This window comes from Kitasatospora sp. NPDC022785, from assembly GCF_055561295.1.
Genome location: NZ_JBVHHB010000036.1, coordinates 1 through 55,964, shown reverse-complemented (window position 1 = coordinate 55,964; position 55,964 = coordinate 1). Strand labels below are relative to the sequence as shown.

Sequence of the window (55,964 nt, the reverse complement as noted above, 5' to 3'; positions counted from 1 at the left end):
TGGGGCCGCAGCGGGGTTCCGCCCGGGCGGCCGAAGACCAGGCCTTCGAGCCGGGCGTCGGGGTGGGCGGCCGTCTGGATCGCGGCCTGGCGGTGGAGGGCTGCCATGACCCTGGGGGAGAGGCTGATCCAGGCGCGGCTGGCCTCGGTCTTGGGCTCGCGGAGGTGGATCTTGCCGTTGTTGATGGCGGCGAGGGTCCAGCGGACGAACAGTTTGCGGTCCAGGAGGTGGACGTCTGACCAGTGCAGGGCGAGGACCTCACCGCGGCGCATGCCGGTGCCGAGCATGACCTCGAACAGATCGGTCAGCTGGTCCGCGTACTGCTCCGCACTGTGCTGCAGGAAGGTCGCGGCCTGCTCGGGGGTCCAGCAGGTGCGCTCGGTTGCGCGGGGCTTGGGCGGCACGGAGTGCTTGGCGGGGTTGTAGCGCAGGCGCCAGGAGCGCACGGCGGCGTTGAGTGCGTTGCGAAGGGTGGACACGGCCCGGTAGACGGTGACGCGCCCGCGCTGGGCCTCCAGCTGCGCGGTGACCCAGGCGTCGATGTGTTCCGGGCGCAGGTCGAGGAGCCGGAGGTGGCCGAATGCGGGGACGAGGTCGCGCTCGACGCACGCGGTGTAGCCGGCGTACGTGTTCGGCGCGAGGTGCGGCTTTCTCGTGGCGAGCCATTCGCGCAGGTAGCTCGCGACGGTGCTGCGACGGTTCTCGTAGACCCCGCGCAGCTCACCGTCCAGCACCGCGGCCATCTCGCGGGCCGCCTCGGCCCGGCTGGTGAAGCCGCCCCGTCGACGGGTCCTTCGTCTCCCGTCTTCCGGGGCGAGGTCGACGCAGTACGTCCACGACCCGTGACCCGCCTCCCCCAGCAGCCGCACGCACCACGGACCCAGCTGGTTGCCGTGCCCGTCCGTACACCCGCACCGCCGGTAGACCCGACCCCGCCGCGCACGCTGTCCCATGAGCTTTCCCTTCTCCCGATCGGGTGATCTGGGACCAAGAGCCGCTGCCCGGTCGGGCGTGGCGGCAGAGCGTGAGAGGCGGTGCGCGAAGTAGTCACAACCACACGGCGACGACACGCTCAAGACGACACACCGCCCGGAAGATCACTATGCGCAACCGGTGGGTAAGCGACCATGATCCGCCCGCAGGACCGGGCCCCGCGGGCCGGCTGACGGCATCGACGCAGGGGCAGTCGGGCAGGTACGACGCCGCTTTCTGAAGGGCCGACAGGTTTCGATCACGGGCAGTAACTGTGGCGGGGCGCTCGGCCTGGGGACCACTTTGGGACCACACCCGATGAGCGCCTATGGGCGCCCATGGTCCGAAACGGACACTTCTGCACGAAGTAAACACTGAGCAACTGTCAGCTCGCTGCGTCGCCGTTTCCGTCGGGAAGTCCCAACTCATCTGTACCCCATGGTAGTTGAGCAACGAATAAGCCGAGGCCTTGAGGCCTCGGCTGCCGACAATAGTTGAACCCCTTGACTGGGGGTCAAGGGGTCGCAGGTTCAAATCCTGTCGTCCCGACAGTGATGTCGGAAGGCCGTTGGCCGGGAGAAATCCCAGGCCAGCGGCCTTTTTGTTGATGGCCCGACAGGTGGTGGGCGGCTGCGGTGCCGCCGCTTTGCGATCTTGCTGGGGACCAGCTGGGGACCGCAGCCATCGGCCGAGGGCCCGCCGCAAACCGGTGCGGCGGGCGGCGCGTTCGTACCTACACGAGGTCGCCGGCCTGCCAGCCCGGGGGGACCTTGGGCAGCCCGATCAGGGCGTCGATGTTCAGGTGCTCGGTGAGCAGGGCTTTGAGGTTGCGGCCGTCGATGAGGCGGAGGCGGCCGTTGCGGTGGGCGAAGTCGTAGCTGTCCTTGCCGAACCACGAGGTGGTGACGACGATGCCGTAGCCGGCGTCCTTGTCCTGCATGACGCCCGACATGGCGCGGACGGTGTTCACCGGGACCACGTTCTTGGAGCGTTTGGCCTGGATGGCGAAGATGGTGGATCCGGTTGGGTCGGCCAATGTCGCGACGGCGTCCACACCGTCGTCGCGGGAGCCCTGGGTGCGCCAGGTCTCGTAGCCCATGGCTTCGAAGAGTTCGCGGACCAGGCGTTCGAAGTCGTAGGGGTTCATACGGAGCAGGTCGGGCCGGCTGTCGAGGGTGGCTACCACGGCCGTGTCGGTGATGATGCGGTAGCGGGACAGGTCCGCCTCGACGATGGGTGTGACCGGTTCAAGGTCGTGGGGGTGCTTGGAGACGGTGGCGCCGAGCCGGTGGAGGCACTGCTGCGGGTCGAGACGCGGTTCGTCCAGGACCAGTTCGGCGAAGTCCTTGCGTTGGGCGACGACGCTGACGACGCACGCCCGGACGGCCTGGCCGGTCGTCGGATCCGTGGCGTTGACGCGGCCGTTGAGGATGATGGTCTCCACGAATGCTGCCGGTGTGGCGGTGAACGCCTCGTCCAGTGCCCGGAGGGCCAGGCGGGCCACCAGCCGGGCGTAGGCCTCGTGGACTTCGGCCTGCTTGGCGGGTTGGGGGACGACCTCGGCCCGCTGGGCGACGTAGCGGTAGGAGGCCACCGCGGGGACGATCTCGTGGTTCGGAAGCTCGACGTCGACCAGGAGTTGCTGGGCCTCGGGGGTGTAGACCGCACGGGATGCCGTTCGGCACCCAGGGGGCACGGGGGACCGCTGCAGCAGGTCTTCGACCATCTCTGCGACGCCCTGGGGACCCTCGTGGATGAACGCCTGCTCGACGTGGGGATGCCACAGCTCAAGGCCCTCGGGTCGTAGGAGCAGGACCGTCTCCAGTTCCTCGCGGCGCAGGTTGCACTCGGCGGTGCCCGCTTCGGCCATGGCTTTGAGCCGGGCCGTCTCCGCTTGCCGGGCTTGCCGCTGGGCCTCCTTCTCGGCTTGGGCGTCCTCGCGCTTCCTTGCTTCCTCCGCCCGGCGGCGGGCCGCCTGGCGCTTGGCCAACTCGGCCTCCACGCGGGCGGCTTCCTTGGCGCGGGCGGCCTCCTCACGTTGGAGGTGCTTCTCGCCGGCAGCCAGGAGCCGGGCGTGTTCGACGACGGGGTCCACCCTTCCGTTTCCTGGGACGGGGCTGAGCCGCCGGCGCGGAGGCCTGACCGTTCGTCGGCTGCTGCGTCCCGCGCTGCGCCTCCGCGGCTCGTGCCTGCTGCTTCAGGCGGTACGCCTCGGCGAGGATTTCCGCCACAGTCCTTCGGCGTGCCACCCAGTCCACCCCCTGGTCCATGACAGCGCGAACCCGCGTGGGGTCCGTGCTGCCTGCGCGATATGACAGCAGCCCTACCCGGATGGGGCCGCCGGAAATCTGCTGTGCGGTCGGAGCGGGGTCGGAGCAAGCGGTGGGTGGCATTGTGCTGGCACCGTCGAGGAGATGGAGCGCTCATTCGGGTGGGAGGGGAGCGGGGTTGCCGTCGCGCGTCACTACCTCGCGGTTGCACAGGTCGAGTACGGCGTCCAGCGGCACGGTGATGCCAGAGGCTCGAAGGCTGCCGTGGATGTTGCGTGCCGTCTGCTCGCGGTACAGAAACCGGACCCAGGGTTCCGCACCTTGCTCGTTGTCTGTCACAAGTCCACTTCTACAACAGCGTGGTTGACGATGACAGGCTCGCTGCCGTAGGTAGATGGTCAGCGGCGAGACCCCGGAGGCTGCCCGTTACGGCCGTCTACTGGACGAGACGTAGATGACGAACGGGCGCCTCGGTCGCTGCCGCCTGCGAGGTAGTCCGGTCTGCTGACAGGTGCCTGCTGAGGGTTCGGCCAGCGTTCTCGATGGAGCTCTTGTCCGGGTGGAGGTAGCGCTGGGTGGTGGTGATGTGGCCGTGGCCGGCGATCTTCTGGAGGACGTGGATGGGGACGCCGGCGTCGGCGAGCCAGGTGAGGCCGGTGTGCCTGAGGTCGTGCCGGCGCAGGTACTCGTAGCCGAGGCTGACGACGACTTCGTCCCAGTGGGTGGCGTCGCGGAGGATGGCGGTGGTGATGCGTCCGCCGCGTGGTCCGGTGAAGAGGCGGGCCATGGGGTTGTTTCCGACCACGTTCATGCGCCAGTTCACGAGGTCGCGGATCTCTTCGATGATGGGGACGGTGCGCCGCCGCTTTCCCTTGGTGCCCTTGTCGATGAGGCCGCCGGGGCCGGTGGTGGTCTGGCGGCACAGATCCCAGGTCCAGTCGAAGCGGTTGATGTCCTTGACGTGCACGCCCGAGACCTCGCCGATGCGGGCGGCGGTGCAGGCGGCGAAGCGGACGATGTCGCCCCAGCCGCGGTAGTGGTTGTGGGAGCGTTCGACGAGGGCGTTGGCGAGTTCGTCGAGGGTTCCCCAGTCGGCGAGGGCGAGGGAGCGGGGGTCGTCGAGTTCGTCCTCGGCTTTCTTGTAGAGGCGCTGCCAGCCGCTCATCCGTGAGGGGTTGAAGTCGATGAGGCCGTCGCGGACGGCTTGCTCCATGATGCGGACGAGCGGGGCGAGACTGTTCTTGACGGAGGAGATGCTGAGCCCGTCGGCGATCCACGAGTGGAGCGCCCGGTCGGTGATGCCGTTGGTGATGCTGGTGACGGGTATGTGGCCGAGGACCGGGGTGACGCGCAGCTTCCAGCCGGCGGCGTAGGGGTCGAGGGTGGTGGTCTCCAGGCCGCGCATCGCCAGGTCCCAGTTCTCGTCGCCGTACTCGGCGAGGGTCATGGTGAGGGTTGCGGGGGTGATACCGCGTGCTGCTGCCCCGTTGCATGCGGGCGATCCAGGCCTCGGCTTCGGTCTCCGTGGGGACGGAGGAGGAAGCCGACTTGCGACCGCCGCCGTTGGGTTCCGTCCACCGCACGCGGGCGCGGTAGCGGAACTCCGGGCGGCGGTCAGGGCGGTGCTCGATGTCGGTGGTGAGCTTGACACCCATGGGGATGAGCTGGGTGGGGTCGGACATTCAGGCTGCCTCGGATGGGTCGGTGCGCTTCTGGGTGAGCCACACCTGGGTGTCGGGGATGCTGTAGAGGTAGAGCCGGGGCGCGATCTGGACGAAGGGCGGTCCCTGCGGGGGAGTGGCAGAGCGCCAGCGCCGCAGGGTCGAGGGGTCGACCTTCAACAGTGCGGCGAGTTCCTCGGTTGAGTACCAGCCGCTGTGCAGGAGGTCGAACTCCGTTGCCGGATCGGCCTGGTGCGCAGGGTCGGGGGCGACGGCCGGGGTCGGAACCGAGAGCCGGCTTACGGCGGGAACGCGGGGTCGGGCGTACATGGTCTCCCTCTGGCGGGGTGGTGGAGCCGCTTGGGCTCGGCCGGGCACGCCTACAGTCACCTGTCCGCCTGGACGGGCGGAACAGGGTTGGCGTGCTGAACGGGGCAGACCGTACGTACGTGGCGTTCTTCGAAGCGCGTCGAGATCCAGCGGGCGTGCCGGGTGGAAGGCGACCTCACGTCTGTGATCGCTGAAGAACGCCCACTGCCGGCTGGGGTCTGCGCAGGTCACACCTGGGCGGCGGGTCACGTCTCGGCGTTGGCCATGGTGCAAGCCGCAGATGGCGTTCTTGCCTGATGGGTCGCGGCCGGAGGGCCGATGAGCGGTCCGGAGTACCCCAAGAAGAGACGGCAGGCGAGGAGGCGCGGCTACGTTCCGTGATCGATGTAAGAGGCCCAGGGCTGTTGGCGCCCTACGTTGAGCCGAGGCTAACTCAAGAGCTGCGGACTTTTAAGTAGGTTCAGGGTTCGAGCTCCTGGCGGCCCGCCCTCATGAGAGCCAGGTCAGACCCCAACTGACCTGGCTCTTTTCGTTTTTGACACTGAGTCGATGCCCGTTGCTGACCCGAAATGATGCCCGAAATGCCCGTCTGTGAGGGCAACGCGGGGATAACGCGGGGACAGCGCCCCCGTGCCGCCCTCACGGACCCCCTTTCCACCCACGTCCACAGCCGTCCAGCGGAGTCTTTTCCAGTCCTTGAAAACCACGGACCGTGTCCTCCGACGGCTGACTAAGGCTGGCGCCTACTGCGGCTGGTGGGGCGCGAGACTCTGCCGCGGGTGGCGGGAGTCCGGGTGGTGTCCGGATGGTCGAAGAGGGTGACGGACTCGGAGCCGGCCGGGTGAACGACCGGTGTTGTTCGCGCTGGAAGGCGAGGACTGGGTATCAGACTGCTCGGCATGGTGAAGGCGCAAGCCCCGAATGCCACCGTCGCGGTCTGGCACTGGTACTCGATCGATCAGGCCCGCGCTGCCACGCTGTTCTCCCGGAAATGCGGGGAGCTGGAGCAGAATCCAGCGCCGCCGAGCGAGGATGAGAAGCGCCGTGGGCTCCAGTGGTCTGCGGCGGAGGCGGAAGAGCACAAGTCCTACGCGGTGGCTTCGATTCTCGCCTCGGTCGCGTTCCTGGAAGCCTCGCTCAACGAGCTGCTAGGCTCCGCCTCCCACGACAACCTGCACGTCGGAGGCGGCAAGGGTGGTCTCTCGCCGGAGGAACGGTACGCCCTCACCTTCTTGATGAAGGCGTTCGGGAAGCGGGTCTCACTTCTGGACCGGATCGAACTCGTGCTTGATCTACTTCGTCGCGAGCCCTTCGACGCCGGCGCCAAGCCGTACCAGGACGCTCGGCTGGTCGTCCATCTGCGAAACGAGCTGGTGCATTACCGGCCGGAATGGCGAGCGGGGGCCGGGGCCTCGGAGGAGGCACTCAAGGGTACCGCCAAGGGCCTGTCCGGCCGGAGGTTCACGGAGAACCCGTTCACCAGCAAGGGCAACCCGTTCTTCCCGGACCGATGTCTTGGGCACGGCTGCGCGGTATGGGCGTGGACCTCGATACTTGCCTTCGCGGACATGTTCTTCAAGCGCGTCGGAGTGACACCGATCTACGACGACATGCGAGAGCAGTTGAAGCCCTAAGAGCGGCTGGCCATCAAGTTCATCAAGGCTGCCATCGATTGCTCGGGCCACAGCTCTTGGTGGAGTGCTAGACCACTGCCCAGAGCCCACTTGGCCGGAGGAACAGCTCACGATTGGGTATCCGGTTTGATCTCCTCAAGCCGCTCGAATAGCGCTGCTGCGAGTCTCCCGCGCGCTAACACGAGCAGTTCCAGTTGCCGCCTGGCATCGGCGCGAAGGTCTTCAGGAACAGGGGGGTCAGCGTAAACACAGCGCCACAAGCAAGAAGTAGCGTCTCCTAGAGCCTCTCCCAGGTCCGTGAGATCGATGCTTGCCGCCCCCTCACGGCGAAGGGAATCCCGCATTCCCACTTGGGTAAAAAGAGACGCCCCCCGAGCGTGCGCATGCCAGATCCCGTCGCGGAGTCCTTCGTCGAAAGCTCTGTTCACAGCGGACTTTCTATCCCGAACAGCCTCCCTGAGACGATCTACGTCGACCACGCGGCCAGCCTCCAGATCGAACAGGGTTTCCTCTAGTAGCTGCTGCCACTCTCGGGTAGTAGCTCGGATCTGGATCATGCGACCGGTTTCGGCGTCGGCCCGCGCCTGATCGCTGCGGGCGGCAAGAGTTCGCTCCTCGCGCCGCCGGACTAGCAAAGGACCCCATACGGCAGCGCTCCCACCGATCAGAGCCCCAACCGCCGCACCCGCGAGTCCGTAGAAGGCGCCACTGTCCGCCATATGCTCACCGTGCCAGCAGGAGAGGTAAGCCGCAGCACGAGATCTCCTTATAGCATCTGAGGGCCGTCGGGTGAATGCATTGAGAAAAGGGCACTACAGAGCCAGCTGGTTCAAGTATTTGGCGTGGCTTTGCCAGGACTGGATGATACGGAGCCGGTGCTCCGAGAGTGCGTCTGTCAGCGTCGGCGAGATAGGGCTATACAGTGCGATCGCTGCATCCATGTGCCGCAGGGCCTTACCAAGAAGCTCGTCGTAGAGCTGGCTGAATCCAAGCTCCTTGAGCACTGCAGCTTTACCTGCGGTCGTTGTCACGCTAGTTACTGTGTCCAGACCTGCTCGGTCCATGGCGCACTGGATGGGCAGGGTGAAGCGATTGCGATCGATATCCTCTTCCCAATCCAAGATGTCGTCGGTAATGAACCATGCGAGCGCGGCCTCATCGATCCCTGTGGCGGCGTCAGCATACAGATCAGCGCGTCCGGCGAGGTGGACAACTCGGTGAATAATTCCCTTAAGCACGGCGCACTTGTGCGCGACAAGGAGATCGTCTTCGTAGGGATGCAGATTCCCCACATGACAGATTTCCTCGTAATACATCGCATTGTAGGTCTGGGCTTCGGTTTCGAGAAACGCTCGTCTCCCGGCGGGCTTCCAGCTTGGCGGATGAATCTCTGTCAGAGTTAGGATGTAGAGATCGCGAAAGATCTCCGCGGGATAGAGGTCGGCCAATTGGAAATGCCGACCCGCTCCATGGCTGTCCAAGACGTCATCCATGATCGCGTTGTGAAGTGCACCCGCGATGCAGGCCTTTGCAATGGGGGCGAGATCTTCCGGGCCATTGATGCCCAGATCAAAGGCCAAGCCAAGGGATGACGTTTCGGTAACCGGGCGCATTTTCGTGCCGTAGTTATCGAGAATTTTCTGCATGCGAGATACGATTGGCTCTGGAAGACTGGCTACATCATCGCGCAATGATGAAAGTGCCAGCCGACTCGCCGACTCAATGACAGTTGTCGCGCTAGTTGCAGACATCGCCACTCCCTTCAGCTGCCGTCCCAGCCCAGTGCGGTCGCCATGAGCGTCCGCTGGTCGCGTCGGAGCATGTCGTAGAGAACGCCTGGGGCCACATCGTTGACGCGGGAGTAGTCCAAGGAGGGGGCATCGGCCGCAGCCTCGGCGGCCTGAGCGCCTTCCGTGGTTGCGGGAGTCGCGACGGTGAGAGTCATGAAGGCCCCTTGTTGATAGTAGTCAAGGCGTCACTATATGTGATGAGCCTAGGTGGGGATCCGTGACTCGCGCACCTTTTCTGCTGCTCTCGCCGAACCTGTGTGTATGCGGACGCCTCAGTCGTCGGCGTCTCGCGCACCTTTCAGCGGTACCTGCGCGCGCGGCACGGCGCCACCTGGCGTGCCAGGCTGGTGCTGCTCCTGCTGTGGGTATCCGAATGACGCGATGACCGAGAAGTTAGGCGAGAGGGCGACTGAGGCCTTGCCCTCCTCCAGATGGGCCGCACCGCGCCGTCGCGGTGAGCCTTTCGGTGCGGCAGGACCAGCGCCTCATGACAGGGGCGCGGACTACCCTCGATCACATGTCGCCCCCCAAGCGCCACCACTTCGTCCCTCGGTCCTACCTGGCACGCTTCGGCCTTGATGACCAGGTCCGGGTCAGGCGGCGCGGCAGCACGGACCCCTACATGGCCAACGTCATCAACGTCGCCGTCCAGGGAGGCTTCTACACCACCGCCTCGTCGGACGGCACCACTTCCACCTTCGCCGAGGAGAAGCTCTCTCACCTGGACGATGCTGGCGTCCAGATCATGCGCGAGATCGACCGCACCGGTCGACTGCCGGATCCGGGGAGCGACGATCGGGAGGTGCTGTGCCTCTATCTCGCTGTCCAGTTCAACCGCACGCCGGAGAAGCGCACCGTGGTGCTCTTTCCCAAGGCCGTGAAGGCGTACGCAAAAGACCGGCCTCTGGATCACGCCCTGGTCGCGGAGTATCTGGAGCGCGAGCACCTCGGCTTCGCTCCGCAGCCCGCTGAGGTTGAAGGCGCATTGGGATGGCTCCACGGGCTGCTCGGCGTGTACGGAGTCCCCTCCCAGAACGATGCGATCTCCGCAACGTTGGGGACGGTCGCCGAGCTTGCGCCGCACTTCCGTGGCAGGCACTGGCAGTTGGAGATCTCCCACAACGCCGACTTCCTGACCTCAGACGCCCCTCTCGTCCTGTGGAAGCCGAACTCCAGGGAGGACGCCTACAAGGGCTTCGGGCTCCTGGATGCGCATCAGATCAGGTTCCCTCTGGACCCGCGCAAGCAACTGGTCCTCACCCGCGGTACTGGCACATCGGTGGCAGATGTCAGCCCGAGGCGGGTTGAACGGTGTAATGCCGACCTGGCCGACACCTGCGAGCAGGTCATCGTCGGACACCCCCCCCGGCCTATCTGGCAGGACCAGGTGGAGCTCAGGGAACGCGGGCCAAGACTGCGCTTCAACCAAGCACCGGGCGTCCGAGTCGGCCCGGACGGCCGCCGCGAGCCGATGGGCGACATAAGCCACCACTGGACCAGCCGCCGCTGATGCGGGCTCCGGGCGCCGCCTTCCCTCCGCTCGGATAGGCATCGGTTGGGCCGGCCCGAATACGGCGAGTTCCCAATACGTGACGGTTACCAGCTACTCGGCCAGACCTGGTTCCAGACGATGTCCGACCGCTTGAGCACACCTGACGGTGGCGTGTAGCAACTCCCGGCCGGCCCCCGCTAGGCGCGGGGTCCCCAGAGGCCCGGAGCGTGCGCGCCGCGCGCTCCGGAACCTCGCGTGCCACGCTTGCCCTGTGGCAGACCGGCACCCGCCGCCGGGCGGCGCCCTGTCGAGGAGCCGAGATGGACGGCACTGAACGCCCGTTGCCCGGAAGATTCTTTTCCGAGCGGGAAATCAATACGAAGTTCGGCATCGACTCTGCAGACGCCCTGTGGAGATGGATAGCAGAGGGGGCACGAACCCCGTATCCCAAGGGGAGGAAGGCGCCCGCAGCGTACTCCGGGTTGGTCTTCTATCGCGGTCAGCCAAGCGCCGACTATCCGCTCACCTCTAGCCTCTACCGAACTCTTTGGGCAAACCAACCAAAGGTGTCCGAGAAACTAATGCAAGACGCCGAGCGGCAGCTTCTGACCGTCATGCGACATATGGAGGGGCTGGGGCGGCTGATGACCGACGGAGAGCTCTTGGCTGTCCTCCAGCACCACGGCATCCCCACCCGGCTCATCGATGTGTCAGACAGACCCCTTGAAGCCCTGTTTTTCGCGGTCGACCGTGCCGAGGATACAGACGGCCGTCTCTTCGTAATCGAGCTCCCTTCCAGGAGTGATGACGAGCCCGACACCATCGACCTTAGGGGCCAGCCGGAGCTGGAGTGGAAGGGCACCGCAGTCGGCGAACACCACGCCCGGTCCCACTGGACGGAGCGCGTCGCCGTGGTCAACCCGCAGGACCTTGACCCCAGAATGCGCGCCCAACGCGGCCGGTTCCTCGTGGGCGGCCTGAGCGCCAGCTACCCCGGGCGAAATATGCGATTTGAAGGGAAAAGGCTCGCCGCCGAGGAATTGCACGAGGTCACCAACCTCAACATCTTCTTCCCGAAAGGAAGTGTCCTTGGTAAAAACTGGCCCGCAACGGCATGGACCGTGCGGATCGAAGCGGGGTGGAAACGTAAGCTGCGCGACCTCCTGGGAACCCAAGAGGACAAAATCACCATGGATACCATGTATCCGCCAATCGGTGAGGTGCGCAGATTGGCGCTGCGAGAAATAGGAAGAGTGGCCAGGACATTACATGTAACGGCGGATGGCCGGCCTGCACGCCACGCCTAACCGTGTGCAGGCCGGTCCTGCCAGGTGCGGTGGTTGTCAGGCCGCGTCAGCTGGGTCCGAGGCTCCGCCGTGGTCATGTCCGGCTGGCGGCTCCAACTGCAGCCGCAGCGCTTCCGCTTGCTGGAGGGCCTGCGCGAGCGCACCCTTCACCGCGTCTCGGTCCGTGCCGCGGACGACGACCTCGACCGGACCTCGTAGGCCGAGCCGCGTTTCCACGGAGCTCAGCGCGGACTGGTCGGTAAACAGGTCCCGCTCGAACTCCCATGCGGGTCCGCCGCAGAGCGGCAGTTGGTATAGCAGCGCTCCGCTCAGCCGGTCGATGCCGGCCGCGACGGAGAAGACGACCTCGTGTCGAGGTATCCGCTCCCACAGCCGTCCCGTGCCCGACCAGGCGGAGGCCTCGTCGGGCATCTCCGCCCGGCGTGCCTGGAACCCGGAGCCGCGGTTGTCCACGAGCGCGTTCCACTCGGTCACGAGGGCTTGCGCGTCATCCTTCTTGACCATGGCGACCTCGAGGTCGCCGAGGCCTACGACGAATACCTTCTGGGCGCTGGTCTTGCGGGTTTTCATCGGGACGAGGGCGGAGGCCTTCTCCGCACTCTCGCGGTTCGGGGACGGCAGGACGGAGGTGTAGGTGGTGGGGCGTCGAGATCGACTTCCCCCCGGCTCTCGACGAGGTCTTCGGCGTCACCAACAACAAGCAGGCCGCGAACGTCTTCTCCAGCCTCGCCCACTTCAACTGGCGTGAGGAAGCAGCGGGACTGTCCTGGGAGGAGTACCGGGAGGAACTGCGTGACGAGGGCGATCGGCGTCTTCCGCTGATCGAGATCGTCTACCACATCCGCGAGAAGCTACTTGGCCGCCTGCGGACCGAGCTCGCTCACCAGACCGAGGGCACCCGCTCCAGCCGCAAGCGGCACGAGACCGTCGAGGTCCAGGCCGAGGTGGCGGTCCAGCGCCGGCGCACTGAGACCCGGCCGAGCCTGACCGACCAGCTCGCCGAGGAGACCCCTGAAGAGGTAAGCAAGCAGATCCAGTACGAGAGCCTGGTCCAGACGCACCACTACAGCCCGGCCGACGCCCAGCGCATCATCGAGGAGACGATGTCGCAGGGCAAGCACGTCCGCCTGCTCACCAGCCGCAACCCCGACTCGCCGGCCTTCTTCAACGTCGAGTACATCCCCGGCATGCTGCAGGTCGCCCTCAACATGGACCACCCGGTCTACAGCGACCTGATTTCCGTCCTCGACGGGGACATCGACGGCGCGAGCCGCGAGGAACTCGCGGCTCGCCTCACCGCCGCAGCCAACGCCTTCAAGCTCATCCTGATCTCCTGGGCGCGGTTCGAGGACGAGCAGCCCGAGAAGCCCCGCGAGCGCGCGAAGCGGATGCGCCAGGACTGGGGCCGCCTCGCCAGCGAGTTCCTCGGCGCCAGCGACGCCGACGACGAGGACGACGACGAGTGACGGTCGATCACGTCTGGCGCCAAATCGAGCAGCTTCTCGCCACCGCCACCGGCCGCGTCCTCCTGGTCGCCCCCTTCATCAAGAAGGAGGTCTTCCAGGCAGCACTCGACGCCGTGCCCGCGGAGGTCGAGGAGATCACCTGCATTACCCGCTGGTCCGTACCCGAGATCGCAGCTGGCGTGTCCGACCCTGAGATCGCCGAGCTGGCACAGCAGGACGGACGCACTACCGTCCGGCTCTGCCACAACCTCCACGCGAAGCTGTACGTAGCCGACGACCGGTGCCTCGTCGGGTCTGCCAATCTAACCGGCAAGGCCACCGGCCGCGTACCGGCGGCGAACGTCGAACTCCTCGTCGAGGTCAGCACGGCCCACCCGGAAGTTCAGCGCGTACTTGCCGCGCTCGACGCCACTTCGGTGCCTGGGACGGTCGAGCTGGCCGAGCAGATGTGCGAGCAGGCGGCCCTCATGCGGGACGACGAAGATAGCCCACGTGTGGTCGTGCACGGCCTGGACGAGCAGTCGGCGCGGTGGCTGCCGGAGACTCGCAACCCTGAACGGCTCTACCGGGTCTACAACGGGCGTCATCGCCACATCGGGAGTGACGTGCTGGCTGGCGTGCTCCGAGATCTAGCGCACCTCGACATCGGCCCTGGCCTCGACGAGCAGGCGTTCGGCGCGGAAGTCCTTGCCCGTCTCCGCGCCATGCCCGAACTCCACGCGCTGACGGTGGCAGGACGGATGAATCTCTCTGACGCGCAGGATGCACTGCTTGCCGCGGGCGAGCTCACGAGTGAGCAGGCGCAACGAGCAGTCGAGACGCTGGCTGGCTGGCTGGCTTCACTACTTCGACGATGTGCACTTCGTGCCGACCGGCCCCTGGGAGATACGGCAAGGAAGGGAACTCACTTAGCTCCTCACCATGGTGCGGCCGCCAGCGGGACAGGCACGTCGGCTTCAGTTTGTGCTCAGCCGTCCAGCTGCTCAGGGCCGGTGCTGTGCCTTGGGCGCGCCGCCGCAGTACGCCCAAGGGCAGGGTGTCGCGTGCCGGGAGCGTTGGAGGGGCTGTTCCCTTCATGCTGCTTCCTGGCCCGGTTGGTGTGAGTCGCATACGCAACGCCTCGGCGTCCCGGAGCGCCCGGGCGAACGCGCCGTTCACAGTGTCGCTGTCGGGTGCCGCGAATGATGACCTCCACTGGGCCGCACGGGCCGGGCCGGGCATCGACGGAGATCCGGACCGCTTGATCGGTGAAGATGCCTCCTCGAACTCCCAGATTGGCATCGTGGTGAGCGGTAGTTGGTCAGGACCGCGCCGGCCTTCTGGTCGATGGCCGCCGCGACCACGCGCGCCACTTCAGGAACCACCGGCCCAACCAGGGGCGCGGCCGGCTCGCCCCGAACGACGACTCACTGTCATCCCTTGCCACGAGCCCGGACCAAAACCCCAGCTCAGCCCCGGTGAGGGTTTTCGCGAGCACTACGACCAAGACCGGAAGGCGGCAGAAGGTGCGGTGAGCGCCAAAGTGTGCTGGCCTGGATAAGAGACCAGTTCGCTTCTCGGGGCTCCTGAAATCAAGAAGATTCCGTGTTTACAAGATGCGTGCTGAGGTGAAGTGAAATGTCGACGCAATCGGATCCGGGGGATGAGGAGTTCGTTCGCCAGATGGCTAGTGCCGTCGGGAATTCGATGCAGCAGCTAGCGGATGCTATCAATGCGTTCGTTGGGGCGCCAAGTGATCAATCGGCATTGCGAGTTCTTCAAGAATGCCCTGAACTTCAAAGTGGTGTGGCCTGTCAAATGATCAGGGGAAGTATCGAGGATGCCCGTAATCAGGGATACGCCAAAGAGGCAGACAGCATGACTAGGCGACTGGCCCTGCTGGAGAGCCATCAATAGTTAGCGCCCGAGATGGATTGAGCGCCCGCAGAATATGTTCCGGTCGATGGGTAGTGGCTCTTCGTAACTCGCGCGGCGCCAACCAAGATGCATGCTCATGCCGCCGCAGGCGACATGCGACGAGATTATCCGGTATCGCGGGAGGAATTATGGCTAGGGCGGGAGTGGATGACGCCTATATCACCTTTGGTGAAGGGCTGTCAGAAGATCAGAAAGATTCGCTCCGGGACGCATTGTCATCCATCGGCCTTCAGGCCCCTTCGCAGTCACGTCCTACGCTCCGTGACCCGATGTTGCTTGTTCTTCTTGTGGTCTTACCGGCACTTAATGCTTTTCTGGGTAGCCTAGGCGAAGATGCCTACCGAGTGCTTCGGAGTGCGCTCGAGAAGATATTCCACGCATCAAGCGCAAAGCGCCGCGAAGTGATATTTCAGGACGGATCTACAGGTGCGCAAATTGTTCTCGAGCAAGGTCTTCCCGAGGAGGCTTACGAGCAATTACGCAATCTGGATCTGTCGGGGTTGCAGTCCGGAACTCTATGGTTCTTCGATCGCGACACGGGTCGCTGGACTGCTCAAGCAAGGGGTGGCGGAACGGGTGCGAATCCTGGTGATCATGAGGTATGGAATCCCTGATCGCCAGGCCAGAAGGCCGTGCCTGCCAGATTCATCTGTCCGTGCGAACAGGATCACATCCACGGTCCGGTGAATCACTCACAGACGGATAAACGACCACCTCCGCAGGGGGTGCGGAGGATCTCAAGCGCACCCTCGCTGGGTGTTTCGCCTCTCAAAGCACCGGTTGGTGCTGCAGGCGGCTCAGCCGCCCCGCCCGCGCAGCTACTGAGGCTGTGGCGACGGAGTGACGCCAGTGCCGGACGGCAAGCCTGAATTGCGCACATTGTCAAGAGTTGTGGACGATGAGAGTCGTTGAGGCGGCGGCGCAGTTGACGGGGGCGTGTTCGGTCAGTCGTAAATCTCGAGATGCAGGATGGTGGCCCAGTCGCTGGTGACCAGCAGCAAGTCGCGCCACCATATGTAGCCCGTCGGGCCGTAGACGTCGGCGCAGGCTCGGACGGGCCCCAGATGTGCTTCGATGAGGTCGGCGACGCCATCGGCGAGTTCGCCTGCCTGCCGGATGTCAACGGGCATGCGCAAGTTGGCGTCTGGCCACTTCTTGGCGGGCTGCATGTACCCGTCGGTCACCTCTCGGCGGAGGATGTCCCGCCAGGCGTGCGGTGACTCGAACGGGTGGACCGCCGTTCCTACCTGGTGTCCGCTGGCCCCCGCGTCGTACACGGCTTGAGCGAGACCCTCCATCCAGTCATGACCGGGTGCCGTCCCAGCCACTGGGACTACATGGAGCAGCTCTATGGACGACACATGGTTGCAGTCGTCGAGCAGCTCCTCGAGCGGTTCAGCTGCGGCTTCCACCGCGTCGGGAGCGTCGAGTGGGTTCAGCACGGGCGTCTGGGTCCTCTGTGCGGTTCTGCGGTTCTGCGGTTCGGCCTCAGCTTTGCTCAGTGTGTCAGCTGAGCACGTTCATGCTGCGAGGTTTTTGGGCGTTCGACGAGCTGACCGCGTTCGAAGCGGGCCCCGGCGCGGACCAGCGGGACGAGGTGGGCGCCGGTGATCGCGCGCCAGCGGGCCAGGCGGACTCGACGAGCTTGAACACCATCGCGAGGGCGGCGGCCGGACTGCCGACGCCGGCAACAAGGTGGTGGGAAGAAAGCAGACCATCGTCACCGACATCCTCGGCCTCCTGCTGGCGGTGCTGGTCAGGGCCGGCGTCCAGGGCGGCACCGCCGGACAGCACAACTGCTGACCTGCGGTCGCCGCCGATTACCCCACCGTGGGTCGTCGAGCGCAGTATCAGCCAGCCGGCTGCCGCTGGGGTTCCGTGGTGAGAATTGCCAGCCCGGCCCAGTATCCGGGGGTCCAGCCAAGCTCTACGTCGGATCCCTCGCGCTGGGCGTTGCGCCACGCCTCTGCGATGTATGTCCGTTGGGCATTGCGCAGGGCATGGACGGGTGGCAGGCCGGCCGCCAACTGCTGGTAGTAGGTGGCGAGAATGATTCCAGTGGCCTTGTCGGGGACTGGATAGAGTGCGGTCGCCAGCGAGGCTGCGCCGCGGGTAAGGGCTACGGTGGACAATCCGATGGGCTCCTCGCCCGGACCGGATGACACTCGCATTGACCAGCAGGCCCCGAGCACAAGGTAAGGAGGAAGGCGAAGACCGAGCAGCCGCGCGGCGGACAGCTTGTATGGCGGATCGCGCCGGAGCTCCAGACCGTGCGCCAGTCCGAGCTCGGAATCTCCGTGTACGGACAGAACTCCGAGCTGATAGCGGTCGCCCGTGCGCAACTTAGCCACCAGTCGTTCAGGGTCGATCTCCTCCTCCAATCGGTCCGCATAGTCGTGCACGAGCTGGGCGCGTTCGGCTGTCACGGATACTCCAGCCATGTAGGCCAGAGCTCGCGCATTCCTACTATCTTCCGGTTGCTTGTCGAGCGGCAGGGTGTCAGGTAGCATCCGCAACGCAGGCAGCAAAGTGAGAGCGGCGAGGTCCAGCAGATAACTCCCGCCAACATCGAGTGCAGCGAACGGTACCCCCCATAGCTCGCCACTAGGCACGATCAGCAAGGTCGGCGAATCTTCTTCCCTGTTCGAGCGGGGATCGCTTAATCGTCTCCGCAACTCGGCCGGCAGCAGCTGGTCGCCCAGTTCGCGGCGCCAGCGGTGCTCGGTGTCATCCAGAAGGTTCCAGCCAGCGAAGTACGCGTCGTTCGCGTTGGTCAGGTCGGTCAGCCACCCGACCTGCTCCGTGGTCAGTATGTTCTCCTCGATGACTGGCACCTCGGAGGGATCGGGAGGCACCCACACTGAGTACAGCAATCGGCTGCCTGGCACTTGGTCGTGTGGGAACAGCCTCAGCAGCAGGGCGTGGACGTCCCCGTGTAGACGTGCACGTAGATGGTCGACGGCGACCGGCTCGACCGCGAAAGCCTGTTGGAATGCGCTGCCAACCAGCGTGGCCAATTCCTTGTGTAGCTGAGCGATCCGCTCGTCGAGCTCGTCGTGTGTCCTTCTTCTCGCGTCCTGCAGCCCTTGGTCAATGGTCCGCTGGTCCGGGATAGGCTGCAGATCGAGCAATGTCGATTTGCTGGCGTGTGCCTCTTCCAGTTGGGTCAGGAGAGCCTGGACCGGTTCTGGCAACTCACGGTGAGTGTCGTGGGAATGCAGAAGTTCCGATAGCGCCTCACCCCTGCCGATTTCTGCCAGCTCCAGCGCTGCCCATCCGTCGTGCAAGTCAGCTGCTAGCGATAGACCTATCTGGTCCCAGTCTGCAGATTCGGCGAGGATACGGACTCGGTCGGCCGCACTGGCTACGCACTGCCGCACTCCTTCCCGTGCACGTACCGCTGCCAGGATGTGATCTAGTGCTGCTGGCCAATCCTCCCGAGATCCAGCCACTAGCACATTTGACAGCAGCACGTGTGCCTTTGCTGCGCCTTTCTCATCCCTCGCCCGTTCGGCTAGATCGAGCGCCTTCTGAGCGTTCTCGCGTGCTCCAGACAAATCATTACCCAAGCGTGCGAGGTCACCCAGCATCAGGTGCGCCTTTCCCTGCTCAGGTACATCGCCAGCCTTCTCAGCCAATACCAGAGCGTCTTGAAGGTGGCGCTGGGCCTCGGGAACGTTGTTCCTCGCGTAGTACAGCTCGGCAAGTATGTGGTGGGCGTTCCCCTGTCCTACTCGGTGCTCGATAGCTTCGGCCAGCTGCAATGCCTGTACCGCATGCTCCTGCGCTGCCGCGAGATCTCCCCGGACGCGGGCTTCTTCGCCCAGTACCGCATGATCGTGGCATTGTTCAAAGACGTCTTCGGCAGCTTCGGCTAGCTTCAACGCCAGCTGCACATGTTCTCGGCCCTGAGCGAGGTTCGCCGGCTCGCGCCCAGCCAGCTCACCCAGCATGGCGTGAGCACGGCTTTGCGCGAGCACATCGCCAGCGGCTTCAGCGAGAGCCAACGCCTGCTCTGCATGATGCCGCGCCCGGGCGAGATCGCCCCACTCATGCCATGCCAGCTGCGCCAGCAGGTCGTGTGCGCTGGTTTGTGCGGCACGACTGCCACTGGCCTCGGCCAGCTCCAGCGCCAGATCGGCAAGGCGTTGTCCCTCCGCAAGATCTCCCCGGTCCCGCGCCAGACCCCCCGCGACGCGATGCGCGTAGCTCAGGAAGCTGTGTAACTCCTCAGGCTCTAGCTCCTCGGTGGCCGCCTCGGCCAGGCTCAACGCCCGTGTGGCAAGCCGTTGCCCCTCGGATGGGTCGCCCCGATCCCGTGCCAACTGGGCCGCGAAGAGGTACGAATCTCCTTGCCCGAGCACGTCGTTCGCAAGCTCAGTCCGATCAATCGACCGCCGCGCATGCTGCTGGGCTTGGTGGAGATCGCCGCGCCGTCGCGCAAGGTCAGCAAGCAGCAATTCCGCCGCGCCCTGGGCTATCGGGTTCTTTGCCAAAGTCTGTGCCTGCTCCGCGTGCTCCTTTGCCTCCGCCATGTGTCCCTGGTCAGCGGCGAGCGTTCCCATGAACCAGTGCGCACCACTTTGCTGATCTACGTCCTCGAGCAGGGGAAGCGCGTTCCCCCAGTGCTGCTGTGCCTGCGCCAGGTCGCCCCGGGCCCTGGCGAGGTTAGCCAGCAATATTTCCGCTTGCGTCTGCGCTTGGGGCTCCCCAGCGGCCTCGGCGAAGTGACGCATCCGGTCCACGTGGAGTCGGGCCTGCTCATAGTCCCCTAGCTGCATGGCCAACCCACCCACTAGCATGTGGGTTTGGCTCCGGAGCACGAGATCAGGTTCCGTCTCCTGGTCGAGCAATGCAAGAGCGGAAGTTGCGGCTTGCATCCCGATGTCAAGGCTGCGAGCGGCAACTGTCAGCTCAATCGAGAACTCGACCAGCGCCCGCGCCCGCTCTATAAGCGACCCAGAGCTTTCGCTGAGTAGCCGCTCCAGCCGGGCTCTATCGGCTGTGAGTTCGATATCCACGCCTTCTGCAAACCCTGAATTCGCCATTTCATCGCTCCATGCAAGCCTTTGGCCTATCGCGCCCCGTGGGCGCATCAGGCCGAAGCGATCGACCAGTGCTGCCGCAGTGATCTTCTCTTGGGCATCACCGCTGACTGTGGGAGGTCGGATTATCCTCCTCAATAGCAACTCGCGAAACGAAACGCTCGTATGTGCTCCGTCGGTTGCCTACGAGCCTCGGCGCTGGCCTCACTACCGGAACTTTGTCAGTTGATGAACCTGCAGGTGAGCAGTGGTGGCTCTAACGCGATCCCATAAATGTCAGCGTGTCGCCGGCAAGTACATCACGTAGAGATATCCCGACCACGCGAGGGAGCGAGTTTTTGGCATTCTGGACTGGATCTTCGGCCCACTTTACAAGATCTTGCTGCACTGCTGGATATCGATCGACCAATACTTTGATGATAGTCTGCACCGTCCAGGTGTCCATCTCGCGGTCGGCGAGAACTAATATCTTGCATAGCTCGTCAGTTGACAGGGATGCGTAGTCGTCGCCCACTGAAATCACCTATAAGCTAGAGAAGTGTTTCTTGCGCTTCCTTTAGAGTCGCTTCTTTCCGTCAACCCATAACCATCGTAGAGGTCGCAATGAGCAGTTCGGTGATGCAGCAGGAGGCGTTGCGCATCCTCTGGCGCGGGCGTGCATGCACATAGCCGCAGCCCTAATCGAAGCGAGGCCCATTAATCCCGCGGCAGATAATTCGGAAGGTCGGTAGGTTGCACCCATTCAACGGGAGGCTCTAGTTGACTGGCCTGCACCCAGGATTCTCGTCCGATCTCATCGACCACAAGAACTTCCTGGCCACTGTGGCTGTCCTTGGCCTTCAGTATGGTTACTGTGCGGCGCATTGTGCCGTCCACCAGCGTTGCTTTCGCATTGGGGCGCAGCTTCACTTTGGCAACTTCCCTTCGCGAGCTGATAACGAGAGGCGCCAATCTTCGAATATGCAAGGGGAGGGCTTCGCGTCGTCCGCGCATGACTCTAGCCTCACGCTCTTGCTTATGAGGTACAGAATTCCCCACGGCGAGGAGTGACGAGAGCGCGTTCCTCGATTCCTAGGTTACGCGCATGGGTAGAGCTTCGCACCTGCATACCCGTCAGCCAATATCGCTACACAGTGCAGCTTTACTTCCGAAGCGTAACGAAAGCGCGATGCCTTGCGCGAAGGGGCCTTGATCCGGATGTTGGACACGGGCTATGCGGCGTCGGTCAGCGAAGTTGATGTCGTGTTGAGCCTTCTCTCGTAGGCGACGGGGCTGCGGTGTCCGAGCCGGGAGCGGCGTCGGACGGTGTTGTAGCGGTGTGCCCAACGTCCCCGCGAGCAGCCGATATGTCGGTCACCACCCCGATCGCCGTCAATCCGGGTGGCATGGCCTGCGGCGCCAACCCCGGTTCGGCCGTCAGCCCCGATTACCGGGCGCCGTTCCGCTTCACCGGCACCCTCCACAGCGTCACCGTCTACCTGTCCGGCGGATCGTCGACGCCGAGAGCGCTGTCTATCCTTACAGACCCTCGCGCTGGTGGCCGCCCCTGCCGGGGCGACCAACAGCGGGCCGGTCAACGCCGGACCGGAGACCGTTGCGCAGGTGTTCCGCCTCCTGGCCTGGCGGGGTACCAGCTGTCTGCGTCAGGCCTGGGTGAAGAGGTCGTGGATCCAGTTGGCGAGGGCTTCGGCGTCGTGGTTGATGGTGGCGAAGTGGACGCCCAGTGTCTTCTGCGGCTCGGTGTCCGGCACGGTCACGGCGTCCTCGGTGTCCTCGCCGTACCGCTTGTACTCGACCTCGATCCCGTGCTTCTTGTTGGTGACGTTGAGCTCGTTCACGAGGTCGTCGGTGCCCTTGAACGGGAACGGCAGCGAGGCTTTGACACGCTGGTCGTTGTCAGCCTGGCGATGCGTACCGGGACCGTGATCTCCACGTCCGGGTTCATGGCATCGAGCTGCCGGTCGAATTTGATCTGGTGCGGGTTGGGCAGGTTGGGGTAAGTGCCCCGGAACTGGTCGTTGCCCTTGATGCTGCCCCAGGAGTTGTCCGCGCTCAGCTCGGCCCGGGAGCGGTCCCGGACGTGCGGCCAGATCAGCAGCGCCTCGTCGGAGAGGACCCGGGCAGGGTCGATCTCTGGGTCTCCGCCGACCGCGCCGGCCAGAACAGCGGCGTGAACGCGAAGCCCTCGCCCACGTCCTGGGCGAGCTCACCGAGCCATGCTTCAACTGCATGTTGTGCTCCTGAGTGCCAGTGTGCTCAATGGAGCCTCTGGCTGGCTTCATGTGGCACTTGATAGTCGCTCTGAGCACATTCCTTCGGTCCCTAAAGAGGTCCCTCCTGTAGATCGCCTGGCAGGTCAGCGCCCGCTACGCTGGGGACAGGCGAGGGACCACACGCGGCGAACCGCTGTTCGCGGACTGCTTTCCATCGCACGGACGCCGCGCTCCGTCCAGCGCCTGACGTGCAGAAAGGTGAATGGTCGCGCGACTGGGGGTCAAGGGGTCGCAGGGTCAGATTCCTTCGGGCCGACTTGCCCTTCGCAAGCCGTAGGCCGACTCCGCAGTGATACGGAAACGGCGGTTTGATGTTCCGTTGGCTGCTGGTCGCAGCGTGGTCGCCGAGCCATGTCGGCCACGGTGTGGTCAGGGTTCATGGGGCCAGGGCGTTGAGCGCGGCCAGGCCGGTTGGCCGCCGAGGATGGTTTGGTCCACGTACATGCCGGTGGCGGCCCATCGGGTGCGGTTGCGGTGGCGGAGCGGAGGGGATGCTCTGCTTCTGCCGCATCGCGCGGCTGCAATTCAGCTCGACACGGCCGGAGCTGCTTTTGGTGGGCGGCAATCAGCTCTGGTTTTCTGGCCGCTCTGCTCCGGCGCTGGCTGTCGTGGACGCGATCGGCTCGATGGGATGCGGGGCTGCTTCGAGTTGAATCCACACATCAGTCACTTGATCCTTCACGTGGCTACCCGGCTTGAGCGGCGCTACCGCACCTCGCGGGGTGATTCAGCATCCTGCGCCGGCGCGCTCCCGTCGTGGAGGGGCTCCCGTGCTGCTGCGACGGATCTGCTGGAAGCGATCTCCTGGCGTCCTTTACCACGCGGTGACGGTGCGACCAAAGCGACTCTCTTCATCGATATTCATGTTCCGCGAACCTCGGTTTGGTCATGTAGGAGGAGCCGTGCCGGAGCAGTTCATGAGTGCCAAAGAGACCGCGATGTATCTGAACATGTCCCTCGCCTGGGTCTACCGCGATGCTCCGCGCCTTGGGCTTGTGCCCTACAAGTTCGGGTGTGGCAGGAACGCAAAGTTGCAGTTCAAGGTGTCGGAGGTCCAGGCCTGGGTGAAGCAACAGAGGCTGCGGGCGGCGTAGATGTCTCGGGTGCGGGGGCCAGCCCAAACGGGGCTGGACCCCCGCGTGTTCAGGCGGCCAGCCCGAGGTCGAGGGCCTCTGCAGCGCGGCTGATGGAGCCGGGCATGAGGTGGCGGTAATACTTGAATGTGATCTTGACGTCGCGGTGGCCCATCCACTCCGCGACGTCGGTGATGGGTATGCCGTTGCTGAGGCAGTTCGATGCGAAGAAGTGGCGCAGGCCGTAGAGGACCATGCCCTCGGGGATGTCGACCTCCCCGGAGGCCTTCAGCCTCCGCCACTGCCCGCTGATGATGTGATGCGGCATGGCGAGCATGATGTCCTTGGGATTGCGCAGCAGGTAGCCGTCCACAGTGCCGTAAGTGTCTGCGTACCACTCGATGGCGTGCTTGGTACGCGCCGGCAGCGGCACGTCGCGGTACTCACCTGCCTTGCGGTGCTTCAGGCGTGCGTAGCTCTTGGTGGCCTGGTTGACCTGCTCGCCCACGCGGTAGATGTCGTCGGCGACGATGTTGTTGACGTTGACGGCGTATGCCTCGCCGTTCCGCAGACCGCAACCGCTCATGAGTTCCGCGACCAGGCGGAAGACGTCGTCGCCGGCAGTCCGGATCTCGTGCAGCTGGGGGAGGGAAGGAATCACCGCGCGCTCCGCGTCGTACTGAGGGGGCTGTACTCCCTCCAGTGGGCTGTCCTCGTAGAGGCCGAGCCGGTGTGCGTCCAGCAGGATCGTCTTCAGCCGGATGAACGCGTTGGTCTGAGCGGCCAGGCCGACGCCGTTCCGTTCCATGTCCGTGATGAACGCTTCCACGACCTTGTGGTCGAAGGTGGCCATGCGGCGGCTGCCGAAGGCCGGCAGGAGGTGGTTCCTGAGGATGGAGTCGGTGTTCCGCAGCGAGGTCGGGCTCTGGTGGCGCTGGCTCTTCAGCCACTCGGCGGTGTAGGCCGAGAACTGCATGCCGCCGTACTTCCTGATGCGCTCCGCCTTGTGCAGGCTCATCGGGGAGGTCTTGCGGGCGTGGTAGACCTCGGCGAGCCGGGCCTTCGCCAGATCCTGGTTGGCGAAGCCCGACTCCTCGGTCTGCTGCCCCGACGCGTTGCGGTACCTGATCTTGTATTCGTGCGGGCATTTGCTCCACCGGGATTCCGGATGCTCGCACTCCTTGAAGAACCTGGCCATCCCGCGGATGAGACTTGTGCTTGCCATGATGGCTGACCCCCGGAGTCTTGCTGACCTTTTGCTGACTCCGGATGGTGGATCATGTCCCTGAGCTGGGGAGAAACGTCGACCTCGTGATAACAAGCAGAACTACAGCCGACTGCAGAGGGCGAAGAAGACCTGGGACGAGAAGAACGTGTTCCACCACGCCCAGTCGATCACCCTGCCGTCCTGACCGCACATGCAGAGCCATGTCGACCATCCGGAAAGCAGATATCGGGGCGAATGGTGTGAGTAAAGGGGCTGGCGCAGGATGCTACCCCGAGCGCGGCGGGCTCGGCCGTACCTCCTCACAGCGCCGGTTTCCCGAGGACCTTCTACGAGACGGCGGACTCCGTCAGCGGCGCGTTATGGGCAAGGGAAGCCGGCTGGAGCCGTGTGGTCGCCCGCTGTCTCATCTTGTGGAGGCTGCTTCATCGCACGACCTCTCCTCGTGAGGTTCAACCTGCACGAGGGCGCTTGACGTGCGATCAGGCACGCGGAGCGCCACCGTCCGCCGCCAGGCGCGTGAGCCACTCACGCAGCAGGCGCTGCTCCGCGTCGCTGAGGACGTCGGAGTCGGCGGGGAGGGCGGCGCGCAGCGCGCGGGCCGCCGCGGCGGCGCCGGTCTCCTCGGCGGGGAGTGTTGGTTCGGTGCGGGTGATGGCGGAGACCATGGCCTCGCGGAGGGCGGTCAGCAGTGCCGGATTACGGCGTTCTGCCGGGGTGGAGTGCCAGGTGGTGACCGCGCCCCGGCCGGTGGCCTGGATGATCTGGGCGGCCAGTTCCTCGTCGACCCGCAGCCACCCCCCGGCTGCCAGACGGCGCACCCGGCCGTGGAGGATCTCCAGGCCCGCGCGGTGCGCCATGTCCGCGCCCCGGCTGGTGGCCCGGTTCATCACCGCGAACAGCTCGGGGCGGGAGACCCCGAACTCGACCACCACGTCCCAGCCGCGACGCAGCTCCTCCACCGGGTCCTGCGGGGCGGGGTCGAGCTGTGCGCGCTTTCTCTCCAGGAACTGCGCGTAGCCCTGCTCGGCGACGGCCTCAAGGAGCCCCTCCTTGTCGCCGAAGAGGCGGTAGATCGCCGGCGGCTGCATTCCGGCCGCGGCGGCGACCGCGCGGGTGCTCACCGCGTCAGGGCCGCCGTTCTCCAGCAGTTCGACGGCTGCCTCGAGGATGCGGCGCCGAGGGTTGTCGGTTGAGTCGCGTGTAGCCATGAACCGATGATACCGAGGATCTGTTTCCATCGGAATTTCCAGTGTTACTGTTGGAGTGATTCCACTGGAAGCATCGTCGGGAGAAGCCAATGATCATCGTTACCGGAGCCACCGGAAAGCTCGGCCGCCGCACCGTCGAGCGCCTCCTGGAGCGCGTCCCCGCCGACCGCGTCGGCGTCAGCGTCCGCGACCCCGGCAAGGCCCAGGACCTCGCCGACCGCGGCGTCCGTGTCCGACAGGGCAGCTTCGACGACTCCGACTCGCTCATGCACGCCTTCGAAGGGGCCGAGCAGCTGCTCCTCGTCTCCCTCGACCGCACGGGCGAGGAGTGCGTCAGCGGCCACCGTGCCGCCATCGACGCCGCCGTGAAGGCCAACGTCGGCCGCATCCTCTACACCAGCCAGATGGGCGCTGCCCACGACTCCCGCTTCCAGGCCTGCCGGGACCACGCCAGGACCGAGGACCTGCTGCGCGCCACCGGCCTGCCCTGGACCGCGCTGCGCAACGGCTTCTACGCGGCCAGCGCCCTGCAGTTCCTGGAGTCCGCCCGCCACACCGGCGATATCGCCCTTCCCGCCGACGGCCCTGTCGCCTGGACCGGCCACGACGACCTCGCCGAGGCCACCGCGGCGATCATCCTCGACGAGGGCCGCTTCGACGGGCCCACCCCGCCGCTCACCGGCCCGGCTGCGCTCGACTTCGACACCGTCGCCGAGATCGCTTCGCAGACCACCGGACGGCCCTTCACCCGCACCGTCGTCCCCGACGACGCCTTCCGCGAGCAGGTCCTGGCGCACGGCGCCCCGGCCCCGGTCGCCGACCTGATACTGAGCATCTTCGACGCGGCGCGGGATGGCGAGTTCACCACGCTCGACTCGACGTTGGCCGAGCTGATCGGGCGGGAGCCCACCACCTTCCGCACCCAGTTGGAGCGTGCCTGGGCCGAATAGTGACTCTGATGATCCGTCTGCATTCGAATCCAGGATCGGGGCGACCTGCCGAGCAGTAGGGTCCTGTGACGAAGGGTTATGGTCGTCATGACTGTGCGGATCATCAGGGGCCCGGGAGGCGAAACCTCCCTGCCGGCGGGTACAGGTACCAGCAGTGGTCCTCGGGTACGGGGACGGCGGGGAAGGCGGCACCGCACGAGGCAGGCGGTGCCGCCTTCGTCATCCGGCCGCACCGGTGGACATCCGGTGCCGTGGCCGCGGCACGAGCCGGAAGGCTCAGTAGGAGTCGGTGAGCGAGAAGATGTGCAGTGCGGTGTTGTCAGGCAGCGTGATGGACCCCAGGGTCTTGCCGGCCGGCACCGCGACGGAGGCGTAGGAGACCAGGTACTTGGTCCCGAACTGGTCGGGACCGAGCGGGGAGTTGCGGTGGGTGGTGGTGATGGCGGTGCTGTCACCGAAGGCGGTCGGGTGGGCGGTGAGCCAGTTCGGGAAGCCGAGGGTCGCCTGGCTGCTGGTGCCGTCGGTGTAGTTCAGGGTCAGCGTGCCGGAGACGTCGCCGCCGCTGGAGGCGCCGAGGAAGCCGAGCTTCTTCCCGCTGGTCGGGTACTCGATGGTCTGGCCGCGCGCCACGATGCTGTCGAAGGTGCCGGATCCGCCGCCCGGCCAGGTGAAGTTCTGTCCGCCCGCCGGCACCGTGGAGCCCCGCGTCACACCGGCGGCCGCCAGTGCGTCGGAGGAGAAGCTGTCACCGGCCGGTCGAACGAGCCCGCGGTGGCGGCGTCGTCGTCGCTGATCGCGGTGGAGTTGAGTGCCGTCCTCCAGCCGGAGTAGGTGGCCGTGGCGTCCGGGTGCAGCCGGTAGAGGACCACGCTGGTCGCGGGGACGGTGGCCGAGATGGTGCCGGTGCTCGGGGTGACGGCCTTGGTCCACAGGTCCTTGAGCGTGAAGCTCGACGCCGAGGTGCCCACGTCGTCACCGGTGGTGCTGATGGTCTGCGGGGTGGCCGACTTGTTCAGCAGCGCGACCGCGATGTCGCCGCCCGCGAGCGGCTTGGCATAGACCGCGGTGGTGGCGTCCTCGGCGACGGGCACGGCCTGGACTCCGGGCGGTCCTGGTCGATCGCGATGACGTCGGTGTTGCCGGCGTCGGCGACGACCTGCGGGGTGAACGCGGCGGCGCCGGGCATCTTGATGTTCAGCGGCGCGGAGTACATCGCCCACATGCTCAGCTGGCCCTGCTGCTGGGGCACCGTCATCGAGCTCTGGCCGATGGCGAGCTGGTCCACGTCGTTGTAGTGGCCGGCGCGGGCGAACTGCGCGGTGTTGTCGGCCTGTTCGAGGCTGGTGAGCATGGCGGACCAGCTGTTGCCGCCGATGTCGGCGGCCATCCGCCACTCCTGGGAGGACAGTGCCACGCCGGCCATGACCTTCCGGAACACCGCGCTGTCGGTGCTGGCGTTGTCCCAGTTGAAGTACGCGGGGGCCGAGCAGTTGAGGGTCATGTGCGTGCCGTGGGCGGCGTTGGCCGCGGCGATGGCCCGGGCAGCCTGCTTGTACGCGTCGATGCCATGTCCGCGTCGGCGTCCGTGGTGAGCAGGAGCCCGGAGGTGGACGTCCGGTGGTGCGGGTGGCAGTAGTCCATCTTGATGTAGTCGACGCCCATGCTCGCGAAGTAGTCCGCGTCCTGGGCGAAGTGGCCGAAGCTGCCGGACCCGCCGTCGCAGGTGAGGTCGCCGCCGTCCTCGTAGATGCCGAACTTCAGGCCCTTGCTGTGGACGTAGTCGATGGTCGCCTTGATGCCCTGCGGGTACTTGCTGGGCGGGCTGATGAGGTTGCCGGCCGCGTCGCGGCCGCCCTGGCCCGCGGGAACGACCTGGGTGCCGTCCCAGTCCTGGCCGTTGGCCTTGATCATCCAGTCGTCGTCGACGGCGATGATGTTCCAGCCCTTGGCGGCGAGTCCGTTGGCCACGACCGCGTCGGTGTCGGCGCGGACCAGCGCGTCGTTGGTCTGCCGCCAGCTGCCGGGGCGGATGATCATCGTCGGGGTGGCCTGGAGGGTGTGGTCGGCGATGTTGCCCGGCAGCGACTCGGCTGCGGCGGGGCGCGCGGACGGGCTCGCCGCGCGGTCAGGGGGTGAGGGCATCACCGGTCGGGTTCTGCCAGTTCCGCGCCGGCGCGGCGCAGCCGCGGCGCGACGGGCATCCTCGTCGGGGGCGCGGTGCTCCCTTCGCCGTCGCCGCTTCGGCTGCCTGTGCCGTGGGCACACTCGGGAGTCCAGCGGCTGTGCCCGGAGCACGGTTCCGGCTGTGGTGCCCTGTTTATGGTGCCTCGCATTCACACCGCGTCCGACGGTGTGCCTGTCGGTACCAGTGCCAGGAGGGCAGCCGATGAGCGCAGTCTCAGTACAGTCCGGAGTCACCGGAGTCCCGGATGGGGACGCCGGCGCCCAGCCCGTGGGCGCCTACTTCGAACGCATGCCGTTCGGGCGGGCCCACGTGATGATCGCCCTCGCCCTGTTCATGGCCTTCGTCATCGAATCGTGGGAACAGCTCGCACTGGTCTACGTCTCGTCCGACCTGGGCGACGCCTTCCAGATCGACGCCGGCCGGATCGGCTGGCTGCTGTCGGCCGTGGCCCTCGGCATGATTCCCGGCTCCCTGGTCTGGGGGCCGGTCGCCGACCGGATCGGGCGGCGGGCCGTGTGCCTGTGGAGCCTCGGCTCGTACGGCCTGGTGGCCCTGGCGAGCGCGTTCTCGCCGAACTTCGCCACGCTGATGGCCGGCCGGGTGCTCTCCGGGATCGCGCTGGCCGGGATCTACACGATCACCTTCCCCTACTTCATGGAGCTGCTGCCGGCCCGGGTGCGTGGGCGGGCGGCTGTGTACCTGTCGATCGGGTGGCCGATCGGGGTGCTCGCCGCCGTGGGGGTCACCCAGGCGCTGTCGGGGACCGGCTGGCACGTGGTGGCCGTCGCCAGCGCGCTGGCGGGCCTGTGGGTGTTCGCGATCCGGGCCTGGGTGCCCGAGTCGCCGTACTGGCTGGCGGGCCGGGGCCGGCACGCCGAAGCCCGGGAGGTCCTGCTCGGCCTCGGGGCCGAGGTCCCGGAGGGCACCGTGTTCGCCGTCGTAGAGCCCGAGCGGGCCGGCAACCCCCTGGCGCTGCTGCGGGGTCGGCTGCTGCGGATCACCATCCTCATGCTGGTCGTGAACTTCGCCTTCAACTGGGGTTACTGGGGTCTGCAGACCTGGCTGCCCACGCTGCTGCAGGAGAAGGGGCTGAGCATGTCCAGCAGCCTCGGCTTCGTGGCACTGAGCGCGCTGTTCATGATCCCGGGCTACGTCTCGGCGTCGTACCTGACCGGTCGCTTCGGCCGCAAGAAGGTCTTCCTGCCGTACGTGGCGGCCTCCGCGGTCAGCGGGGTGCTGTTCGCCTACTCCAGCACGCTGGCCGAGCTGTACGTCGCCAACTTCGCCCTGTCGTTCTTCAGCCTCGGGGCGTGGGGCGTCTGGAACACCTGGAACGGCGAGTTCTACCCGACCGCGCTGCGTGGCACCGGCTACTCCTGGGCGACCGCGGCCCAGCTGATCTCCACCTCGGTCGCACCGTCGGTGGTCGGCTACCTGCTGGCCCGGGCGACCGGGTTCTCGTCCACGGTGCTGTTCATCACCGCGTTCCTGGTCGTGGCACTGGTCGTGGCCGTGCCGCTGCCGGAGACCGAGGGCCGGGATCTGGAGTGACATACCAGGACAGACGGTGACAGGATGGTGCGGGTGAGGCTGGGAGTGGACGTGGGGCGTGCCACCACCGTCGCCGTGCTGGTCGAGCCGGGCGGGTACACCGTGGCACGCACGGTGGTGGACAGCGTTCCCGGCCTCGGGGGATGCCTGCGCGCGGTGCTCGCCGCACTGCCCGAGGAACGGACCGGTGAGGTCGACGCCGTCGGCCTCACCACCGATCTGGAACGCGGCCAGCTGCGGCTTCGGCCGGTCGCCGTCCTGCGGATCTCCCCACCCTGCCATCCGGCCCTCGGGCCGCTCGCGGGCTGGCCCGAAGGGGCCGCCCGCGCCATCGGCCCACTCAGCCGGGTCGTACGCGGCGGCTCGGCGCTGACCGGGCGGCCGCTCGCCCCGCTCGACCGGGCGGGTGTCACCGACTTCGCGCGGCGCGCCGCCACCGAGGGCGTCGCCGCCTTCGCCGTCGCGGCGGCCGGAGCGCTCACCCGGCCCGACCCGGAACTCGCCGCCGCCGAGGCTATCGCGGAGGCCGTGCCCGGGGCGGAGATCACCCTGTCGCACGAGACCGGCCGATCGGGACTGAGGGAACGCGAGAACACCTCCGTCCTCAACGCCGCCCTGCAGCCGTGGGCCGTGCGCGTGACCGACACGGCCGAACGCGCCCTGCGAGCCGGCGGCGTCCGGGCGCCGCTGCACCTGGCCCGCAACACCGGCGGACTGGTCTCCGCCGGGTACTTCCGCCGCTACCCGATCCTCGCCACCGCCTCCACCACCGCGAGCGCCGCGCGGGGCGCCGCGCTCGCGGCCGGAGCGGAGCGCGCCGTGGTCGTGGACGCCGGTGCGGCGGAATTCCGGTGCGTGAGCGTCACCGACGGCGAGGTGGAACGCTCCGACGCCGGCCCCGGCCTCGGCGGCGTCGACCTGGACCTGGACCGGATCCGCGCCGACGTCCTCCCCAGTGGTGACCTGGCGCAGGCCGGTGCCGAGCAGGCCGCCGCCCTGGTGGCCAGGGTCCAGCAGAGGGCCCCCGGCGGTGTGCTGCTCGCGGCGGGCGGCGGCCCCCGGCTCGTACCGGTCCGCACCCCGGATCCGGCGGCCGCGATCGCCGCCGCCGCGTACGGAGCCGCCCGCTGCGAGATCGTCGCCGAGGTCGACCAGGTCGCCGTCGCCGGCGGCAGCGCCGAACTCGATCGCCTCCTCGGCCTCGCCGGCGACCAGGCCCTGGCCAGGGCCGTCGCGGCCGGCGCCGCCCCGGACACCGTCCGTATCGCCTTCACCACGCACACCCCGGTCTCGTACCTGCCGGAGGGGGTGCACCGCATCCGCGCCCGCGCCCTCGGCAGCCCCACGGGACGCCCGTCATGAGCGGCCGTCTGCGGTGCCTGCCGGGTCGGCGCCCATGACATCCGAGGCGAGGACCCTGCTCGACGCCGCGCGGCTGGAGGATCTCGCGAAGGGGGCGCTGGTGCTCGCCGCCGGTGCCGAGTACTCCTCGCACCGGGCGAGCCTCGACTGGGCGAGGGCCGCGATCGGAGAGCACGGACCGGTGCCGCTGATCGGAGCCGGGGCGCTCGGTGCCGGACGGATGTGCGTGACCGTCAGCCTGCTCGGATCCTCGGCGGCGCTCGCCGAGTACCTGCCCACCGGAGAGGAGCCGCGCCGCGCCGTACGGGCGCTGGAGCGGCGCCTGGGCCGGACGGCGGACGCCGTCGTCGCGCTCAACACCGCGGCTGAGAACGCCCTGCTCTCCGTCGTCACGGCGACGTCGTGCGGGCTTCCGCTCGTGGACGGGGACGGCTGCGGACGGGTGCTCCCGCTGCTGGAGCAGACGACGTTCACGATCGCCGGGATCGATGTCGCACCGGTCGCCCTGGCCACGCCCGCCGGCGATGTGGTCGTCCTGGACGCGGCCGGCAGCCGCGTGGAGGAGCTGGTACGGCCGCTGGTCCTCGCGGCCGGGGGCTGGGCCGTCGCCGCCTGCTACGCCATGGACGGCGAGCGGCTGGCCGCGACCGTGGTCCCGGGCACCGTGAGCCGGGCCCTGGCGGCTGGGCGGCCGTCCCGGGGCGACCCGTTCGCTCCGTGGCAGCCGCGGCCCCGCAGGCTGGCCATAGGGCGGATCACCGCCGTCGAGCACCCCGCATCGCCGGGACCGGACACCGCTTCGGGCGGGCCGCTGCCGTCCCGGCCGACCAGCGTGGTCGTCTCCGAGACCGAGGGCCTGCACCGCCGGTTCCGGCTGGAGGCGCACAACGAGGTGCTGCTGGTCCTCGCCGACGGCGCACCTGTCGCGGCCGCGCCCGACCAGATCCTGATGCTGTCGGCGGCCGACCAGCGCGTGCTGGACGTCGAACGTGCCGCGCCCGGCATCGAGGTGGAGATCGTCGTGATCCCCGCAGCGCCCGCCTGGCACTCCCCGCAGGGCCGCCGGCTGGCCGCCGCCGGCGGCCTCATCCTGCTGGACCCCCTTCCGGACGGGGCCACCGAAGGACCGGAGGAGACCCCGTGGTGAGACGCCCCGACCTGCCCGCGCCCATGACCGTCGCGGAGTTGGTGCAGTACGGCCCGCTGCCCGGCATCCGCATCTTCGGCGCGGCGGGAAGCGGCGGCGAGGTCCTGGACGTGCGCATCGTCGACCGGCGGGAAGCACTCGACGACCTGCGCCCGCACACGGCCGTCGTCCTCACCGACACCCTCGCCCGGACCGGATGGGTCGTGGAGATGGCCCTGCGCAAGGCATGGGAGCACGCGGCCGCCTGCGTCGTCGTACCCGAGGCGGCGGTGGCCGCGCATCCGTCGGGGGCCCTCGCGGACCGGCTCGGGGTGCCGCTGCTGCTGATCCGCGAGGACGCACTGGAGGGCGCCGTACGGATCGCCTCCGCGGTGTCCCGCCCGGACGCCGGGCGGACCGCGCTGCTGGCGCAGGCCGCCCAGCGGCTCGCCGCCGCCGGGCCGCACGCCGAACGCGTGCTGGCGGCGCTGCACACCGTGCTGCCCGCCACGTCGGTGGCGCTCACCGATCCGCTGGGCGGAATGCTGACCGGGCGGCGGGCCGCGCTCGACTCCGCGGACGCGGTACGGCTGGAGGTGCCGGGGCCCGATGGAAGGCCGCTGGTGGTACTCGTCGCAGATTCCCGTTCGAAGGAGGCGGGCTGGGCGACGACGGTCGAGACGGTGCTGCGGCTGGCGGTCCCCGCGCTGTCCGCCTGGTCCGCCACCCGCCGCCTCGGCGAGGAACAACTGGCCCGCCGGAGCGAACTGCTGCTGGATCAGCTGACGCACGCCTCCCCGGAGCAGGACGAAGGAGCCCGCGACCGGATCCGCACCGAGGCGGCGGCACTCGGCTGGTCGCTGTCCGGCCCGATGGTCGCCTTCGCCCTGCGGCTGGCCGCAGACCCGGGCACCGGGATCGAGCCAGGACCGGCGCTGCGTGCGCTGTGGGCCAAGTACGGCGTCGGCGGGCCGCTCGTCGCCCGCGAGGACGGCTGGGTGTCCTGGCGGTCCGCGGCGGCCGACCTTCCGGACGCGGGCCCGGAGGTGTGGCTGCGACAGGGCGAGACACAGCTGCTCGCGGCCGTCCGGGCCATCGCTGATCGCCTTCCGGTTTCCGGCGGGGTGGCCGGCCCGGTCACCGGCGCCGACGCCCTCGGCGCGGCACTGACCGACGCCCGGGCCGCCGCGGCGGTCGCCGCCGTGCCCGGCTCCGTGGTCCGAGCCGACCGCATGGGGCCGGCCCAACTGATGTCCGCGCTGCCCACGGCGGCGCTGCGGCGCCCGGCCGAGGTGGTGCTGGCACCTCTGCTCCGCGCGGACCGGGACGGAGCACTGCTGCGCACCCTGGCCGTCGTGCTGGACCAGGGCGCGGCCCCGTCGGAGGCGGCGGAGATCCTGGGCGTCCACCGGAACACGGTCGCGGCCCGCCTGGAGCGCATCCGCGCGCTCGGCTTCGATCCCGATGATCCGGACCAGCGCCTTCCGCTGCACCTCGCCTGCCGCGTCCTGCTCACGGGTCTCGAGTAGGCAAAAGGGGTGGGCCCGGTCGCCGAGTGGGGGGAGTCGGCAACCGGGCCCGGATCAGGGGTGGTGGGGCGGGCCGTCAGGCGTCGACGCCGTAGGCGGCGGCCGCCCGTTCGCGGGTGAGCAGGCCTTGCCGGAGGTCTTCCCGCACGGCCTCGGCGGGGCGCTCGGCGACCGGGCCGAAGCCGCCGCCTCCGCCGCTCTCACAGCGCAGCACGTCGCCCCGGCGCACCGCCAGCGCGTTGACCTTGAGCAGTTCGCGCTCGTCGTCCCGGCCTGGGTTGAGGACGACCCGGGGCGGGGCGCCCTCGCCGCCGCCGAAGACGCCCCAGGCGGGGGTGACCGAACGCTCCCACCACAGGGAGAGGTTCTGGTCGGCCTCGAAGCGGTACTCGCGCACCACGCCGTTGCCGCCGCGGGTCCGGCCCGCGCCGCCGGAGTCGGGGCGGACGGCGTACTCGGTGACGCGCACCGGGAAGAGCGTCTCCAACACCTCGACGGGCATGTCCCGCAGGGAGCCGTTGACGTTGTTGATCAGGCAGGACTCGCCGTCGTCGGTCTGCCAGGCCCCCCAGCCGCCGACGGTGGCCTCCTGGGAGACGAACAGCCTGCCGTTGCGCGGGTCGGTCCCGGTGAACTGCACGATCATCGAGTCGCCGTAGCTGGCGGCGGCCGCCCGGGCGGGCACCGCGGGCGCGAGCGCCTTGACGACGAGGTCGATGACCAGCCCGAGGTGGGAGTAGTAGTACTGACAGGCCGCCGGCTCGACGGCGGCGAGCATAGAACCCGGCCGGGTGACCACGTCGAGCGGCCTGAAGGATCCGCCGTTGAGCGGAACGTCGCCGCTGACCAGCAGCTTGTAGCCGACCCGGCAGGCGGCGACGGTCTGGGCCGCACCGCAGTTGACGGGGCCGGTCGCCTGGTCGGCGCAGTCGGTGACGTCCATCGTCATCCGGTCGCCGGAAATCTCGACGCGCACGGTGACGTGCAGCGGGGTGGCGAGGTCGATGCCGTCGTTGTCCAGCCGGCCGGTCGCCACGTAGACGCCGTCCGGGATGGCGGCGATCTGCTCGCGCTCCAGCCGCTCGGTCTGGGTGAAGATCGCGTCCCGCGCGGCGAGGACGGTCTCCAACCCCCAGCGGCGGACGATCTCGGCGAGCCGCCGGGCGCCGGTGCGGGCGCAGGCGACCTGGGCGCGCATGTCCCCGAGCGTCGGCTGCGGGAAGCGGACGTTGCGGGCGATCAGCGAGTGCGCCTGCTCGCAGGGCTCGCCGTCCTGGTAGATCTTCAGGGGGCCCATCCGCAGGCCCTCCTGGTAGATGGAGGTGGAGTCCATCGAACCGCCGGGGTCCTTGGAGCCCATGTCGATCCAGTGCGCCCGCGAGGCGGCGAAACCGATGAGTTCGCCGCCGTCGCCGGTGTCCTCGGCGAAGATCGGGGCGTACACGGTGACGTCGTTGAGGTGGGTGCCGCCGATGTACGAGTCGTTGAGGACCCAGACGTCACCGGGACGCCAGACCTCCGCGCCGTACATCGCCTCGGTGGCCCGGGTGCACACCTCCAGGTTGCCCAGGAAGATCGGCAGGCCCGAGGACTGGCCGAGCACGTTGTGGTCCCGGTCGAGCAGCGCGACCGCGCAGTCCTTCGCCTCGTAGATGGTGGGCGTGTAGGACGACCGGATGAGCGTGGTGTTCATGTCCTCCGCGGCCTGCAGCAGCGCGCATCGGATGATCTCTGTCGTGACCGGGTCGATGGTCCGGGTGCCGGCGTCGGTCATGCCGTAGCTCCAACCTTGATGACGAGGAAGCCGTTCTCGTCGACGGTGACCGACGAGTCGGGCGGGACGACGGTGGTGGAGGTGGCCTCCACGATGACGGCGGGTCCGTCGACGCGCTGGCCGGGCGCCAGCCGCTCACGGCGCAGGACCGCGGTGTCGTGCGGCCGGCCGTCGAAGACGACCTGACGCCGCTGCACGGTGTCGGAGGCGTTCTCGTCGGCGGTGTACGGCACGGCCGCGATCTCGGGCAGTGCCCCGAGCGCGGTGCTGCGCAGCGTGACGAACTCGACGGGCGCTTCCGGCGTGGCGTGCCCGTAGCGGCGTTCGTGGAGCTGGGCGAAGCGCGCGGCGGCGGTGGCGAGGAAGTCGTCGGCGGCCGGCTCGGCGGCGAACTGCAGGGGCACGGCGAGGGTGTAGTCCTGGCCCGCGTACCGCATGTCGACGACGTGCTCGACCCGCCGCCGCTCCAAGGGGACTCCCTGCTCGGCGAGTTCGGCCAGCGCCTCGTCCTCCAGACCGACCAGGGCCCGGGCCATGGCCTCGCCGTCGAGGTCGTCGCCCGAGGTGAAGAACTGTCGGGTCAGGTCACGGCGGACCTCGGTGCCGAGCATGCCCCAGGCGGAGAACGCACCGGGGAAACGCGGCACGACGACCTCACGGATGCCGAGTTCACGGGCGATCTCGACGGCGTGCATCGGGCCCGCCCCGCCGAACGCCAGCAGGACGAACTCCCGGGGCTCCAGGCCGTGTTCGACGGTGAGCGTGCGGATCGCCTGGGCCATCTTGGCGTTCGCGACATCGCAGATGCCGCCCGCCAGTTCCAGCGGGTCCAGGCCGAGTTCGCCGGCGAGGGTGCCGACGGCCTGCCGGGCCGCGGCCACGTCGAGCGTCATGTGGCCGCCGGCGAACCACTCCGGATCGACCCGGCCGAGCACCGCGTTGGCGTCGGTGACCGTGGCCCGGGTGCCGCCGCGCCCGTAGCAGGCGGGCCCGGGCACGGCGGCGGCCGACTCCGGGCCGACGCGCAGCCCGCCGGCCTCCGCGTAGGCGAGGGAGCCGCCGCCGGCGCCGATGGTGTGCAGGTTGACCAGCGGCATGAGGACCGGAAAGCCGTCCGCCGAGCCCTCGTTGGAGACGTCGGGCCGGCCGTCGAGGACCAGCGAGACGTCGAAGGAGGTGCCGCCCATGTCCACGCAGATCGCGTTGGGCCGGCCCAGCAGACCCGCCGCCGCGGTCCCGCCCATGGTGCCGCCGACCGGCCCGGACAGCAGCGTCTGCAGCGGGTGGCGGCGGGCGTGGGCGGCGTTCACGATGCCGCCGGAGGACTGCATCACCTGGACGGGGACGGTCAGGCCGTGCTCGGCGAACCGCCCCTCGATCCGGCTCAGATACCGGCGCACGACCGGGCCGGTGTAGGCCTCCAGGACGGCCGAGGACGTCCGCTCGTATTCGCGCCACTCGCCGGCCACCTGGTGCGACAGCACCACGACGACGTCCTCGCCGAGCTCCTGCTCGAGGATCTTCGCCGCCAGCAGCTCGTGGTCCGGGTTGACGTACGAGAAGAGGAACGAGACGGCGACCGCGTCGAAGCCCTCGTCCTTCGCACGCCGGGCGGCGGCCCGGACGGCGTCCTCGTCGAGCGGTTCGAGCTCCGCGCCACGCCAGTCCAGGCGGCCGCCCGCCTCCACCGTGTCGCAGCGGTCGACCAGCGGCTTCGGCTTGCGGTAGTGCAGGTCGAACATCCGGTCCCGGTTGCCGCGGGCGATGTGGTAGACGTCCCGCATGCCGGCTGACGTGACCAGCAGGACGCGGGCGCCCTTGCGCTCCAGCAGGGCGTTGAGGCCCTGCGTCGTGCCGTGCACGAAGAAGGAGATCTCGCCGGGCGAGTCCACCGCCCGGCCCAGTGAGGCGAAGACCCCCTCGGCCAGGTCTCCCGGCGTCGTCGGCGCCTTGGCCGCGAAGAAGGTACCGCTGTCCTCGTCATAGGCGACGACATCGGTGAACGTCCCACCGATGTCCATGGCCACTCGATACGTCATGCCGCCTCCCGGCTTTCTCCAAGGGATCGCCGAGGACGCTAGTCCGGGGTCTCCGGGAGGCGCTGTGCGCAGCGCACGGCCGACGGACCACCGCAGTGCGCTGCGCCCGGTCAGTGCTCTCCGACAGGGGTCCCGCCCGGCTGCTGCACATCCTCGTGCAGGTGGACGATGTGCCACGCGGCGTTCCCGCCACGCCGCAGGACGGCGGTGTTGCGGACCAGCTCGGGGCGCAGCTCGCCGGTGTCCGGGGCGGGCGCGAAATCCACCCGCAGCCAGAAGCGCAGCACCGCGATGTCGCCGAAGACGTCCACCACCTGGCCGTACGGCTCCAATCCGGTCTCCGCCGGCCCCTCACCCGCAGCCGGGCGGGCCTCCCGGATCCGGTCCAGGTCCGGCTTCCCGAAGAGCAGCTCGGCGGTCCCGGAGTCCCAGACGGTGGCGTCCGGGTCGAGACACGCGTCGATCCGTGGGCGGTCCCCGGTCGCGTAGGCCTCGTACATAGCGGTGATCACCTGCCACACGGCTGCGGCGTCGGCCGGCTTCGCGCCCGGGCGGGCACCGGCGGGGAAACCTGGGAACGAGGGCATGGCGAGCCTCCTGAAGGCTGAGGGTGAGGGGACACGCGGCCGGTCGAGCGGCGGCGGGCAGCCAACCTACACACGTCGGCGACCGGATCGGACCACCTGGTGGGGGGCGATTGCTGCGCCGTGGCCGGCAGATGCCGTCGAGTCCGGGAGGACGGGCGGCGGCGGGCGAGTCCGTTGGTCCGATGCTCCGGGGCACAGCCGAGTCGGCAGGTAGCTACGACGACGGCGTGTTCGACGGGCCGAGGGCTACCGCCGGCGCTGAACGCAGGGCCTCCCGCCAACTCGCGGGTGCCGAACCCGCAGAGCGACGGCCGGAGGCCCTGCCGTTGTCGGCGCGCCGACAACGGCAGCCGTTGCGCGCCGAGAGCCAGGACCCTCGTCAGCATCCTGGGGCGCTCCCCGGGTGTCTGCGGTTCTTCGGTCCTTCGGATCTGCAGTACTTCGGTTCTTCGGCTCGGTGGTGCGGTGGTCGCGGATTTCCATTTGTGGTGTGTTCATGACTTACAGACGGTGTGTCACGTCAGCGAACGTTCAATGCGGAGTATTTGCTCACCAGTTACATGATTCGCGCAAGTCCCTTCCGTTCTGAGTGCGGATCTGACAGCATCGTCCGCTATCCGGTGATCAAGCGCCGGTGATCACCACCTCGGCCCGTGACGGGTGTTCATCCCTGGCCGGCCCCTGATCGGGGTGGCCTCGCAGGCGTACGGGGACCGGGGCGTCGTCGAGACGTGGCCGCCCGGCTGCGACACGTGGAGGAGATGTGACCACCCCGGCCGACACCCGCACCCCCCGCTCCGGCGGGGCCCGGCCGACCGACGGGCTCCGGCCTGCGCCGTGGGTCCGCACCCGGCTGCGGTCGGCGCGGCTCGCCGCTCTGCTCATGGCGGCCCTCGCGTTCGGCACCGTCTTCCTGGCCGCCGCGTTCCCGCGCGCCCTCGACCGGGGGACGGACGACGCGCTGCACCGGTTCCTGAAGGACCGCGGACCCGCCTGGAACACCCTCGTCGCCACCTCCAACGACCGGTTCGACGCCGCCGACCTCGACGAGGTCGCCCGGAAGCTCGGTTCGCGGCACGGCAAGACGTTCCGGTACGCCGGGTCGGGCCCGGTCTACGGGGCGCGCGGCGACAAGTTCCGCGAGATCGCCAACCCCGGCTACGCCAGCCCCGACGGCCTGAAGCCGAGGGTCGGCCTGATGTACCTGCAGGGCATCACCGACCGGGTCACCCTGGTGGCCGGCAGCTGGCCGACGGGCCCCGGCGGCCAGGTCGGCCCGGTGCCGATCGCACTCAGCAAGGCTGCGGCCGACACCATCGGCATCCGGCTCGGCGACGTCCTGCGGGGCGGCGAGGGCCCGGGCCCGGAACTGGCCGAGGTGGTCGGCCTCTACACCGTCAAGGACCCGCACGACCCGTACTGGTACGACCTCGGCTGCCTCGAACGCGCCTGCGTGGAGGGGAACCCCCACGTCGCCCTGAAGGCCGATGGCCTCGTCGCCGCCGGCGCGCTGGAGCGGCTCGCCCAGTGGGGCGTCCACACCACCGACTTCTGGCGGCTGCCCGTCGACACCGGGGCGCTGCACGCCCGCGACCTGCCCGCGACCGGCCGTGAGCTCACCGGCTTCGTGGCCGGCCCCGGCGCCGTCGCGCTGGCCGCCTACACCGGCCGGGACGACCTCAGCCTCCGCTCCCAGCTGCCCACCGCGTTCAACCAGGCCATCGCCCGGCAGAACGCCGCCGCGCCGCTCGCCGCGATCGGCCCGGCCGGCCTGGCCGCGGTCGGGGCCTTGGTGCTCTTCCTGGCCGCCGGACTCACCACCGACCGGCGCACCGCCGAGCTGCGGCTGCTCCAGGCCCGCGGCGGCTCACGCGGCGGCGTCCTGCGGCGCCTGCTCGGCGAGGGCGCGGTGACCGTGCTGCCCGCGGCCGTGGCCGCGACCGCACTCGCCCTCGCGCTGGTGCCGACGCCGCGCTGGGCCGAGGCCGTCCTGGCCGCCCTCGCCGCCACCCTGGTCGCGCTGCTGGGCTTCCCCGCCCGGGCGGCCCTGTTCTGGTCCCGGCCGCGCCGGCGGAACACCGGACGCCGGCTGGTCGGCGAACTCCTGGTGCTGGCCGTCACCGCCGCGGCCGTGCTGGAGGTCCGCCGGCGCGGCGTCGCACCGGCGGGCCAGGAGCCGGACCTGCTGCTCGTCGCGGCCCCGCTGCTGCTCGCCGTCACCGGCGGCCTCGTGCTCGCCCGGCTCCAGCCGGTCGTGGTCGGGGCATTCGCCCGCGCGGCCGGGCGGCGCCCCGGCCTGGTCGGCTTCCTCGGCCTGGCCCGCGCCGCCCGCGGCAGCAGCGGCCGGACCGGCCCCTCGCTGCTGCCGATGGTCGCACTCATCCTCGCCGTCACCACGGCCGGCTTCGGGGCCACCGTCCTGGACGCCGTCGACGGCGCCCGGCTGCGCGCCGCCCGGGCCGTCGTCGGCGGGGACGCGGCCGTAGCTGCCCCGACCGGCACCACGCTGCCGACCCGGTTCACCGAGGCGGCCGGCGCGATGCCCGGCGTCCGGCTCGCCACCAGCGTCTGGTGGGAGAGCGAGGCGTTCCTTCTCGGCAGCGGCGTCGCGCCGACCCGGGTGAGCGCCCTGGTCGTCGACCCCGCGGCCTATGCCGAGCTCTCCCAGAGCGTCGGCCGTGGCGGGTTCGACCCGGGGCTGCTCACCGGCGGCGCCGGCGGGGGCGACGCGTCGGTGCCCGCCCTCTTCAGCACAGCGCTGGGCGACCAGCTCACCTCCGGCAGCTACCGCCTGCGACTGCCCAACGGCTGGGAGCTCAACGCCGCGGTCGCCGGCCGGATCGGCGCCACGCCCGCACTCGTCGGCGACGACCGCAAGTTCGTCGTGCTGCCCTCCGGCCCCGCCGTCGCCCCGCGGCCCGAGCTGGGCCGGCCCAACCTCTGGTTCGCGGTCGGCGACATCGACGAGCGGCAGCTGCAGGGGCTGGTGCGCGAGCTGGCTCCGCCGGTGGGATGGCGGGTCACGTTCGGCGAGCACCCCGGGACGGTCCTGCCGCCCGACGCGGCCGGGGTCGTGTCGCCGCAGCCGTCCGCGCCGTCCGCGCCGTCCGCGCCGTCCGCGCCGTCCGCGCCGTCCGCGCCGTCCGCGCCGTCGGCGCCGTCGGCGCCGTCGGCGGTAGCGGCGGCAGCGGTGGCCGGACCGGCCGGGGCGGACGGCGCGGACGACGACGCCCTGCTGAGCGGCTACCAGGTGCGCACCAGCAGGACGCTGGCCGCCGGGTTCGCCGACGACCCGCTCCAGCGCTCGGCCGGACGGCTGTTCTGGGCCTCCGTAATCGGCGCCGGCGGGTTCGCCCTGCTCGCCATCCTGTTGACGCTGGTGCGGACCGCGCCGGAACGCGTCGCCCTGCTGGCCCGGCTGCGCACCATGGGCCTGCGCCCGCGGCAGGGCCTCGCCCTGATCCTGGCCGAGGCCGTACCGCAGGCCATCGTCGCGGCGGTCGGCGGCGGACTGGTGGCCCTGGCCGCGACGGCGCTGCTCGGGCCGGCGTTCGACCTCTCCGTCCTGGTCGGTGCCGAGGTGCCGCCGGGGCTGGAACCCGCGGTGGCGCCGGTCCTGCGCCAGGTGCTCGGACTGGTGGCCCTGGTCACCGCGGGCGTGGTGGCCGAGGCGCTGATCTCCGGGCGGCGCCAGATCGCGACCGAACTCCGGGTGGGGGAGCAGCGTTGACGGACAGCGGGCGGGCCGGGCGGCACGAGCGGCACGGGAAGTGGGCAGGCCAGCGCCAGGGTGAGGCGGAAGCCGTCAGGGCCGCAGCCCGCCCGCAGTGCGGTCGGCTGGGGCGGTGAGGCGGCGGACCTGCTCGTCGTAGTCGGCGAGCAGGTGCTCCAGCTGTTCGAGCGACTCGGCGGGTATGTCGGCTGGCGCGGTCTCGACCACGTAGCGGGCGGCCGCGGTCAGGGCGGCCAGCTCGTAGGTGTGGAATGTGCCGCGCAGCACCGTCGCCCGCAGTCTCTCCAGCTCCATCACACGGCCTTGGACCGGACGTAGGCGGTGACCTGGTCGAGTTCGGCCTTGAACTGGTCGTAGTCCTCCTGCATCCCGTTGATGTAGGCGCTCCAGCCCAGGCTGGCCTTGGCGTAGTGGACGGCCTCCTGGATCTCCTCGTCGGTCGCGCCGAACAGCTTTGCTGCCTCGGCGTGGAAGAGGGAGCAGTAGCGGCACTTGGTCTCGGCGTGCAGTCCGACGCCGATCAGTTCCTTGTACTTGTTCGGGATCAGCGTCTCACCGAGTTCGATGCGCTTGAAGATCTCCCATTCGGGGCCGAGGAGCTCGGTGGGGATGCTGGTGAAGAAGTGAGGGATGAGGCCCAGGGTCTCCTTGATGTCGGCCTCGATCTCGGCCCGGGTGACCGGGGTGGCCATGGCGTGACCTCCTTCTTGTGGGGGCCCGCGTGCGTCGGCCTGGTCCGCGTGGATCGTGGGCCTGAGGAGGCCGACACCTGCCACAGCCGGCACCGCCGCTTCGAACGCAAGCCCCGGGGCCGTCGCAATGGGCGGCTGCGGGCGGTGACAGCAACGGGCCCTGTCTCCACCTTAGGCGGCCCGGTTCCACACCGGCCACCTGCCCGAAGGGCGCCCGCCATGCCGCCCTGCGCCCCACAAATGAACCCGTACCGGCCGCTGAACCCGTACCGGCCGCGCGACCGGAAATGCACTCCCGACGCCAGGCCGACAGGGCGGCCGGCCTTCGGTGCGCCGAGTCGTCGGGTCGACGGCGTTGCCCTGCCGCTATTCGGTTGCCGCTGCAGCCGACGATCAGCGGCCAGCCGGCCGGCCAGCCCTGCCCCGGCCGCTGGCGCACCGCTGACCTTGCACAGGACGGCGGCGCAACCGGCGGGGGCAGGACAGGTGACTGACCTCCGGCCAGTCGATGTCGACGGCGGCTGCCTTGTTGACGCAGTCGGTGAAGACGTCGAGCGCCACGTGGGCGATGACCTCGGCGACCTCGGCCTCGGTAAGGCCGGCCTCGTGGGCGGACTTGAGGTCGACCGCGGGCTTGCCTTCGCGGCCGGGCTGCCGTCCAAGTGAGCCGGTGGAGCGCGACAGGCTCGGGCCCAGCCGCTCGTCCTGGCCGGGTGACCCGCCTCACATCCGGCTTCTGTCAGCAATCGGGGCGCCGTCCCGTTCAAAGGGCACGCGAACGAGACAGGAGCAACGCCATGAAGCACCGCATCGTCGTCCTCGGCGCCGGATACGCCGGGGCCTTCGCCGCCGGAAACCTGGCCCGCCGGCTCTCCCCCGCCGACACCGAGATCACCGTCGTCAACGCCGCACCCGAGTTCGTCGAGCGGATGCGGCTCCACCAGCTCGCGGTCGGCGAGGACCTCGCGTTCCGCAAGCTCGCCGACGTGTTCGCGGGCACCGGGGTGCGGCTGCGCCTGGCGCGTGTCACCGGCGTCGACCCCGAGCGCAGGACCGTCGCCGTGGTCGGCGAGGACAGCGAGGGCGAGCTCGCGTACGACACGCTGCTCTACGCGCTCGGGAGCTCGGTGGCCGACCACGGCGTCCCCGGCGTGGCCGAGGACGCCTTCGACGTGACCGGCCTGTCCTCGGCGCTGCGGCTGCGCGAGCGCCTGGCCCAACTGGGCTCGGGCGGCACCGTGCTGGTCGTCGGCGAGGGGCTGACCGGCATCGAGACCGCCACCGAGCTCGCCGAGTCGCGGCCCGACCTCTCGGTCGCGCTCGTCGCCCGCGGCGAGCTGGGCGCCTGGCTCTCCCCGAAGGCCCGCCGTCACCTGCGCCGGTCCTTCGACCGGCTGGGCGTTGTCGTGCACGAGCACACCACTGTCCAGGCCGTCGAGCCGGCCCGGGCGATCACCGCCGACGGTAGGTCCGTCCCGGCCGACGTGACCGTGTGGGCGGCCGGGTTCGCCGTGCACCCCATCGCGGCCGCCAGCGGCCTGGAGGTTGCCCCGACCGGCCAGATCGTCGTCGACCGCACCATGCGCTCGGTCTCGCACCCGGACGTCTACGCCGCCGGTGACTGCGCGTACGCGATCGGCGGGAACGGTCGGCCGCTGCCGATGTCCTGTGCCTCGGCCGGCTTCACCAACATCCAGGCGACCGCCGCGATCACCGCACGCCTGACGGGCAGTGAGGTCCCGACCACCGGGCTGAAGTACTACGGCAACCACATCAGCCTGGGGCGGCGGGACGCCATCTTCCAGATGGTGGACGGGGACGTCCGGTCGAAGTCCTGGTACCTGGGGGGCCGGACCGCCGCGCGGCTCAAGTCGGCTGTGCTCAAGGGGTCCGCCTGGAGCATCGCCCACCCGACCTTCGGCATGCCGACGCGCAGGCGCCGCCTGGCCACCGCGCCCGACCGGGTCGGTGCGAGCGTCACCGCATAGGTTGTTCCGCATGGACAGTGCAGCCATCGATCGCTTCGAGGCCGGCCGGAACCGGCTGGCCTCGCTGGCATACCGCCTGCTCGGCTCGGCGGCCGACGCCGAGGACGCCGTGCAGGACGCGTTCCTGCGCTGGCAGGCCGCGGACCGGGAACGCGTCGAGGTGCCGGAGGCATGGCTGACCAAGGTCGTCACCAACCTCTGCCTCGACCGGCTCCGCTCGGCGCAGGCCCGCCACGAGCGCGCCGCCGGGGACTGGCAGCCCGAGCCCCTCCTCGAGGGCGACCCGATGCTCGGCCCCGCCGAGACCTTCGAGCAGCGCGAGTCGTTGTCCCTGGCCGTCCTGACCCTCATGGAGCGCCTCTCGCCGGTCGAGCGGGCCGCCTACGTCCTGCGCGAGGCCTTCTCCTACCCCCATGCCGAGATCGCCGGGATCCTCGGCATCACCGAGTCCGCGAGCCAGCAGCACGTCCACCGCGCCCGGCGCCGGGTCGCCGCCGAACGCCGCGGCGGCGACGAGGTGGACCGCGCGGCCGCGCGACGGGTCGTCGAGGAGTTCCTCGCCGCCGCCACGTCGGGGCGCACCGAGCGGCTGGTGGCGATGCTCACCGCCGACGTGACCATGGTCTCGGACGGCGCCGGACTGGCGAAGCGGCTGCTGCGGTACCGCACGCCCGAGCGTGTCGCCGCCCTCGTGCGGGCCGGCTTCAAGCCCACTCCGGCGAAGCGGCGGTTGGCCGGCGGCTCCCCCGCCTTCCACGTCGCGCTGGTCAACGGCTCCCCGGCCGTCCTCGCCGTGGTCGAGGGCCGGGTCGTGGGCGCCGTGGCGCTCGAGCTAAGCGGCGGCCGGGTCGCGTCCCTGCGCGGCATCGCCGCCGCCGACCGGCTGGCGCGCCTCAACGAGGCCTGGCGGCAACACCAACCTGACGCACCGGTCATCACCGCATGGTGATCACCGCCCGGTGCCTGCCGCTCGTCGACTTCCCTGCGGCGCCGCCGACCTCGACATCTCCGTCAATGCGGTCAGCATCCGTGGAAACTTGCAGGGAACGCCGTTGATCGGTCTCTCCCCGGAAGATTTCCTCACCCCGATCACCACGGCTGCAACCGCGAACTTCCTCACAGCGACGACAGCCGCCCGGCACATGGCCGGGAAGGGATCCGACGGCAAGGGGCTCGATCAACCCCCGCTTGGATCCGCCGGACTGCCACGTTTCGCCCCGGACGCCTGCCGGCCCAGGGGTGGGCAGGAGGTCGATTCCACAGGCCTTGATCTCACCGCGCCGACAGTTTGCACCGCTGCCCGCCCGGTCACCGCCCCGGGCTGCGCCGCGCACCGGTCACGGGGTGGGGGTGAGGGTGTCGTCGAGCCAGTCGAGGATGCGGGCGAGGGTGTGGCGCATGGCGCCGGGGTGGCAGTGGGCGCCGGCTCCCTCCTCGGGGGTGAATGTCATCAGGGTCCTGGGGCAGGTGAGGTGGTCGTAGAGCTGCTGGGGCTGTCCGTTGAAGAACTCGTCCTCGGCGGCGTCGCACACGAGGGTGGGGCATTGGATCTGTTCGGCGATGCCGCCCTGGAGGGTGTAGTCGAGGTAGGCGGCGCTGAAGGCCCGGGGGGTGTCGACGCCCATCACGTACATGCCGTGGTTGATCGCCCACCGTGCGGTCGCGTCCTGGGCGGTGATCTGCTGGAAGCGGGCGTCGAGCTCGGGGTCGGAGCCGGCGCGCAGGCGCTGCTCGGCTTCCGCGCGGTCGCCGGGGATGTGCCGGGTGGATATCGCGCCGAGGTCGTAGACGCCGTCGACGGCGATCAGGGCGGCCAGCCGGTGTTCGAATGCCGCCGCCCTCGGGGCGAGCAGGCCGCCCATGCTGGAACCCAGCAGCGCGATGCGGCTGTTGTCGACCTCCGGGAGGCGTTCGGCGAAGTCCACGACGGGGGTGATGACGTTCTCCCAGTCGGCGCGGAAGGCGAGGCCCTGGTGGTGGCGCGGTCCCGGTTGCCCGGGTCCGTCGAAGGTGAGCACGGTGTAGCCGCGTTCGAGGGCCGCCAGCGCGCCGCTGAAGTGCAGTTCCTCGGCGGTTCCATCGAAGCCGCTGTGCATGATCAGGGTGGGGCGGGGCGTTCCGGTGCCGTCGGCGCGGTAGAGGTAGCCGGGCAGGGTGGTGCCCTCGTAGGGGATGGAGACCGGTTCGATGCGGGGGGTGTACAGCGCCGCCGCCGCCCGGAAGCAGGCCACGCTGCGGTCGTAGGCGTGGTCGTGGCGGGGGTCGCAGGGATGGCCGTGGAGGAAGAACTCGGCGGAGCGGTAGTAGTTGGAGGCCCGCAGGAAGCCGTCCCGGGCGCTGATGGTGTGGCCGCCGTCCAGGGCCTGCTGGGCGTGGCCGGCCACCCGGTCGGCGGTGGCGAGCCACTCGTCGTGCCAGCTGTCGTAGTCGCCTTCCTTGATGCGCTCGCCGGTGGAGACCACCTCGCCGAAGTCGGCGCCGCCGTAGGCGATGTGGCTCATCGAGCGCAGGGTCTCGTACCAGAACTGGGGGTTCTCGGGGAACAGCAACTGCTTCACGGGAGGTCTCCTGGGGTGTGGGGGCGGGCCGGGTGGTGGGGGTTCAGCGGGCGCTGCCGAGGTTTCGGTCGCTGTCGGCGCCTTCGAGCAGGAGGGTGGTCTCCTCGATGCGGCGGAAGCGACCGTCGGGGGCGAACTCGGCGAAGACGTAGACCTCCATGCGGACGGTGGACCCGTCGGTCTTGACGACCTCCATCGTGTGGCGGTCGGCGTACCGGTCGCCGGAGGTGAGTTCGTCGTGGACCTCGACCGAGCCGCCGGCCACGACCGTGCGCAGGTGGGCGATGTGGGCGAGGAACTCCGTGCGGTTCGCCCAGCTGCCGTCGGTGCGCTGGCGGTAGTCGGGGGCGAAGTGGCGGTCGGCGGCCTCGTCCAGGTCGAGACCCGGGGTGAGGAGCAGGTCGGTCAGGGCGGTGCGGACGTCGGTGTGGATGGCGGTCCGGTTCATGGTGATTCCTTCGGGTTCATGCGGGAGTGTCCCGCCGTGGATGGAGCGGAGTTGCGTGCCTTGAGCACGCTTATGACTGTAGCGGATAAGCGTGCTCGGCGCACGCTAATCTGGAGGGGTGAAGCACTCGACAGGACACGACATCGCCGACGCCCTCGCACTGCTCCTGCGACGGAGCACCCGCGCCCGCCTCTACACCCGGCTGACCGAGGGGCTGGGGGAGGCGGTCGACGACCTCACCTATCCGGTCCTCAGCGGCCTGGCCCGCACCGGCCCGTGCAGCGCCGCCGACCTGGGGCGCGAGGTCGGACTCGACCGCACAACCGTTACCCGCCGCGCCGACCGCCTCGAACGGGCCGGCCTCGTCGAGCGCCGGCCCGACCCGGACGACGGTCGCGCCACCCTGCTCGCCCTCACCGACGACGGACGCACCGTCATCGCGGCGACCAGGCGGCAGCTGGCCATGGGCATCGAGCACGCGCTGGAGGCCTGGCCGGAGGCCGACGCCCGGGACTTCGCCCGCCTCCTGCGCCGTTTCGTCGACGAGGGGCCCTTCGCCGCCGGTCGCGACTGACCGTCACGGGCGGTACGGCGGCAGGGCGGCAGGGCGGTACGGGCGGGCGGGTCTACCAGTCGCCACCGCGGTGCCGGCCACCATCGGGGCCGTCGCCACCGGTCTGAGGACACCCACGGGCCGAGAGAACGATCCCGCCCGGAGGACGGACGCCAGGTCATCCGCCGGAACCCAGGCTCAGGGCGTCCAGGACTCGCCGTCCTCTTCCTCCCGCGCTCCCGCCGGTCCCGACGCGGGCCCGCCGGGGCCGTCCGCCGGGACGGACACGAGCGCTCCGATCACCGTCTCGGTCCAGCCTTCCGGATGGGACACCCCGTGCGATCAGTACCTGGTGGACCGTCCGCCGTCCGTGGTCCCCTGGCCGCCCGAGGTGCCGGACGTACCGGGCCGGGTCTCCCGGCTCGGCGCCGTTCCCGGCCACTACCGGTCGATCGAGATCACGGTGCAGGGCACCGGCAGGGACACCGTGGTGCTGCCGGGCCTCAATGTCCGGATCGCCCGGATCGCGGCCCCCCTCGCCTGGAACGCCTGGCGGACAAGTACGGCACGGTGGGCGGCTACCAGCTTCGTCATGGAGACCGGGTCGACCGGCAGGTAGGCGGGCCGCAGCTCGCGGACCCGTTCGCGCAGGATCGTCAGCCCGCGTTCCCAGCCGATCCGCTCCGCGATCACGGCGACCGGCATCGTCGGGGTCTGCGGACCGGTTGCCGCCGACCGCTGGATCGGCAGCCGGCGGCAGGCGTCGTCCGCGCCACAGGTCGCCCGGTCGTTTCGTTCCTCACCACCCGGGAAGACGCCCGGGGCACGCGGTGACGAGGTCAGGAGACGCACCATGGACGACATCCCGCAGGGCGGCGCGGGCGGCGTACCGGGACACCACAGTGAGGAGGACGGTCAGGAGCAGCGTGTCCTCACCGTCCGCGCGGGTACCCCGGTCGCAGAGCAGAAGGGCGAGAAGGACGAGAAGGGCGGGAACGGCAACGAGGGTGACCGCGGTCGCAGCGGCGCCCCCGACGCGGCGGACCGTGACGGAACAGCCGACTGACATCGGCTCGCGGCCGCGCCACCGGGTCCGGCCCGCCCAGACAGCACCAGGGGGCCGCGGCTTTCGCTGGCGCCTCTCCGACGACTCCGTCGAAGCGCTCGGCCAGTGTAGAGACCGACGGCGTGAGGAGCACCGATGAGCCACCGGATGACTACGGACCAGCCGATTCGTCGTGGATTCGAACCAGGGGACCAACTGCGCCGGGTCGCGGCCGCCCAGATGGAGCTGATGGCCGAGGACGTTCGCCGGCTGGCGCGCGCACTGCAGGAACTCTCCTGCCACGAGCGTCCCCGGCGCCCGTCCAGGGGGGTGCAGGGCTGCGCCGGCGTGGTGCGCGGGCCCAGCAGCGCTCGGGACGCTCACCCGGACGGCGCTGCCGCCTGACGCGATGGCGCCCGCTCGCTCGACCCGTCTCAAGCGTCGACAGGAGAGAAGATCGCCACGAGCGAGCCCGGCCCGTTACAAGTCGACGTGCCCGCGGCCCGAGGGTCTTCTACGAGCCGAACCGGCGAGCGGCCTCCCGTTCCGCCGGGCCAGCCCGGCGCTCCGATCCGGTCCGTACCTGGGGGCCCGCGACTGGATCCGGCGCCGGAGCGAGGTGTTTCACCCGATCCCTGCGCCTGCCCCTCCCTTCCGCCCCACCGAACGGGAGCCTCCCGTGGCACACAAGGACACCCAGCACGAGGACCGGAACGAGCAGGCCGCCGCCGAGGCCGGGCCTCCCGCTGATCGCTCGTACGGAGACAGCGCCTCCGACCACGCCGACCCCGTGGACCGGCCCAACCCGCGTCGGCCCGACACCGGAGCGGTGAAGGAGGGCTACGACGCCACCGCCGAGAGCACGACCGGGGCCCGGAACGCGCAAGCCCCCTATGTCCCGCCGCCGAATGACGCGAACGGAAACGTCGAGGACGAGAAGGCCTGGCCTGCCGGGAGGCGGGCGCGCGAAGCGCGAGGCGCGAGGCGTCCGGGCCCCCCGGCGCCGTGACGGGCCCCTCCGGCCGACCGCCGTGACGGGTCGCGCGGCACCGTAGTGAGGCTTTGCCCGGGCCCCCGGAACCGCACGGAAGGGCGCCGCGGCCCCTGGACCGACAGTGCTTCGTCACCACGGGGGAAGGTGTGCCTGGTGTCTGACCTTTGTTGTCGCACGCCGGCGGGGCAGTCCGCCCCCGTGCCACCGTTTCGTGCTCTGCGCGCGTGGCAGAGCCGTGGCCGATCCCGTCTTCCAGGACTGTCGGACCGCCTGCCGCCGGATGATCGCCCGGCCCGCGGCGGATTCGTCATCGAAGCGGTGCGCACCTTGGGCGCCCATCACGTCGGTTCTCAGGCCCTGAACGGTAGCCAGACCAGCGATCCGATGATCGTCCACAAGGGAGAGAAGCGCCTGGATCACGCGGTGTCCGGCAAGTGCTGCGGTGTCGCCGGGGTGGGAGAAACTGGTGGTATGGATCCGGTCGAAGCGCTACGGCGGATCGCGTTCCTCCTCGAATGGCTTGGGGCGTCCCCGTACCGGGTCAGGGCCTTCCACGCGGCAGCTGACGCGTCCCGTGGGCTGCCCGTCGGCCCGGTGGATGCGGCATCGGCGCGGCGGCTGCGCGGTGTCGGCCCCGTCACTGCGGAGGTGATCGCCCAGGCCTCCGCGGGCGGGACGCCGCCCTACCTGGCCCGACTAGAGGCCGACGCCGGGTCGGCGGCCCGGGCCGGCTGGGATCTGGTGGTCGCGAGTACCGGGGACTGTCACATGCATTCAGACTGGTCAGACGGCGGCAGCCCGATCGGGGAGATGGCGGAGGCGGCCCGCTCGCTCGGGCACCGGTGGGCCGTGCTCACCGACCACTCGCCCCGGCTCACCATTGCCCACGGCCTAAGCCCGGAGCGGCTGCGGCTCCAACTGGAAGCGGTGGCGGCCGTCAACACCCACACCTCGCCCTTCCGACTCCTGTCCGGGATCGAATGCGACATCCTGGAGGACGGCTCCCTCGACCAGGAGCCGGAACTTCTCGACCGCCTGGACCTGGTCGTAGCCTCGGTGCACTCGAAGCTGCGCGCGGAGCCGGGGCCGATGACCGCCCGGCTGGTGGCGGCTGTCCGCAACCCGCAGGTCGACGTGCTGGGGCACTGCACCGGGCGGCTGGTCACCGGCCGGGGCCGGCGGCAGTCGCGGTTCGACGCCGAGGCGGTCTTCCGGGCCTGCGCCGAGACCGGTACGGCGGTGGAGATCAACTGCCTGCCCGAGCGGCGGGACCCGCCCGACGATCTGTTGCTGCTGGCGGGCGAGGCAGGCTGTCTGTTCGCGGTGGATACGGACGCACACACGCCGCAGCAGCTGCACTGGCAGGGTTCCGGCTATGCCCGGGCCGCGCGCACAGGCCTGGGGCGGGACCGGCTGGTGACGACCTGGGGCGTGGACCGGCTGTTGCGTTGGACCGCCCGCTCCGGCATCAGGCATTGATCGCGATCGAGGACCCCCGCGACCACCGAGGCTGACACCTCCGGCTCGGGCGACCGATCGGAAGTGCCATCGCCGACCGGATCACCTTCCGCTGCACCCTGATCCAGACCGGCACCGAGTCCTACCGCTACCAGGCCACCCAGGAATCCCTCTTCCCAGCCCCGAACTGACGCACTGTTGGACGAATCTCTGCGTGAGCACGTAGGCGGGGTCGGCGTCACCGGGGGTGGACATGAGGGCTGGGCAGGGGCTGGGTGGGCAGCGGTCAACAACATCGCCTGACAGTCCCTCATCGCCGCCTTCACCCAGGAGAACGGCATCGTCGACGCGCCTCTCTTGTCCGACTACAGAATCAGCAACGGTGGCACTGATGCCACCATGGATTCGGGTGCCAGGCTCATGGCAGACCCCCGTCGAGGTGTCCTAGCGTCGATCCCATGAAACGCAATCGCCGTATCAGCGCTGTCGCGGTGCTGACGCTCGCCGCCCTCATCACCGGAACCGGCGCCGGGTTCGCCGCCACGACCACACCGTCGGCCACACCGGTGGCCACGCACGCGTTCGACACCGCACCGGCCACGGCCACCGCGCCCACGCCGTCCTTCCACGGCACGCTCCCCGCGCCGACCGGCCCCTACGCCGCCGGCGAGGACATCATCCACCTCACCGACACGAGCCGCCTCGACCCGTGGGTGCCGTCGTCCGGCCCCCGCCAACTGACCGTCACGATGGTCTACCCCGCTGTCCCCGGGACCGGGACTCCGGCCCCTTACATGACCGTCGCCGAGGCAGCCGGAATCACCGAGCGCCGGAAGATGCCGGCGAGCTACGGCGTCACCCCGCAGACCCTTTCCAGCGTCACCACTCACGCCTTCGACGGCGCGCGGCCGCAACGCGGCAAGCATCCGCTGGTGGTCCTCTCAGCCGCGTCCGAGAACCCGCGCATGATGCTCACCTCGCTCGCGACCGACCTGGCCAGTCACGGCTACGTCGTCGCGCTCGTCGGCCACACCTACGAGGACAGCGGCGAGACGCTGGCGAACGGCCAGACGCCGCCGTGCGCGATCTGCGACCACCCGGAAACGATCGACTTCGACGCCGAAGCTGTCAGCCGGGGACGGGACGTGTCCTTCGTGATCGACCAGTTGACGCACGGCAACACTGCGTGGCGCCTGGCACACCTCATCGACAAGCACGAGATCGGCATGGCCGGACACTCCCTCGGCGGAGCGGCGGCGGCCGCCACGATGATCGCCGACCCGCGAGTACGGGCCGGAGTGGACATGGACGGCACCTTCCACCCGGTCCCGATGCCCGGCCAGATCAACCGGCCCTTCCTCATGCTGGGTAGCGACGGCCACACGCCCGGCAGCGGTGACAGCATCGTGGGGCGGGCCTGGGCCGCCCTCGGCGGCTACAAGAAGTGGCTGACGGTCGCCGGCGCCGACCACTTCAGCTTCTCCGACCTGGACGTGCTTCAGGAGCAGGCCGGGTTCCCGACGGGGCCTCTCTCCCCGGAACGCGGGGTGGTGATCACCCGCGAGTACGTGACGGCGTTCTTCGACCAGACGCTGAAGGGGATCCACAGTCCGCTGCTGGACGGCCCCTCGCCGAACAATCCGGAAGTAGCCTTCCAGTCCTAGATGATCAATTCCAAGGGGCTTAGTGGTCGTAGGCAGTGAGCGTGCGCATGGTTGGCTGGCCGGTGCGGTCGTTGTGCCAGATCGCGGCGGTGAGCGCGAGGATGCGTTGCAGGACTCGGACGGTTACACCATTGGGGGTGCGGCCTCGGTGTCGTTCGAGGTCGAGCTGGCCCTTGAAGGTCTCGTTGACCGACTCGATGACCTGGCGCAGTGGCTTGAACAGCTGTGATCCGGCTCGCTGTGGCTCGCCCTTGCGGGCCGGCCGCAGGAGGCGGATGTCCAGGTCGGCGAGCCGCTGTTCGAACTCTCGGCCGAAGTAGTTCTTGTCTCCGATCAGTGTCTGTCCCGGGTATTCGGCGGTGAGACGGGGTTCGACGGCGAGCAGGTCGAGCAGGGTCTTGCGCTCGTCTGCCTTGGCCCCGGTGAGTGCGAACGCGATCGGCAGGCCGTGAAGGGTGCAGACCAGATGCAGCCGCAGTCCCCAGAAGTAGCGCGAGTGGCTGGCGCAGTAGCCGTTCTGGGCCCATCCGGCCAGGTCGGAGCGTTTGACGGTCTCTCGGGAGCGCCCGCACTCGACGGGCGTGGAGTCCGCCACCCACACGTCGTCGCTCCATAGCGTGGTGTCGCGGGCCAGTGCCCAGGTGACCCGGCGGATCAGTTCGGCAGCCTTGCGCAGCCGCTTGTTGTAGCCGGGCTGCTGGGGCAGGTACGGAAAGAGGTGGCGCAGGTGGGCGCCGGCGTGGCGCAGCCAGCGGGCCTCGGAGGTGAAACCGAGCATCGCCTGCATCATCGCCAGCGTTACCAGCTCGGCGTCGCTGAGCTGCGGCACGATGCCCACGGCCGGACGCTGCGGGGCGAATTGCGGCGAGTCCTCAGCAGGTCGTCGGTCTTCACATAGAGTGCGGTCGCGAGGGTGTCCAGGTCGTTCGTCACAGACTGACCTTGGGCGCCCTCGCATCGTCCGCGCAGTCAGTGCGAGAACTTCGCTCAGCTGGGCGCGACAGGCTGTTCGAGGAGCTCGTCCGGTCCGTCGAATCCGCAGCGCCGGTACAGCGGCGCACTGCGCTCAGACGGCCACACGATCAACGTATCCAGGCCGCGAACGCGCGCATAGCCGGTGGCCTCGTCGAGCAGGGCCCTGCCCAGACCGCGATTGCGCTGTTCAGGGGCGACGTAGAAGTTCGTCACGTAGCCCAGGGCGTCGGAACCCGGGTAGGGACTGGGGACCTTCTCCACAAGACACACGAACACGTGACCACAGGGCCGACCGCCCACTTCCGCAACCCAGGCACGCCACGGCCCGACCATCCGGGAACGCAGCCACTGCTCGCACTCGGCGGTGAACTCCTCTTCGTTCTGCGGGACTTCATCTCCGCCGTCCTCCACCTTGAACCGCCAGCGCATGGCTGCCAGCGCGGTCGCGTCATCGGACTCGGCCCGACGGATAACAACGTCACTCATGGCCAAACTCTCGCAGACCGATCCGACGAAGCGAAACTGCCTACGACCGTCCAACGACCCCTTGGAATTGATCATCTAGTGCAGCGCCGCGTTGATCCTTCAGGGGTTCATGCGGCTTTGAGTGGGCTGCCGTCGTAGGTCCGGCGGTAGGGCTTGGCGTCGTGTTCGTCGTAGGCCAAGACGAAGGTGTCGATGGCCGCGGCCAGTTCGTCGCGGGAGGCGAACTGGCGCTGATCACCACCGCGTTCGCACCGGGGCATAGTGCCTGTTCCACCGGGCCCGGTCTACCTGCCGGCGGCCGGCAGAAGCCGACCTACCGACCCGAGATGCTGTCCGCCCACAGGCCGAGATCAAGATCTACAGCTGGTACTAGGTTCACCATGAGATCGGGTGCAGGTTTCATGGCACCGTCCTCCTGCGGTGCCCTAGCGTCGTGCCATGACGATTCCAGCTGGACTGAGACGCACGGTCCTCCGGGCGCAGCGGGACACCGGTTTTCTTGCCGCTGGTGTGCTGCCGCACCTGGCGCTGGTGCCCGTGTGGGCCTGGGCGGCGGCGACTACCGCCAGGACGGGGAACTGGCTCCTTACGGTTTCCATGT

51 protein-coding genes and 4 pseudogenes (1 of these 55 running past the window's edge) are annotated in these 55,964 nt (G+C 69.1%); 24 read left to right on the top strand and 31 right to left on the bottom strand.

What is annotated here, in order from left to right; all coding sequences use genetic code 11:
* The 5 genes from ACZ3YO_RS36595 to ACZ3YO_RS36575 all read right to left on the bottom strand — a co-directional run.
* On the bottom strand, positions 1-953 hold the 5' portion of the coding sequence (locus tag ACZ3YO_RS36595) for a tyrosine-type recombinase/integrase (protein WP_465578156.1). 298 nt of this gene lie to the left of the window's left edge; the window shows 953 of its 1,251 coding nt (coding positions 1-953); the start codon lies at positions 951-953; its stop codon lies off the left edge, out of view.
* Between the two features lie 752 nt (positions 954-1,705).
* Positions 1,706-3,067 carry a restriction endonuclease gene (locus tag ACZ3YO_RS36590; RefSeq protein WP_465578154.1) on the bottom strand — a complete coding sequence of 454 codons (1,362 nt, stop codon included), beginning with the start codon at positions 3,065-3,067 and terminating at the stop codon, positions 1,706-1,708.
* Positions 3,068-3,395: 328 nt separating this feature from the next.
* Positions 3,396-3,581 carry a hypothetical protein gene (locus ACZ3YO_RS36585; RefSeq protein WP_465578152.1) on the bottom strand — a complete coding sequence of 62 codons (186 nt, stop codon included), beginning with the start codon at positions 3,579-3,581 and terminating at the stop codon, positions 3,396-3,398.
* A 97-nt stretch (positions 3,582-3,678) separates the two neighbouring features.
* Complete coding sequence (locus ACZ3YO_RS36580; protein WP_465578150.1) at positions 3,679-4,689, bottom strand: tyrosine-type recombinase/integrase; 1,011 nt, start codon at positions 4,687-4,689, stop codon at positions 3,679-3,681.
* Between the two features lie 235 nt (positions 4,690-4,924).
* Complete coding sequence (locus ACZ3YO_RS36575; protein WP_465578148.1) at positions 4,925-5,233, bottom strand: DNA-binding protein; 309 nt, start codon at positions 5,231-5,233, stop codon at positions 4,925-4,927.
* An 899-nt stretch (positions 5,234-6,132) separates the two neighbouring features.
* Between ACZ3YO_RS36575 and ACZ3YO_RS36570 the strand changes: the two genes are divergently transcribed.
* Positions 6,133-6,867, top strand: a complete 735-nt coding sequence (locus ACZ3YO_RS36570) for a hypothetical protein (protein WP_465578146.1) — start codon at positions 6,133-6,135, stop codon at positions 6,865-6,867.
* 812 nt (positions 6,868-7,679) lie between these two features.
* On the opposite strand, the gene ACZ3YO_RS36565 is transcribed toward ACZ3YO_RS36570, so the two are convergent.
* Together ACZ3YO_RS36565 and ACZ3YO_RS36560 are read right to left on the bottom strand one after the other, a co-directional pair.
* Complete coding sequence (locus tag ACZ3YO_RS36565) at positions 7,680-8,513, bottom strand: class 1 isoprenoid biosynthesis enzyme (RefSeq protein ID WP_465578145.1); 834 nt, start codon at positions 8,511-8,513, stop codon at positions 7,680-7,682.
* Between the two features lie 116 nt (positions 8,514-8,629).
* Entirely contained in the window at positions 8,630-8,812 is a 183-nt protein-coding gene (locus tag ACZ3YO_RS36560) for a hypothetical protein (RefSeq protein WP_465578144.1), read from the bottom strand.
* 362 nt (positions 8,813-9,174) lie between these two features.
* On the opposite strand from ACZ3YO_RS36560, the gene ACZ3YO_RS36555 reads away from it, so the two are divergent.
* Both ACZ3YO_RS36555 and ACZ3YO_RS36550 read left to right on the top strand, forming a co-directional pair.
* Entirely contained in the window at positions 9,175-10,167 is a 993-nt protein-coding gene (locus ACZ3YO_RS36555) for a DUF4238 domain-containing protein (protein WP_465578143.1), read from the top strand.
* A 302-nt stretch (positions 10,168-10,469) separates the two neighbouring features.
* A complete protein-coding gene (locus ACZ3YO_RS36550; RefSeq protein ID WP_465578142.1) occupies positions 10,470-11,456 on the top strand; it encodes an FRG domain-containing protein in 987 nt (328 codons plus the stop codon).
* Positions 11,457-11,492: 36 nt separating this feature from the next.
* On the opposite strand, the gene ACZ3YO_RS36545 is transcribed toward ACZ3YO_RS36550, so the two are convergent.
* Entirely contained in the window at positions 11,493-12,026 is a 534-nt protein-coding gene (locus ACZ3YO_RS36545) for a hypothetical protein (RefSeq protein WP_465578140.1), read from the bottom strand.
* Between the two features lie 374 nt (positions 12,027-12,400).
* Here ACZ3YO_RS36545 and ACZ3YO_RS36540 point away from each other — a divergent pair, with 374 nt between their 5' ends.
* From ACZ3YO_RS36540 to ACZ3YO_RS36530, 3 genes are all read left to right on the top strand, one after another.
* The gene (locus ACZ3YO_RS36540) at positions 12,401-12,922 is read left to right on the top strand and encodes a hypothetical protein (protein ID WP_465578138.1); all 522 of its coding nucleotides are present in this window, start codon (positions 12,401-12,403) and stop codon (positions 12,920-12,922) included.
* Positions 12,919-14,025 (top strand): phospholipase D family protein, encoded by a 1,107-nt coding sequence (locus ACZ3YO_RS36535; protein WP_465578136.1) that lies wholly within the window; start codon positions 12,919-12,921, stop codon positions 14,023-14,025. The genes ACZ3YO_RS36540 and ACZ3YO_RS36535 overlap by 4 nt, the downstream gene beginning before the upstream one ends.
* Positions 14,026-14,982: 957 nt before the next feature.
* A complete protein-coding gene (locus tag ACZ3YO_RS36530) occupies positions 14,983-15,453 on the top strand; it encodes a hypothetical protein (RefSeq protein ID WP_465578134.1) in 471 nt (156 codons plus the stop codon).
* Between the two features lie 330 nt (positions 15,454-15,783).
* On the opposite strand, the gene ACZ3YO_RS36525 is transcribed toward ACZ3YO_RS36530, so the two are convergent.
* Together ACZ3YO_RS36525 and ACZ3YO_RS36520 are read right to left on the bottom strand one after the other, a co-directional pair.
* Positions 15,784-16,281, bottom strand: coding sequence for a hypothetical protein (locus ACZ3YO_RS36525; protein ID WP_465578132.1), 498 nt, complete (start codon positions 16,279-16,281; stop codon positions 15,784-15,786).
* A 56-nt stretch (positions 16,282-16,337) separates the two neighbouring features.
* Positions 16,338-16,525 (bottom strand): annotated as a pseudogene (locus ACZ3YO_RS36520) (hypothetical protein); the annotation flags it as partial.
* Between ACZ3YO_RS36520 and ACZ3YO_RS36515 the strand changes: the two are divergent.
* Positions 16,508-16,627: pseudogene (locus tag ACZ3YO_RS36515) on the top strand (IS5 family transposase); the annotation flags it as partial. The pseudogenes ACZ3YO_RS36520 and ACZ3YO_RS36515 overlap by 18 nt on opposite strands.
* 62 nt (positions 16,628-16,689) lie before the next feature.
* Here the strand turns inward: ACZ3YO_RS36515 and ACZ3YO_RS36510 are convergent.
* The 4 genes from ACZ3YO_RS36510 to ACZ3YO_RS36495 form a co-directional block, all read right to left on the bottom strand.
* Entirely contained in the window at positions 16,690-19,887 is a 3,198-nt protein-coding gene (locus ACZ3YO_RS36510; protein ID WP_465578130.1) for a CHAT domain-containing protein, read from the bottom strand.
* Positions 19,888-20,140: 253 nt separating this feature from the next.
* Positions 20,141-20,398 carry a hypothetical protein gene (locus ACZ3YO_RS36505; protein WP_465578128.1) on the bottom strand — a complete coding sequence of 86 codons (258 nt, stop codon included), beginning with the start codon at positions 20,396-20,398 and terminating at the stop codon, positions 20,141-20,143.
* A gap of 182 nt (positions 20,399-20,580) precedes the next feature.
* The gene (locus ACZ3YO_RS36500) at positions 20,581-20,793 is read right to left on the bottom strand and encodes a hypothetical protein (RefSeq protein WP_465578126.1); all 213 of its coding nucleotides are present in this window, start codon (positions 20,791-20,793) and stop codon (positions 20,581-20,583) included.
* Positions 20,794-21,527: 734 nt separating this feature from the next.
* The gene (locus ACZ3YO_RS36495; RefSeq protein WP_465578124.1) at positions 21,528-21,722 is read right to left on the bottom strand and encodes a hypothetical protein; all 195 of its coding nucleotides are present in this window, start codon (positions 21,720-21,722) and stop codon (positions 21,528-21,530) included.
* A gap of 1,337 nt (positions 21,723-23,059) precedes the next feature.
* Here ACZ3YO_RS36495 and ACZ3YO_RS36490 point away from each other — a divergent pair.
* On the top strand, positions 23,060-23,251 hold the full coding sequence (locus tag ACZ3YO_RS36490; RefSeq protein WP_465552653.1) for a helix-turn-helix transcriptional regulator: 192 nt from the start codon (positions 23,060-23,062) through the stop codon (positions 23,249-23,251).
* 49 nt (positions 23,252-23,300) lie between these two features.
* On the opposite strand, the gene ACZ3YO_RS36485 is transcribed toward ACZ3YO_RS36490, so the two are convergent.
* Positions 23,301-24,428: a tyrosine-type recombinase/integrase gene (locus ACZ3YO_RS36485; protein WP_465578122.1), complete on the bottom strand. Its 1,128-nt coding sequence runs from the start codon at positions 24,426-24,428 to the stop codon at positions 23,301-23,303.
* A 139-nt stretch (positions 24,429-24,567) separates the two neighbouring features.
* On the opposite strand from ACZ3YO_RS36485, the gene ACZ3YO_RS36480 reads away from it, so the two are divergent.
* Positions 24,568-24,642: a BBE domain-containing protein gene (locus ACZ3YO_RS36480; protein ID WP_465578200.1), complete on the top strand. Its 75-nt coding sequence runs from the start codon at positions 24,568-24,570 to the stop codon at positions 24,640-24,642.
* A gap of 295 nt (positions 24,643-24,937) precedes the next feature.
* Here the strand turns inward: ACZ3YO_RS36480 and ACZ3YO_RS36475 are convergent, their stop codons facing one another.
* Entirely contained in the window at positions 24,938-25,666 is a 729-nt protein-coding gene (locus ACZ3YO_RS36475) for a TetR/AcrR family transcriptional regulator (protein WP_465578120.1), read from the bottom strand.
* An 89-nt stretch (positions 25,667-25,755) separates the two neighbouring features.
* On the opposite strand from ACZ3YO_RS36475, the gene ACZ3YO_RS36470 reads away from it, so the two are divergent.
* A complete protein-coding gene (locus ACZ3YO_RS36470; RefSeq protein ID WP_465578118.1) occupies positions 25,756-26,616 on the top strand; it encodes an SDR family oxidoreductase in 861 nt (286 codons plus the stop codon).
* 276 nt (positions 26,617-26,892) lie between these two features.
* On the opposite strand, the gene ACZ3YO_RS36465 is transcribed toward ACZ3YO_RS36470, so the two are convergent.
* The 4 genes from ACZ3YO_RS36465 to ACZ3YO_RS36450 are packed head-to-tail and all read right to left on the bottom strand — an operon-like array spanning position 26,893 to position 28,758.
* Positions 26,893-27,327 (bottom strand): hypothetical protein, encoded by a 435-nt coding sequence (locus ACZ3YO_RS36465; protein WP_465578116.1) that lies wholly within the window; start codon positions 27,325-27,327, stop codon positions 26,893-26,895.
* On the bottom strand, positions 27,324-27,707 hold the full coding sequence (locus ACZ3YO_RS36460; RefSeq protein ID WP_465578114.1) for a hypothetical protein: 384 nt from the start codon (positions 27,705-27,707) through the stop codon (positions 27,324-27,326). The genes ACZ3YO_RS36465 and ACZ3YO_RS36460 overlap by 4 nt, the downstream gene beginning before the upstream one ends.
* Positions 27,629-28,117 (bottom strand): alpha-amylase family protein, encoded by a 489-nt coding sequence (locus tag ACZ3YO_RS36455; RefSeq protein ID WP_465578112.1) that lies wholly within the window; start codon positions 28,115-28,117, stop codon positions 27,629-27,631. The genes ACZ3YO_RS36460 and ACZ3YO_RS36455 overlap by 79 nt, the downstream gene beginning before the upstream one ends.
* Positions 28,114-28,758, bottom strand: a complete 645-nt coding sequence (locus tag ACZ3YO_RS36450) for an alpha-amylase family protein (RefSeq protein ID WP_465578110.1) — start codon at positions 28,756-28,758, stop codon at positions 28,114-28,116. Before ACZ3YO_RS36450 ends, ACZ3YO_RS36455 begins: the two co-directional genes overlap by 4 nt.
* 244 nt (positions 28,759-29,002) lie before the next feature.
* Here ACZ3YO_RS36450 and ACZ3YO_RS36445 point away from each other — a divergent pair, with 244 nt between their 5' ends.
* Genes ACZ3YO_RS36445 through ACZ3YO_RS36430 form a run of 4 tightly spaced genes read left to right on the top strand, consistent with a single transcriptional unit; the run spans position 29,003 to position 34,369 of the window.
* Entirely contained in the window at positions 29,003-30,352 is a 1,350-nt protein-coding gene (locus ACZ3YO_RS36445; RefSeq protein WP_465578108.1) for an MFS transporter, read from the top strand.
* Between the two features lie 33 nt (positions 30,353-30,385).
* Entirely contained in the window at positions 30,386-31,714 is a 1,329-nt protein-coding gene (locus tag ACZ3YO_RS36440; protein ID WP_465578106.1) for a hydantoinase/oxoprolinase family protein, read from the top strand.
* A gap of 34 nt (positions 31,715-31,748) precedes the next feature.
* On the top strand, positions 31,749-32,861 hold the full coding sequence (locus ACZ3YO_RS36435; protein WP_465578104.1) for a DUF917 domain-containing protein: 1,113 nt from the start codon (positions 31,749-31,751) through the stop codon (positions 32,859-32,861).
* Positions 32,855-34,369: a PucR family transcriptional regulator gene (locus ACZ3YO_RS36430; protein ID WP_465578102.1), complete on the top strand. Its 1,515-nt coding sequence runs from the start codon at positions 32,855-32,857 to the stop codon at positions 34,367-34,369. Before ACZ3YO_RS36435 ends, ACZ3YO_RS36430 begins: the two co-directional genes overlap by 7 nt.
* Before the next feature lie 76 nt (positions 34,370-34,445).
* Here ACZ3YO_RS36430 and ACZ3YO_RS36425 read toward each other — a convergent pair whose 3' ends face one another.
* From ACZ3YO_RS36425 to ACZ3YO_RS36415, 3 genes are all read right to left on the bottom strand, one after another.
* Positions 34,446-36,143 carry a hydantoinase B/oxoprolinase family protein gene (locus tag ACZ3YO_RS36425; protein WP_465578100.1) on the bottom strand — a complete coding sequence of 566 codons (1,698 nt, stop codon included), beginning with the start codon at positions 36,141-36,143 and terminating at the stop codon, positions 34,446-34,448.
* Positions 36,140-38,182: a hydantoinase/oxoprolinase family protein gene (locus ACZ3YO_RS36420; protein ID WP_465578098.1), complete on the bottom strand. Its 2,043-nt coding sequence runs from the start codon at positions 38,180-38,182 to the stop codon at positions 36,140-36,142. Before ACZ3YO_RS36420 ends, ACZ3YO_RS36425 begins: the two co-directional genes overlap by 4 nt.
* 110 nt (positions 38,183-38,292) lie before the next feature.
* Positions 38,293-38,769, bottom strand: a complete 477-nt coding sequence (locus tag ACZ3YO_RS36415) for a YybH family protein (protein WP_465578096.1) — start codon at positions 38,767-38,769, stop codon at positions 38,293-38,295.
* Positions 38,770-39,532: 763 nt separating this feature from the next.
* Between ACZ3YO_RS36415 and ACZ3YO_RS36410 the strand changes: the two genes are divergently transcribed.
* Positions 39,533-42,499, top strand: a complete 2,967-nt coding sequence (locus tag ACZ3YO_RS36410; RefSeq protein WP_465578094.1) for an ABC transporter permease family protein — start codon at positions 39,533-39,535, stop codon at positions 42,497-42,499.
* A 75-nt stretch (positions 42,500-42,574) separates the two neighbouring features.
* Here the strand turns inward: ACZ3YO_RS36410 and ACZ3YO_RS36405 are convergent, their stop codons facing one another.
* Positions 42,575-42,796 (bottom strand): hypothetical protein, encoded by a 222-nt coding sequence (locus tag ACZ3YO_RS36405; RefSeq protein ID WP_465578092.1) that lies wholly within the window; start codon positions 42,794-42,796, stop codon positions 42,575-42,577.
* Entirely contained in the window at positions 42,796-43,194 is a 399-nt protein-coding gene (locus ACZ3YO_RS36400; protein ID WP_465553112.1) for a carboxymuconolactone decarboxylase family protein, read from the bottom strand. Before ACZ3YO_RS36400 ends, ACZ3YO_RS36405 begins: the two co-directional genes overlap by 1 nt.
* Positions 43,195-43,680: 486 nt before the next feature.
* On the opposite strand from ACZ3YO_RS36400, the gene ACZ3YO_RS36395 reads away from it, so the two are divergent.
* From ACZ3YO_RS36395 to ACZ3YO_RS36385, 3 genes are all read left to right on the top strand, one after another.
* Positions 43,681-43,860: a hypothetical protein gene (locus ACZ3YO_RS36395; RefSeq protein WP_465578089.1), complete on the top strand. Its 180-nt coding sequence runs from the start codon at positions 43,681-43,683 to the stop codon at positions 43,858-43,860.
* A gap of 131 nt (positions 43,861-43,991) precedes the next feature.
* Entirely contained in the window at positions 43,992-45,182 is a 1,191-nt protein-coding gene (locus tag ACZ3YO_RS36390) for an NAD(P)/FAD-dependent oxidoreductase (protein ID WP_465578087.1), read from the top strand.
* A gap of 10 nt (positions 45,183-45,192) precedes the next feature.
* On the top strand, positions 45,193-46,131 hold the full coding sequence (locus ACZ3YO_RS36385; RefSeq protein ID WP_465578085.1) for a sigma-70 family RNA polymerase sigma factor: 939 nt from the start codon (positions 45,193-45,195) through the stop codon (positions 46,129-46,131).
* A 388-nt stretch (positions 46,132-46,519) separates the two neighbouring features.
* Here the strand turns inward: ACZ3YO_RS36385 and ACZ3YO_RS36380 are convergent, their stop codons facing one another.
* Positions 46,520-47,740, bottom strand: coding sequence for an alpha/beta hydrolase family protein (locus ACZ3YO_RS36380; RefSeq protein ID WP_465578083.1), 1,221 nt, complete (start codon positions 47,738-47,740; stop codon positions 46,520-46,522).
* Positions 47,741-47,783: 43 nt separating this feature from the next.
* Positions 47,784-48,188: a nuclear transport factor 2 family protein gene (locus ACZ3YO_RS36375; RefSeq protein ID WP_465578081.1), complete on the bottom strand. Its 405-nt coding sequence runs from the start codon at positions 48,186-48,188 to the stop codon at positions 47,784-47,786.
* 118 nt (positions 48,189-48,306) lie between these two features.
* Here ACZ3YO_RS36375 and ACZ3YO_RS36370 point away from each other — a divergent pair, with 118 nt between their 5' ends.
* Positions 48,307-48,762 carry a MarR family winged helix-turn-helix transcriptional regulator gene (locus ACZ3YO_RS36370; RefSeq protein WP_465578079.1) on the top strand — a complete coding sequence of 152 codons (456 nt, stop codon included), beginning with the start codon at positions 48,307-48,309 and terminating at the stop codon, positions 48,760-48,762.
* Positions 48,763-49,305: 543 nt separating this feature from the next.
* Here the strand turns inward: ACZ3YO_RS36370 and ACZ3YO_RS36365 are convergent.
* Positions 49,306-49,452: pseudogene (locus tag ACZ3YO_RS36365) on the bottom strand (IS21 family transposase); the annotation flags it as partial.
* Positions 49,453-49,594: 142 nt separating this feature from the next.
* Between ACZ3YO_RS36365 and ACZ3YO_RS36360 the strand changes: the two are divergent.
* The 5 genes from ACZ3YO_RS36360 (at position 49,595) to ACZ3YO_RS36340 (ending at position 53,902) form a co-directional block, all read left to right on the top strand.
* Positions 49,595-49,807: a hypothetical protein gene (locus tag ACZ3YO_RS36360; RefSeq protein ID WP_465578077.1), complete on the top strand. Its 213-nt coding sequence runs from the start codon at positions 49,595-49,597 to the stop codon at positions 49,805-49,807.
* A 147-nt stretch (positions 49,808-49,954) separates the two neighbouring features.
* A complete protein-coding gene (locus tag ACZ3YO_RS36355; protein WP_465578075.1) occupies positions 49,955-50,191 on the top strand; it encodes a hypothetical protein in 237 nt (78 codons plus the stop codon).
* Positions 50,192-50,465: 274 nt separating this feature from the next.
* Positions 50,466-50,795 (top strand): hypothetical protein, encoded by a 330-nt coding sequence (locus tag ACZ3YO_RS36350; protein ID WP_465578073.1) that lies wholly within the window; start codon positions 50,466-50,468, stop codon positions 50,793-50,795.
* A gap of 456 nt (positions 50,796-51,251) precedes the next feature.
* A complete protein-coding gene (locus tag ACZ3YO_RS36345; protein WP_465578198.1) occupies positions 51,252-52,259 on the top strand; it encodes a PHP domain-containing protein in 1,008 nt (335 codons plus the stop codon).
* A gap of 437 nt (positions 52,260-52,696) precedes the next feature.
* Positions 52,697-53,902, top strand: a complete 1,206-nt coding sequence (locus tag ACZ3YO_RS36340; RefSeq protein WP_465578071.1) for an alpha/beta hydrolase family protein — start codon at positions 52,697-52,699, stop codon at positions 53,900-53,902.
* A 19-nt stretch (positions 53,903-53,921) separates the two neighbouring features.
* Here ACZ3YO_RS36340 and ACZ3YO_RS36335 read toward each other — a convergent pair.
* The 3 genes and pseudogenes from ACZ3YO_RS36335 to ACZ3YO_RS36325 all read right to left on the bottom strand — a co-directional run bounded on the left by ACZ3YO_RS36335 (position 53,922) and on the right by ACZ3YO_RS36325 (position 55,623).
* Positions 53,922-54,835, bottom strand: a pseudogene (locus ACZ3YO_RS36335) (IS982 family transposase).
* 54 nt (positions 54,836-54,889) lie between these two features.
* The gene (locus tag ACZ3YO_RS36330) at positions 54,890-55,363 is read right to left on the bottom strand and encodes a GNAT family N-acetyltransferase (protein ID WP_392936848.1); all 474 of its coding nucleotides are present in this window, start codon (positions 55,361-55,363) and stop codon (positions 54,890-54,892) included.
* Between the two features lie 107 nt (positions 55,364-55,470).
* Positions 55,471-55,623, bottom strand: a complete 153-nt coding sequence (locus tag ACZ3YO_RS36325) for a hypothetical protein (RefSeq protein ID WP_218206587.1) — start codon at positions 55,621-55,623, stop codon at positions 55,471-55,473.
* Positions 55,624-55,964: the final 341 nt, after the last annotated feature.

Excerpts from the sequence above, each read along its gene's own strand:
- ACZ3YO_RS36425 (WP_465578100.1), bottom strand. The coding sequence starts at position 36,143 with ATGACCGACGCCGGCACCCGGACCATCGACCCGGTCACGACAGAGATC.
- ACZ3YO_RS36340 (WP_465578071.1), top strand. The coding sequence starts at position 52,697 with ATGAAACGCAATCGCCGTATCAGCGCTGTCGCGGTGCTGACGCTCGCC.
- ACZ3YO_RS36445 (WP_465578108.1), top strand. The coding sequence starts at position 29,003 with ATGAGCGCAGTCTCAGTACAGTCCGGAGTCACCGGAGTCCCGGATGGG.
- ACZ3YO_RS36550 (WP_465578142.1), top strand. The coding sequence starts at position 10,470 with ATGGACGGCACTGAACGCCCGTTGCCCGGAAGATTCTTTTCCGAGCGG.
- ACZ3YO_RS36345 (WP_465578198.1), top strand. The coding sequence starts at position 51,252 with ATGGATCCGGTCGAAGCGCTACGGCGGATCGCGTTCCTCCTCGAATGG.
- ACZ3YO_RS36375 (WP_465578081.1), bottom strand. The coding sequence starts at position 48,188 with ATGAACCGGACCGCCATCCACACCGACGTCCGCACCGCCCTGACCGAC.
- ACZ3YO_RS36355 (WP_465578075.1), top strand. The coding sequence starts at position 49,955 with ATGACTACGGACCAGCCGATTCGTCGTGGATTCGAACCAGGGGACCAA.
- ACZ3YO_RS36470 (WP_465578118.1), top strand. The coding sequence starts at position 25,756 with ATGATCATCGTTACCGGAGCCACCGGAAAGCTCGGCCGCCGCACCGTC.
- ACZ3YO_RS36560 (WP_465578144.1), bottom strand. The coding sequence starts at position 8,812 with ATGACTCTCACCGTCGCGACTCCCGCAACCACGGAAGGCGCTCAGGCC.
- ACZ3YO_RS36475 (WP_465578120.1), bottom strand. The coding sequence starts at position 25,666 with ATGGCTACACGCGACTCAACCGACAACCCTCGGCGCCGCATCCTCGAG.
- ACZ3YO_RS36330 (WP_392936848.1), bottom strand. The coding sequence starts at position 55,363 with ATGAGTGACGTTGTTATCCGTCGGGCCGAGTCCGATGACGCGACCGCG.
- ACZ3YO_RS36510 (WP_465578130.1), bottom strand. The coding sequence starts at position 19,887 with ATGGCGAATTCAGGGTTTGCAGAAGGCGTGGATATCGAACTCACAGCC.
- ACZ3YO_RS36555 (WP_465578143.1), top strand. The coding sequence starts at position 9,175 with ATGTCGCCCCCCAAGCGCCACCACTTCGTCCCTCGGTCCTACCTGGCA.
- ACZ3YO_RS36575 (WP_465578148.1), bottom strand. The coding sequence starts at position 5,233 with ATGTACGCCCGACCCCGCGTTCCCGCCGTAAGCCGGCTCTCGGTTCCG.
- ACZ3YO_RS36405 (WP_465578092.1), bottom strand. The coding sequence starts at position 42,796 with ATGGAGCTGGAGAGACTGCGGGCGACGGTGCTGCGCGGCACATTCCAC.
- ACZ3YO_RS36545 (WP_465578140.1), bottom strand. The coding sequence starts at position 12,026 with ATGAAAACCCGCAAGACCAGCGCCCAGAAGGTATTCGTCGTAGGCCTC.
- ACZ3YO_RS36565 (WP_465578145.1), bottom strand. The coding sequence starts at position 8,513 with ATGCAGAAAATTCTCGATAACTACGGCACGAAAATGCGCCCGGTTACC.
- ACZ3YO_RS36485 (WP_465578122.1), bottom strand. The coding sequence starts at position 24,428 with ATGGCCAGGTTCTTCAAGGAGTGCGAGCATCCGGAATCCCGGTGGAGC.
- ACZ3YO_RS36435 (WP_465578104.1), top strand. The coding sequence starts at position 31,749 with ATGACATCCGAGGCGAGGACCCTGCTCGACGCCGCGCGGCTGGAGGAT.
- ACZ3YO_RS36400 (WP_465553112.1), bottom strand. The coding sequence starts at position 43,194 with ATGGCCACCCCGGTCACCCGGGCCGAGATCGAGGCCGACATCAAGGAG.
- ACZ3YO_RS36415 (WP_465578096.1), bottom strand. The coding sequence starts at position 38,769 with ATGCCCTCGTTCCCAGGTTTCCCCGCCGGTGCCCGCCCGGGCGCGAAG.
- ACZ3YO_RS36450 (WP_465578110.1), bottom strand. The coding sequence starts at position 28,758 with ATGCCCTCACCCCCTGACCGCGCGGCGAGCCCGTCCGCGCGCCCCGCC.
- ACZ3YO_RS36420 (WP_465578098.1), bottom strand. The coding sequence starts at position 38,182 with ATGACGTATCGAGTGGCCATGGACATCGGTGGGACGTTCACCGATGTC.
- ACZ3YO_RS36385 (WP_465578085.1), top strand. The coding sequence starts at position 45,193 with ATGGACAGTGCAGCCATCGATCGCTTCGAGGCCGGCCGGAACCGGCTG.
- ACZ3YO_RS36455 (WP_465578112.1), bottom strand. The coding sequence starts at position 28,117 with ATGACCCTCAACTGCTCGGCCCCCGCGTACTTCAACTGGGACAACGCC.
- ACZ3YO_RS36325 (WP_218206587.1), bottom strand. The coding sequence starts at position 55,623 with ATGCCCCGGTGCGAACGCGGTGGTGATCAGCGCCAGTTCGCCTCCCGC.
- ACZ3YO_RS36360 (WP_465578077.1), top strand. The coding sequence starts at position 49,595 with ATGGACGACATCCCGCAGGGCGGCGCGGGCGGCGTACCGGGACACCAC.
- ACZ3YO_RS36390 (WP_465578087.1), top strand. The coding sequence starts at position 43,992 with ATGAAGCACCGCATCGTCGTCCTCGGCGCCGGATACGCCGGGGCCTTC.
- ACZ3YO_RS36570 (WP_465578146.1), top strand. The coding sequence starts at position 6,133 with ATGGTGAAGGCGCAAGCCCCGAATGCCACCGTCGCGGTCTGGCACTGG.
- ACZ3YO_RS36580 (WP_465578150.1), bottom strand. The coding sequence starts at position 4,689 with ATGACCCTCGCCGAGTACGGCGACGAGAACTGGGACCTGGCGATGCGC.